This window comes from Micromonospora sp. KC213 (genome assembly GCF_004348325.1).
Taxonomy (GTDB): domain Bacteria; phylum Actinomycetota; class Actinomycetes; order Mycobacteriales; family Micromonosporaceae; genus Micromonospora.
The window spans coordinates 1-57,671 of record NZ_SMKF01000008.1 but is presented as its reverse complement, the minus strand read 5'-3'; the positions used below and the strand labels follow the sequence as shown (position 1 = coordinate 57,671).

53 protein-coding genes, 2 pseudogenes and 1 riboswitch (1 of these 56 running past the window's edge) are annotated in these 57,671 nt (G+C 72.0%); of the genes and pseudogenes, 33 read left to right on the top strand and 22 right to left on the bottom strand.

Annotated elements, in window-relative coordinates:
- The 4 genes from E1166_RS04025 to pdhA all read right to left on the bottom strand — a co-directional run.
- Positions 1-589, bottom strand: partial view of an Ig-like domain-containing protein gene (locus E1166_RS04025; protein WP_132335854.1) — the start only. 686 nt of this gene lie to the left of the window's left edge; 589 of the gene's 1,275 nt are visible here — the first part of the coding sequence; the start codon lies at positions 587-589; the stop codon falls past the left edge of the window.
- A 303-nt stretch (positions 590-892) separates the two neighbouring features.
- Entirely contained in the window at positions 893-2,308 is a 1,416-nt protein-coding gene (locus E1166_RS04020) for a dihydrolipoamide acetyltransferase family protein (RefSeq protein WP_132335852.1), read from the bottom strand.
- Entirely contained in the window at positions 2,293-3,297 is a 1,005-nt protein-coding gene (locus E1166_RS04015) for a transketolase C-terminal domain-containing protein (protein WP_132260857.1), read from the bottom strand. The genes E1166_RS04020 and E1166_RS04015 overlap by 16 nt, the downstream gene beginning before the upstream one ends.
- Entirely contained in the window at positions 3,297-4,463 is a 1,167-nt protein-coding gene (gene pdhA / locus E1166_RS04010) for a pyruvate dehydrogenase (acetyl-transferring) E1 component subunit alpha (protein ID WP_132335850.1), read from the bottom strand. The genes E1166_RS04015 and pdhA overlap by 1 nt, the downstream gene beginning before the upstream one ends.
- Positions 4,464-4,630: 167 nt before the next feature.
- Here pdhA and E1166_RS04005 point away from each other — a divergent pair, with 167 nt between their 5' ends.
- Positions 4,631-5,074 carry an Lrp/AsnC family transcriptional regulator gene (locus tag E1166_RS04005; RefSeq protein ID WP_243710143.1) on the top strand — a complete coding sequence of 148 codons (444 nt, stop codon included), beginning with the start codon at positions 4,631-4,633 and terminating at the stop codon, positions 5,072-5,074.
- Positions 5,075-5,476: 402 nt separating this feature from the next.
- Here E1166_RS04005 and E1166_RS04000 read toward each other — a convergent pair whose 3' ends face one another.
- On the bottom strand, positions 5,477-6,235 hold the full coding sequence (locus tag E1166_RS04000) for an XRE family transcriptional regulator (protein ID WP_132335846.1): 759 nt from the start codon (positions 6,233-6,235) through the stop codon (positions 5,477-5,479).
- Positions 6,236-6,531: 296 nt separating this feature from the next.
- Here E1166_RS04000 and E1166_RS03990 point away from each other — a divergent pair.
- Positions 6,532-7,288: pseudogene (locus E1166_RS03990) on the top strand (helix-turn-helix domain-containing protein).
- A 145-nt stretch (positions 7,289-7,433) separates the two neighbouring features.
- Here the strand turns inward: E1166_RS03990 and E1166_RS03985 are convergent.
- The gene (locus E1166_RS03985; RefSeq protein WP_132335842.1) at positions 7,434-8,405 is read right to left on the bottom strand and encodes a DNA primase small subunit domain-containing protein; all 972 of its coding nucleotides are present in this window, start codon (positions 8,403-8,405) and stop codon (positions 7,434-7,436) included.
- A gap of 77 nt (positions 8,406-8,482) precedes the next feature.
- Here E1166_RS03985 and E1166_RS03980 point away from each other — a divergent pair, with 77 nt between their 5' ends.
- Positions 8,483-9,103, top strand: coding sequence for an L-threonylcarbamoyladenylate synthase (locus E1166_RS03980; protein WP_132335840.1), 621 nt, complete (start codon positions 8,483-8,485; stop codon positions 9,101-9,103).
- Positions 9,104-9,109: 6 nt separating this feature from the next.
- On the opposite strand, the gene E1166_RS03975 is transcribed toward E1166_RS03980, so the two are convergent.
- Positions 9,110-9,655, bottom strand: coding sequence for a hypothetical protein (locus E1166_RS03975; protein ID WP_132335838.1), 546 nt, complete (start codon positions 9,653-9,655; stop codon positions 9,110-9,112).
- Positions 9,656-9,734: 79 nt separating this feature from the next.
- A complete protein-coding gene (locus tag E1166_RS03970; protein ID WP_132335892.1) occupies positions 9,735-9,962 on the bottom strand; it encodes a hypothetical protein in 228 nt (75 codons plus the stop codon).
- Between the two features lie 157 nt (positions 9,963-10,119).
- Here E1166_RS03970 and E1166_RS03965 point away from each other — a divergent pair, with 157 nt between their 5' ends.
- The 4 genes from E1166_RS03965 to E1166_RS03950 all read left to right on the top strand — a co-directional run bounded on the left by E1166_RS03965 (position 10,120) and on the right by E1166_RS03950 (position 13,946).
- A complete protein-coding gene (locus E1166_RS03965) occupies positions 10,120-10,851 on the top strand; it encodes a histidine phosphatase family protein (protein ID WP_132335836.1) in 732 nt (243 codons plus the stop codon).
- A complete protein-coding gene (locus E1166_RS03960) occupies positions 10,835-11,704 on the top strand; it encodes an NAD(P)H-hydrate dehydratase (RefSeq protein WP_132335834.1) in 870 nt (289 codons plus the stop codon). The genes E1166_RS03965 and E1166_RS03960 overlap by 17 nt, the downstream gene beginning before the upstream one ends.
- 146 nt (positions 11,705-11,850) lie before the next feature.
- The gene (locus E1166_RS03955; protein ID WP_132335832.1) at positions 11,851-13,338 is read left to right on the top strand and encodes a S8 family serine peptidase; all 1,488 of its coding nucleotides are present in this window, start codon (positions 11,851-11,853) and stop codon (positions 13,336-13,338) included.
- A gap of 107 nt (positions 13,339-13,445) precedes the next feature.
- Complete coding sequence (locus E1166_RS03950) at positions 13,446-13,946, top strand: hemerythrin domain-containing protein (RefSeq protein ID WP_132260846.1); 501 nt, start codon at positions 13,446-13,448, stop codon at positions 13,944-13,946.
- A gap of 48 nt (positions 13,947-13,994) precedes the next feature.
- Here the strand turns inward: E1166_RS03950 and E1166_RS03945 are convergent, their stop codons facing one another.
- Positions 13,995-14,861: a metallophosphoesterase gene (locus tag E1166_RS03945; RefSeq protein WP_132335830.1), complete on the bottom strand. Its 867-nt coding sequence runs from the start codon at positions 14,859-14,861 to the stop codon at positions 13,995-13,997.
- Between the two features lie 155 nt (positions 14,862-15,016).
- Positions 15,017-15,106: riboswitch (ZMP/ZTP riboswitch) on the top strand.
- Between the two features lie 18 nt (positions 15,107-15,124).
- Between E1166_RS03945 and E1166_RS03940 the strand changes: the two genes are divergently transcribed.
- Positions 15,125-16,561, top strand: coding sequence for a glycine hydroxymethyltransferase (locus E1166_RS03940; protein WP_132260844.1), 1,437 nt, complete (start codon positions 15,125-15,127; stop codon positions 16,559-16,561).
- A 43-nt stretch (positions 16,562-16,604) separates the two neighbouring features.
- Here the strand turns inward: E1166_RS03940 and E1166_RS03935 are convergent, their stop codons facing one another.
- The 6 genes from E1166_RS03935 to E1166_RS03910 form a co-directional block, all read right to left on the bottom strand.
- Positions 16,605-16,865, bottom strand: a complete 261-nt coding sequence (locus E1166_RS03935; protein ID WP_132260843.1) for a hypothetical protein — start codon at positions 16,863-16,865, stop codon at positions 16,605-16,607.
- A 62-nt stretch (positions 16,866-16,927) separates the two neighbouring features.
- Positions 16,928-18,265, bottom strand: a complete 1,338-nt coding sequence (locus E1166_RS03930) for a PLP-dependent aminotransferase family protein (protein WP_243710139.1) — start codon at positions 18,263-18,265, stop codon at positions 16,928-16,930.
- Entirely contained in the window at positions 18,262-19,362 is a 1,101-nt protein-coding gene (locus E1166_RS03925; protein WP_243710137.1) for an alpha-hydroxy acid oxidase, read from the bottom strand. Before E1166_RS03925 ends, E1166_RS03930 begins: the two co-directional genes overlap by 4 nt.
- A gap of 77 nt (positions 19,363-19,439) precedes the next feature.
- Positions 19,440-20,408: an alpha/beta hydrolase gene (locus E1166_RS03920; protein WP_132335826.1), complete on the bottom strand. Its 969-nt coding sequence runs from the start codon at positions 20,406-20,408 to the stop codon at positions 19,440-19,442.
- Between the two features lie 8 nt (positions 20,409-20,416).
- Positions 20,417-21,634: a cytochrome P450 gene (locus tag E1166_RS03915; RefSeq protein ID WP_132335824.1), complete on the bottom strand. Its 1,218-nt coding sequence runs from the start codon at positions 21,632-21,634 to the stop codon at positions 20,417-20,419.
- Positions 21,635-21,692: 58 nt separating this feature from the next.
- Positions 21,693-22,976 carry an SGNH/GDSL hydrolase family protein gene (locus E1166_RS03910; protein ID WP_165944229.1) on the bottom strand — a complete coding sequence of 428 codons (1,284 nt, stop codon included), beginning with the start codon at positions 22,974-22,976 and terminating at the stop codon, positions 21,693-21,695.
- A 342-nt stretch (positions 22,977-23,318) separates the two neighbouring features.
- On the opposite strand from E1166_RS03910, the gene E1166_RS03905 reads away from it, so the two are divergent.
- The 4 genes from E1166_RS03905 to E1166_RS03880 all read left to right on the top strand — a co-directional run bounded on the left by E1166_RS03905 (position 23,319) and on the right by E1166_RS03880 (position 28,628).
- Positions 23,319-24,860: an AMP-binding protein gene (locus E1166_RS03905; RefSeq protein WP_132335822.1), complete on the top strand. Its 1,542-nt coding sequence runs from the start codon at positions 23,319-23,321 to the stop codon at positions 24,858-24,860.
- A 77-nt stretch (positions 24,861-24,937) separates the two neighbouring features.
- Positions 24,938-26,128 carry an MFS transporter gene (locus E1166_RS03900; RefSeq protein ID WP_243710142.1) on the top strand — a complete coding sequence of 397 codons (1,191 nt, stop codon included), beginning with the start codon at positions 24,938-24,940 and terminating at the stop codon, positions 26,126-26,128.
- 251 nt (positions 26,129-26,379) lie between these two features.
- Entirely contained in the window at positions 26,380-26,793 is a 414-nt protein-coding gene (locus E1166_RS31400) for a RidA family protein (protein WP_207913996.1), read from the top strand.
- A gap of 1,166 nt (positions 26,794-27,959) precedes the next feature.
- Positions 27,960-28,628, top strand: a complete 669-nt coding sequence (locus E1166_RS03880) for a YceI family protein (RefSeq protein ID WP_132335884.1) — start codon at positions 27,960-27,962, stop codon at positions 28,626-28,628.
- A 439-nt stretch (positions 28,629-29,067) separates the two neighbouring features.
- Here the strand turns inward: E1166_RS03880 and E1166_RS03870 are convergent, their stop codons facing one another.
- Positions 29,068-29,508, bottom strand: coding sequence for a hypothetical protein (locus tag E1166_RS03870; RefSeq protein WP_132335818.1), 441 nt, complete (start codon positions 29,506-29,508; stop codon positions 29,068-29,070).
- Positions 29,509-29,801: 293 nt separating this feature from the next.
- On the opposite strand from E1166_RS03870, the gene E1166_RS03865 reads away from it, so the two are divergent.
- From E1166_RS03865 to cydC, 11 genes are all read left to right on the top strand, one after another.
- Positions 29,802-31,001 (top strand): phosphotransferase, encoded by a 1,200-nt coding sequence (locus tag E1166_RS03865; RefSeq protein WP_207913994.1) that lies wholly within the window; start codon positions 29,802-29,804, stop codon positions 30,999-31,001.
- Positions 31,002-31,085: 84 nt separating this feature from the next.
- The gene (locus E1166_RS03860) at positions 31,086-31,562 is read left to right on the top strand and encodes a hypothetical protein (protein WP_132335816.1); all 477 of its coding nucleotides are present in this window, start codon (positions 31,086-31,088) and stop codon (positions 31,560-31,562) included.
- A gap of 138 nt (positions 31,563-31,700) precedes the next feature.
- Positions 31,701-32,054 (top strand): hypothetical protein, encoded by a 354-nt coding sequence (locus E1166_RS03855; RefSeq protein ID WP_132335814.1) that lies wholly within the window; start codon positions 31,701-31,703, stop codon positions 32,052-32,054.
- Positions 32,020-33,492, top strand: a complete 1,473-nt coding sequence (locus tag E1166_RS03850; protein WP_207913993.1) for a HAMP domain-containing sensor histidine kinase — start codon at positions 32,020-32,022, stop codon at positions 33,490-33,492. Before E1166_RS03855 ends, E1166_RS03850 begins: the two co-directional genes overlap by 35 nt.
- Complete coding sequence (locus E1166_RS03845; protein ID WP_132335812.1) at positions 33,489-34,148, top strand: response regulator transcription factor; 660 nt, start codon at positions 33,489-33,491, stop codon at positions 34,146-34,148. Before E1166_RS03850 ends, E1166_RS03845 begins: the two co-directional genes overlap by 4 nt.
- 178 nt (positions 34,149-34,326) lie before the next feature.
- Positions 34,327-35,307, top strand: a complete 981-nt coding sequence (locus tag E1166_RS03840) for an ABC transporter substrate-binding protein (RefSeq protein ID WP_132335810.1) — start codon at positions 34,327-34,329, stop codon at positions 35,305-35,307.
- Positions 35,304-36,308 (top strand): iron chelate uptake ABC transporter family permease subunit, encoded by a 1,005-nt coding sequence (locus E1166_RS03835; protein ID WP_207913992.1) that lies wholly within the window; start codon positions 35,304-35,306, stop codon positions 36,306-36,308. The genes E1166_RS03840 and E1166_RS03835 overlap by 4 nt, the downstream gene beginning before the upstream one ends.
- Positions 36,305-37,279: an iron chelate uptake ABC transporter family permease subunit gene (locus E1166_RS03830; RefSeq protein WP_132335808.1), complete on the top strand. Its 975-nt coding sequence runs from the start codon at positions 36,305-36,307 to the stop codon at positions 37,277-37,279. Before E1166_RS03835 ends, E1166_RS03830 begins: the two co-directional genes overlap by 4 nt.
- Positions 37,276-38,073: an ABC transporter ATP-binding protein gene (locus E1166_RS03825; protein ID WP_132335806.1), complete on the top strand. Its 798-nt coding sequence runs from the start codon at positions 37,276-37,278 to the stop codon at positions 38,071-38,073. The genes E1166_RS03830 and E1166_RS03825 overlap by 4 nt, the downstream gene beginning before the upstream one ends.
- On the top strand, positions 38,070-39,794 hold the full coding sequence (locus E1166_RS03820) for an ABC transporter ATP-binding protein (protein WP_132335804.1): 1,725 nt from the start codon (positions 38,070-38,072) through the stop codon (positions 39,792-39,794). Before E1166_RS03825 ends, E1166_RS03820 begins: the two co-directional genes overlap by 4 nt.
- Positions 39,791-41,557: a thiol reductant ABC exporter subunit CydC gene (gene cydC / locus E1166_RS03815; protein WP_132335802.1), complete on the top strand. Its 1,767-nt coding sequence runs from the start codon at positions 39,791-39,793 to the stop codon at positions 41,555-41,557. Before E1166_RS03820 ends, cydC begins: the two co-directional genes overlap by 4 nt.
- Positions 41,558-41,665: 108 nt before the next feature.
- Here the strand turns inward: cydC and E1166_RS03810 are convergent, their stop codons facing one another.
- Both E1166_RS03810 and E1166_RS03805 read right to left on the bottom strand, forming a co-directional pair.
- A complete protein-coding gene (locus E1166_RS03810; protein ID WP_207913991.1) occupies positions 41,666-42,325 on the bottom strand; it encodes a response regulator transcription factor in 660 nt (219 codons plus the stop codon).
- On the bottom strand, positions 42,315-43,556 hold the full coding sequence (locus E1166_RS03805) for a sensor histidine kinase (protein ID WP_132335800.1): 1,242 nt from the start codon (positions 43,554-43,556) through the stop codon (positions 42,315-42,317). The genes E1166_RS03810 and E1166_RS03805 overlap by 11 nt, the downstream gene beginning before the upstream one ends.
- 104 nt (positions 43,557-43,660) lie before the next feature.
- On the opposite strand from E1166_RS03805, the gene E1166_RS03800 reads away from it, so the two are divergent.
- Together E1166_RS03800 and E1166_RS03795 are read left to right on the top strand one after the other, a co-directional pair.
- A complete protein-coding gene (locus tag E1166_RS03800; protein ID WP_132335798.1) occupies positions 43,661-44,419 on the top strand; it encodes an ABC transporter ATP-binding protein in 759 nt (252 codons plus the stop codon).
- The gene (locus tag E1166_RS03795; protein ID WP_132335796.1) at positions 44,416-46,962 is read left to right on the top strand and encodes an FtsX-like permease family protein; all 2,547 of its coding nucleotides are present in this window, start codon (positions 44,416-44,418) and stop codon (positions 46,960-46,962) included. The genes E1166_RS03800 and E1166_RS03795 overlap by 4 nt, the downstream gene beginning before the upstream one ends.
- 273 nt (positions 46,963-47,235) lie before the next feature.
- On the opposite strand, the gene E1166_RS31780 is transcribed toward E1166_RS03795, so the two are convergent.
- Together E1166_RS31780 and E1166_RS03785 are read right to left on the bottom strand one after the other, a co-directional pair.
- The gene (locus tag E1166_RS31780; protein WP_243710135.1) at positions 47,236-47,490 is read right to left on the bottom strand and encodes a hypothetical protein; all 255 of its coding nucleotides are present in this window, start codon (positions 47,488-47,490) and stop codon (positions 47,236-47,238) included.
- 52 nt (positions 47,491-47,542) lie between these two features.
- A pseudogene (locus tag E1166_RS03785) lies at positions 47,543-48,773 on the bottom strand (sensor histidine kinase).
- A 275-nt stretch (positions 48,774-49,048) separates the two neighbouring features.
- On the opposite strand from E1166_RS03785, the gene E1166_RS03780 reads away from it, so the two are divergent.
- A complete protein-coding gene (locus tag E1166_RS03780) occupies positions 49,049-50,080 on the top strand; it encodes a hypothetical protein (protein ID WP_132335792.1) in 1,032 nt (343 codons plus the stop codon).
- A 295-nt stretch (positions 50,081-50,375) separates the two neighbouring features.
- Here E1166_RS03780 and E1166_RS03775 read toward each other — a convergent pair whose 3' ends face one another.
- Positions 50,376-50,738, bottom strand: a complete 363-nt coding sequence (locus E1166_RS03775) for a MerR family transcriptional regulator (RefSeq protein WP_243705971.1) — start codon at positions 50,736-50,738, stop codon at positions 50,376-50,378.
- A gap of 16 nt (positions 50,739-50,754) precedes the next feature.
- Between E1166_RS03775 and E1166_RS03770 the strand changes: the two genes are divergently transcribed.
- The 6 genes from E1166_RS03770 to E1166_RS03745 all read left to right on the top strand — a co-directional run bounded on the left by E1166_RS03770 (position 50,755) and on the right by E1166_RS03745 (position 56,140).
- Positions 50,755-51,600 (top strand): aminotransferase class IV family protein, encoded by an 846-nt coding sequence (locus E1166_RS03770; RefSeq protein ID WP_243710134.1) that lies wholly within the window; start codon positions 50,755-50,757, stop codon positions 51,598-51,600.
- Between the two features lie 422 nt (positions 51,601-52,022).
- On the top strand, positions 52,023-52,682 hold the full coding sequence (locus E1166_RS03765; RefSeq protein WP_132335790.1) for a LysE family translocator: 660 nt from the start codon (positions 52,023-52,025) through the stop codon (positions 52,680-52,682).
- A 323-nt stretch (positions 52,683-53,005) separates the two neighbouring features.
- The gene (locus tag E1166_RS03760; protein ID WP_207913990.1) at positions 53,006-53,731 is read left to right on the top strand and encodes a maleylpyruvate isomerase family mycothiol-dependent enzyme; all 726 of its coding nucleotides are present in this window, start codon (positions 53,006-53,008) and stop codon (positions 53,729-53,731) included.
- 109 nt (positions 53,732-53,840) lie between these two features.
- Positions 53,841-54,449 (top strand): isochorismatase family protein, encoded by a 609-nt coding sequence (locus tag E1166_RS03755; RefSeq protein ID WP_243710133.1) that lies wholly within the window; start codon positions 53,841-53,843, stop codon positions 54,447-54,449.
- Between the two features lie 7 nt (positions 54,450-54,456).
- Complete coding sequence (locus tag E1166_RS03750; RefSeq protein ID WP_132335786.1) at positions 54,457-55,371, top strand: DJ-1/PfpI family protein; 915 nt, start codon at positions 54,457-54,459, stop codon at positions 55,369-55,371.
- A 190-nt stretch (positions 55,372-55,561) separates the two neighbouring features.
- On the top strand, positions 55,562-56,140 hold the full coding sequence (locus tag E1166_RS03745) for a PASTA domain-containing protein (RefSeq protein ID WP_132335784.1): 579 nt from the start codon (positions 55,562-55,564) through the stop codon (positions 56,138-56,140).
- A gap of 156 nt (positions 56,141-56,296) precedes the next feature.
- Here the strand turns inward: E1166_RS03745 and E1166_RS03740 are convergent, their stop codons facing one another.
- Complete coding sequence (locus E1166_RS03740) at positions 56,297-56,944, bottom strand: TetR/AcrR family transcriptional regulator (RefSeq protein ID WP_132335782.1); 648 nt, start codon at positions 56,942-56,944, stop codon at positions 56,297-56,299.
- Positions 56,945-57,080: 136 nt separating this feature from the next.
- On the opposite strand from E1166_RS03740, the gene E1166_RS03735 reads away from it, so the two are divergent.
- The gene (locus E1166_RS03735; RefSeq protein WP_132335780.1) at positions 57,081-57,470 is read left to right on the top strand and encodes a VOC family protein; all 390 of its coding nucleotides are present in this window, start codon (positions 57,081-57,083) and stop codon (positions 57,468-57,470) included.
- Positions 57,471-57,671: the final 201 nt, after the last annotated feature.

Here is a 57,671-nt window from a genome sequence, read left to right as displayed (position 1 = left end):
CCTGCGTGCCGTCCTCCAGCCACGACCAGGTACCCGGCTGCGGCGGATCCGTCTTCACGAACAATCGTCGCTGCACCGCCGCCCTGGCTTCTTTCGGAATTCCCGGATCGAATGCCACGGTCACTGGCATCGCCGTGCCGTACGTCTGGTTTCCGGCGAAGTAGAGAGTGCTCGTGATGGCCTGCCGGGTCGATTTCGGCGCCGTGGTGAACGTCGTCCTACCGACCGTGGTGCGGCCGTGGTCACCGGTCGCGGTGACCTCCGCGGTGTAGGTGCGGCCGTTCTCCAGTGGGGCGGCCGGCACCCAGCTCGACCCGTCCTCCCGGGGCTCCCCCGCGAGCTGCTTTCCCTTGTCGTCGGTGAGTTTCACCGCAGTGACCCGGCCGCCGCCGACGGTGGTGCCGACCTCCGCGCTGACCGGTACGTCCCTGGCCCGGTCGGCGGGGGTCAGGGTGACCGTCGGGTTCGCCACGGCTCGGCCGGGCGCCGGCCCGGCGGCCGGTTTCCGGTCGGCGGTGCACCCGGCGAGTATCAACGGTGTGGCTGCGATGGTCACCGCAAAAAGCGTCAATCGCCGCCTCACATCCATGTTCAGCCCCCCAATTTCCGCTCCCCTTGGCCACATTCTGTACGTCCCTTCTCGGGGCGCGGCGCTCTTTCGCGGGAAATGCTCGGAAACGGGCGGACGTTTGGCCGTCGCCGTGCTCCCGACGTTGCCTCGGCACCCGGCCGTCCGGGTTCGGGCCTGCTGGGTGAGCCGTGCCGCTCAGTCCCGGTCCTGGTCGTTGCACCGACCGCCGTCCGGTCGGGTCCACCCACAACCGGACGACGGCCCGACACGACGGCGGAGCCGGCCGTCCCGGTCAGGGATGGCCGGCTCCGCCGCTTCCGCTCAGACGTTCGCCACCAGCAACGCCGGCTGCTGTACGCAGTCCGCGACGTACCGCAGGAAGCCTCCGGCCACGCCCCCGTCGCAGACCCGGTGGTCGAAGGTGAGGCTGAGCTGCGTCACCTTGCGCACCGCGAGCTGCCCGTCGACCACCCAGGGCTTGTCCACGATGCGGCCCACCCCGAGCAGCGCCGCCTCCGGGTGGTTGATGATCGGGGTGGAACCGTCGACCCCGAACACCCCGTAGTTGTTGAGGGTGAAGGTGCCGCCGGTGAGCCGGGCCGGCGGCAGGGTGCCGGCCCGGGCGTCGGCGGTGGTCTGCGCCAGCGTGGCAGCCAGCTCGCGGGTGGTGAGCCGCTGGGCGTCGCGCAGCACCGGCACCAGCAGGCCCCGGTCGGTCTGCGTGGCGATGCCCAGGTGCACCCCGGCCGACTGGACGATCCGCTGCCCGACGCCGTCGACGTGCGCGTTGAGCTGCGGATACCTCCGCAGACCGCTGAGGCAGACGCGGGCCAGCAGGGCGAGGATGCTCACCGGCGCGTCCGGGGTGGCCGCGTTGATCGCCGCCCGGGTCTCCAGCAGCCCGGTGGCGTCCACGTCGACCCAGATGGTCACCTCGGGGATTTCCCGGCGGCTGCGGGAGAGCTTGTCGGCGATGGCCTTGCGGATGCCGGTCAGTGGGATCACCACGTCCTGGCCGCCGGGGGCCAGCCCGACACGGGCATCGGGCACACCGACGGCCGGCGCGACGGCGTCCGGTTCCGGCGCGGTGGGCCGGGTGGTCGGGGTGGCCGTGGCGGCCTCCACGTCGGCGCGGCGGATCACCCCGCCGGGCCCGGTGCCGCGCAGCGCCGCGAGGTCTATGCCTCGCTCCCTGGCCAGGCGCCGCACGATGGGCGAGATGACCAGGGTCGGCAACGCGGCGGACGAAACGGGCGAAGGGCTGGTACCCGCAGCGTCCACCGGATGCCTGGTGGCCGGCGTCGCGGCGGTGGCACCGCTCGGCGTCGGCCCGGGGGTGGCCGCCGGCCGTGGCCGGCGGCGTCGCCGGCCGGTGCCGCCGTGCCCGGTGCCGTACCCGATCAGCACGTTGCCGGAGCCGGCCCGCTCCTCCTCGCGGTAGGTGGCGTGCCCGGCGGGTTCCGCGCCGCCGTCGAGCGGGGCGATGGTGACCAGCGGCTGGCCGACCGGGCGGATCTCACCGGGCGCGCCGTGCAGGGCGACGACCCGCCCGGCGTACGGGCAGGGCACGTCGACGACGGCCTTGGCGGTCTCCACCTCGACCACCGTCTGGTCCACCGCGACCACGTCACCGACGGCGACCCGCCACTCGACGATCTCCGCCTCGCTCAGCCCCTCCCCCAGGTCCGGCAGGAGGAAATCGCGGGTGCCGCTCACCGTACTCATGCCGCCACCCACCGCGCGTCCGGCTGATCGTCCCACTGCAGACGGGCGACGGTGTCCAACACCCGGTCCACCGACGGCAGGTGGGTGTGCTCCAGCATCGGCGCCGGATACGGGATGTCCAGGCCGGACACCCGCAGCACCGGGGCGTGCAGGGCGTGGAAGCAGCGCTCCTGCACCCGGGCCGCGATCTCCGCGCCGACCCCGGCGAAGCCCTGGGCCTCCTGGATCACCACACAGCGACCGGTGCGGCGCACCGAGGCGGCGACGGTGGCGTCGTCGAACGGCACGACGGTGCGGAGGTCGACCACCTCCAGGTCCCAGCCCTCCTCGCCGGCGGCCTCGGCCGCCGCCAACGCGACCGGCACCGCCGGGCCGTACGCGACCAGGGTGGCGTCGGTGCCGGCCCGGCGGACGACCGCCCGGCCGAACGGCTCCTTGCGCGCCGGCAGCTCCGCCTCGGCGCTGGCGAAGTAGAGCTTCTTCGGTTCCATGAACACGACCGGGTCCGGGTCGTCGATGGCCTCCCGCAGCAGCGAGTACGCATCCTCCACGGTGGCCGGGGTGACCACCTTCAACCCCGGGGTGTGCGCGTAGTACGCCTCGGACGAGTCGCAGTGGTGCTCGACACCGCCGATACCACCGGCGTAGGGCACCCGGATGACGATCGGCACGCTGAGCGCGCCCCGGGTGCGGTTGCGTAGCTTCGCCACGTGCGAGGCGATCTGTTCGAACGCCGGGTACGCGAACGCGTCGAACTGCATCTCGACCACCGGGCGCAGCCCGGACATGGCCAGGCCGACGGCGAAGCCGACGATGCCGGCCTCGGCGAGCGGGGTGTCGAAGCAGCGTTTGTCACCGAAGCGGGCCTGGAGGCCGTCGGTGATCCGGAAGACGCCGCCGAGTTGCCCGACGTCCTCGCCGAAGACGAGCACCCGGTCGTCGGCGAGCATCGCGTCGGCGAGCGCCGCGTTGAGCGCCTTCGCCATGGTCATGGTGGCCATCAGGCGCTCCCCTCCTGCTCGGCGGCCAACTCGGCGCGGACCAGCTCGCGCTGCTCGGCCAGCTGCGGGGTCGGTTCGGCGTAGACGTGGTCGAAGAGGCTGAGCGGGTCGACGGTGGGCTGGGTGTTCATCCGCTCGCGCAGGGCGGCGGCGTACGCCTCGGCCTCCTCACCGATCGCGGCGACCGCCGCGTCGTCGAGCACGTCGCGGGCCCGCAGGTAGGTCTCCAACCGGACCACCGGGTCACGCTCGCCCCACGCCTCGACCTCGTCGGCGTCCCGGTAGCGGGTCGCGTCGTCGGCGTTGGTGTGCGGTTCCATCCGGTAGGTGTGCGCCTCGACCAGGAACGGGCCGTGGCCGGCACGGGCGTGCGCCACCGCGCGGGTGAGCACGGCGAGCACGGCCACCGGGTCGTTGCCGTCGACCTGTTCACTGGGTACGCCGTAGCCGACGCCCTTGTACGCCAGGGCGGGCGCGGCGGTCTGCCGAGACAGCGGGACGCTGATGGCGTACTTGTTGTTCTGCACGAGGTAGACCACCGGGGCCTTGAACACGGCGGCGAAGTTGACGCCCTCGTGGAAGTCGCCCTCGCTGGTGGCGCCGTCGCCGATGAAGGCCAGCGCCACGGTGTCCCGTCCCTGGTAGGACTCGCCGTAGGCAAGTCCGGCGGCGTGCACGCACTGGGTCGCCAACGGGGTGCACTGCGGTGCGGTGCGCCGGGCGGCGGGGTCGTATCCGCAGTGCCAGTCGCCGCGCAGCAGGGTGAGCACCTCGACCGGGTCGATGCCCCGGGCGGTCAGCGCCACCGACTCCCGGTAGGTGGGGAAGACCCAGTCGTCGTCGCGCAGGGCGAGGACGGCGCCGACCTGGCATGCCTCCTGCCCCCGTGAGGACGGGTAGACGGCCAGCCGGCCCTGCTTGGTCAGGGCGGTGGCCTGCGCGTCGAAGCGCCGGCCGACGACCATCCGCCGGTACATCTCCCGCAGTGCCTCGACGGGCGGCTCGGGATAGTCGTCGCGGGGCGGCAGCGGCGTGCCGTCCGGGTTCAGCAGTCGGACCGGCTCGGTCCGCGGGAGCAGATGGGCCGACGGGTCGGGCGCGGCCGGGGTGGCCGGCCGGCGCTTGCGCGCGGATGCCCTGCGGACCGCCTGGGGTGTGGTCGTCACGGCGGGACCTCCTGGACGTGTGGTGGGCCTATGCTCCTGCGGTCGGATGATTGACTCAAGATGCGTGGTGAACGCAGGACGAATGGCCCAGCAAGGAGGATTCGGTGAGCCAGGAGACCAGCTCGGAGGCGTACCGGCCGGGCGGAACGGGACGTTCGGTCACGGCACTGGACGAGGTGGACCGGCGGGTCCTGGACGAACTGGTCCGTGACGGCCGGATCTCGATCCGTACGCTGGCCGAACGCGTGCACGTGTCACGCACCAACGCGTACGCGCGGGTGGAGCGGCTGCTGCGCGACGGGGTGATCACCGGGTTCGGCGCGCGGGTGGCGCCGGAGCCGGCAGGGCTGGGCACGTCGGCGTACATCTCGCTGACCATCGAGCAGAACAGCTGGCGGGAGCTGTCGGCGGAGCTGGCCCAGGTGCGCTACATCGAGCACGTCGCACTGCTCAGCGGCGAGCACGACGTGCTGGCGCTGGTCCGGGCGCCGGACAACGCGACGCTGCGGGACGTGGTGCTCAACCGGGTGCAGGGCATCGCCGGGGTGCTCTCGACCCGAACCTGGCTGGTCTTCGACGAGTTCGACGGTGCCCGGAGCCCCTGGGTGTGACGGGAGCGTTCACGACGTACGGCGTGCCCGGCAACCGCCCAGCCAGGCGGCGATGAGAGCTGACGCCTCGGCCCCGGGTTCCTTTCAATGACGAGGACGCCGGTCAGACCCGGCCCGCGCGGACGGTCAGGATCCGAGGAGTTGGCACCGCTACTGAGAGACGAAATTCTGAGACCAGACGGCACCTTCAGCCATCTGTGCTGCGGTCTCCTCGTTCAATCCCACGCGCTCACTCTCCCACCCGGACCGCTGTCGACAGCAACGAAGACAGCAACGAGCCGCGACACGGACGGCCGCCGGGCGCGGACAGTCGTCAGAGGTCGCGGACGCGGATGAACCCCGCCGGACAAAGCGCCTAGCACTTACAAGTGGGAGGTCGAAGGTCCGTGCGGTAGCAGTGCACTACGTCGCCGTTGTGTTGTATCGATCGAGTGTCGCCTTGGATGTCGAGGCATCCCGGAAGACAAGTTCCCACGGGCCGGTGTTGACGTCCATGTCCTTGCCGAAGCCGACCCACTTGCCGGCCATCCGTCGACCCGTTGGCTCGGCCAGAAGTTGTATTGCGCCGTGATACCGAGCGCCCCGGTAGTAGCCGGTTGAGTCAGTCTGCTCCACCCAGGTGCCGGTGATAACGGCCTCATCCACGGTGAGATCGAGTGACAGGGACGAGGTCGCTGAGCCCGGCAGGCTTCGCACGGTCAGCCGGTCGCCGTGTTGAAGGATGACCACGAAGTGTTGCCCGGCGAAGGATTCCTCCCGGCCGCTGGAGTAGTACTGGTAGCGGCTGAGCCATATGCCCTCGTAGGACTTGCGGGCAACGGCTGGTCTGGACGTTGGTGTCGGTGTGGCCAGGTTGGACATGGGAGATGTCAGGTCGTGGCCGCCGTGCTGGTCATCGGCGACATGCCCGTCGGGGACCGCGGCGAAACCGAGCAGCGAGATGGGTAGGCCGGTGACGACTTCCAGCGCGCGGGCGTAGACGGGGCGGGGCGCGGCGATTGCGCCGGACTCCCATCGCTGGACGAGTCGCTTGTTGGCGTCGTTGGGCTCGCCGACGCGGTGGCCGGCGGCCTGGAGGGCGCGAGCGAAGTCGTCCTGGCTCATGCGCATTCCGATACGGACGGCACGCAGGGCGGTGTTCGGGACAGCCATGGCCGTCACTATAGCGGCATGTCGCCTAAGTGTCGCCAGCTATGTGACGGGTTTGTCGTGTTCCATGTCGTCGCAGCTGATGACATCCAGACGTCATTGTGGGTGGCAGGCGACGGTGGGGCTTGCCGCCGCGCTTCTGCTGACGGAGGCGGGAATGCAGGATGATGGCACGAGTGTGAGCCGGGGTGAGCAGATTCAGGCGGCCGAACGGGAGGCGGCCAAGCGGCGGTTACTCGCACAGGCCGAGGCGGAGCGGATACCGGTGGAGGAAACAACTCGGGCGGTGCCGGATCGGCGGTGGCGTCGTGACCGGTGACTCGGTTCCGATCGGTCGGAGGGTTGCGTGCCTGCGGGCACGGCGCAAGCTGTCGCAGCAGTCGTTCGCGGATCGGCTGGGGAAGTCCAAGAGCTGGGTGGACAAGGTCGAACGCGGGGTGCGCTCCTTGGAGCGGGTGTCGACGATCCGGGAGATCGCCGCTCGGCCAGGTGCTGCGCGCGTCGGCGCGGGCGAAGTCGGTCATGCTCGCCGCCGCGTACCGGATCGCACCGCCGGATCTGGACGACGGCACACCGCAGGAGTTGTCCCTGTGCGGATCGCTACTCGTACAGGGCGCTCTGATGGCGGCCAGAGCGGGCAACGACCGCGCCGCAGGTGACCTGCTGGACGAGGCAGTGGAGTTGGCCGCCCGGGTGGGCGACGGAAACGACCACCATCACACCGCCTTCGGGCCTACGGCCGTGGACCTGGCCCGAGTCGCCGTCGCAATCGAGTTGGGCGACGGAACCGGTGCAATCACACAGCACGAGACGGCGATCGAACGAGATGGATGGCGATGGCTGCCGCTCGAACATCGTGCCGCGCATCTGGTGGACGCCGCCCGCGCGTACCTCCAGGTCGGCAACGTGATCGAGGCAGCTCGGAACCTGGTGCTGGTGGACAATCTCGCGCCATCGGAGATACGTCACCGGCCGGCGGCGCGGCGCGTCGTCGCCGAGGTCGCCCAACAATCGGACGCCCCTACGACGATCACTGATCTCGCCAACGGACTCGGTCTGGTCTGAGCTCGGCTGCCCTCACCACCAGATGTCACGGTAACCACGCACGGTCGTCGGGGACGTTAGGCCGGGTCGCCGGTCTCATCGACGCGGCGAGGGCGGCCGGCGACTATCGGACGGGCGCTCGGCGCCGCACCGCAGACGCGGTGACTCACCGCGCCGGCGGCGCCTCCAGCCCCTCCTGGTCGGCCCACTCCAGCAGCGGCTCCAGCGAGAAGCGCCGCCCGTCCAACCCGGCGTGCGGGTCGCCGCGCTCGGCGAACCGGGCGGGCATGCTCAGCACGTCGAAGTCCTCCGGGCGGACGTCGTCCAACTCGGCCCAGTCCACCGGCGCGGAGACCAGCGCCGCCGGTGTCGGTCGGATCGAGTACGCCGAGGCCATCGTGTGGTCGCGGGCCATCTGGTTGTAGTCGACGAAGACCGGCCGGTCACGCTGCTCCCGCGACCACGTGGTGGTCACCAGGTCGGGACGGCGGCGCTGCACCCGGCGGCCCAGCGCCAGGACCGCCCGCCGGCACTCGGTGAAGCTCCAGCGCGGTTCGATCGACAGGTAGACGTGCAGCCCACGCCCGCCGGTGGTCTTCGGATAGCCGACCAGCCCCACCTCGTCGAGCACCGCGCGGACCTCGTGCGCCACCGGCAGCACCTGGTCGAAGCCGACGCCCGGCAGCGGATCCAGGTCGATGCGGAGCTGGTCGGGACGCGCCACGTCGGCAGCGGTGACCGGCCACGGGTGGAACCGCAGGGTGCCGAGGTTCACCGCCCAGATCACCACGGCCAACTCGCTCGGCGCGACCTCGTCGGCCGTCCGGCCGCTGGGAAAGGTGAGGTGCGCGGTGCGTACCCAGTCGGGCGCACCGGCCGGCAGCCGCTTCTGGTAGAACGCGTCGCCCCGGTTGTCCTGCCGGGTGGCGATCTTCGCGCCCTCGAACACCCCGCGCGGCCAGCGTTCCAGCATGGTCGGCCGGTCCCGCAGGGCACGCAGGATGCCGTCGCCGACGGCGAGGAAGTAGTGGACCACGTCCAGCTTGGTCAGTCCGCGCCGCGGGAAGTAGGGCTTGTCCGGGCTGGAGACCCGGACCAGCCGCTCTCCGACCCGGATCTCCTCCGCCGCCGTCGCCACGTTCCACACGGTAACCCCGCGAGGGGCGGTTGGTGGCCGCTGACGGGGCAGGTGGCCGCCACTCGTAGGCTGCCGGCATGGCGACGTACTTCGACGTGCACCCGGTGGACCCGCAGCCGCGGACGATCAACCGGGTGGCCGATCTGGTTCGTCGGGACGGGTTGATCGCCTACCCGACGGACTCGTGCTTCGCCCTCGGTTGCCGGCTGGGCAACCAGGACGGCATCGACCGGATGCGCGCCATCCGCCACCTCGACGACCGGCACCACTTCACCCTGGTGTGCCGGGACTTCGCGCAGCTCGGCCAGTTCGTGAAGATCGACAACGCGGTGTTCCGGTCGTTGAAGGCGGCGACCCCGGGTAGTTACACCTTCATCCTGCCGGCGACGAAGGAGGTGCCCCGCCGGCTGCTGCACCCCAGGAAGAAGACCGTGGGGGTGCGCATTCCCGACCACGCGGTGACCCAGGCGCTCCTGGCCGAGCTGGGCGAGCCGCTGGTGTCCAGCACCCTGCTGCTGCCCGACGAGGCCGAGCCGATGACGCAGGGCTGGGAGATCAAGGAGCGGCTGGACCACGCGGTCGACGCGGTGCTGGACTCCGGCGAGTGCGGCACCCAGCCCACCACCGTGATCGACTTCTCGCAGGGCGAACCGGAGGTCGTCCGGCGTGGCGCGGGCGACCCGTCCCGCTTCGAGTAAGCCACCTCAGCGCGTCTCGGCGTCCGCCGTGGGCAGGGGCAGCGGCAGCGCGGTGCCGCCGGCCGGCGCCGCGGAGTGCGGGGGTGGCGGCCGGTGACCGCCCGGGGCCCGGTGGTGCAGCCGGCCTGCCCCGGCCGGCCCCGGCCGGCGGTCCACCTGGCAGGTGACCAGATGGATGGGCGGCGGCGGGGCACCGAACCGGCCCGGCCCCCAGCGCACCCAGATCGCGATCCGCCCGGCCCCGGCCTCCGCCGCCAGCTTGTCCCAGGTACGGCGCCGGTCGGTGTGGTCGACCTCGATGACGACGGGCGGCCCGTCCGCCCGGGCACAGCCGACATCGAGCACGGACCGCCGATCCGACAGCGGCGGCGGCAACGGCAGCACGCTCGGTGCCCGGCGGTAGACGCGCCAGCCCTGCTCGTGCCCCCAGGCGACCACGGCGTCGATGATCCGGGCCGTCACCGCGTCGGTGGTCAGGTCGGCGAAGGTGAGCCGGGCCAGGCTGCGCCCGAGGGACGCGGCGAGCCGTTCGCCGTCCTGCCCGCCGTCCATGCCCGCAGGGTAACGCCCGGCGCCGGCACCGGGCGCGACCGGCCGGACCCTCCGGTCCGCCCGGTCGCCACGACGACGCTCAACCGTTCTCCCGCAGCCGCTCCACGAGCATCCGCTTGCCCTGCTCACCGGCCTTGCGGTTGTTCTCCTGGAGCTTGCGGAACCAGGTGGCGAGCTCGTTGTCACCCCGGGCGTCCGCGTCGGCAATGTACGTCTCCAGCTGCCAGATGTGCTGCAAGGACATCTGCAGGGCGTGGATCAGGTCGTAGTTCTTGTCCTTCACCGGGCTGGCCGGTTCCCTGACCATGGTCGCCACGGCGTACCTCCCCTGTGTCGGTTCCGGTGGAGCCAGCGGTTACCCGCCCCCGGTGGGTTCACGCGCCCCCACCGTGAGCGGATCGACGCGGCCGGCGGCGGGCAGTCCGCACGGTTACCCGGCGCGGCCCCCGGGTAGGCATGCCGCCATGGCGGAACTGCGAGCCCTCTGGATCGTGCGGCACGGGGAGAGCACGGCGAACGTCGCCGCCGTCGCGGCCGAGGCGTCCGGCGCGGAACTGATCGACCTCACCCACCGCGACGCCGACGTGCCGCTCTCGCCCACCGGCGAGGAGCAGGCCCGGGCGACGGCCCGCTGGCTCACCGGCCTGCCCGGGCAGCGGCGGCCGGACGTGGCGGTGATGTCGCCGTACCTGCGGGCGGTGCGGACCGCCGAGCTGGCCCTGGCCGGCACCGGGATCCCGGTGAGCCGGGACGAACGGCTACGCGACCGGGAACTGGGCGTCCTCGACGGGCTGACCGGGTACGGGGTCACCCGGCGGTTCCCCGAGGAGGCCGCCCGCCGGCGGCGGCTCGGCAAGTTCTACTACCGGCCGCCCGGGGGCGAGTCCTGGGCGGACGTGGCCCTGCGGCTGCGCGCGCTGCTGGGCGACCTGCGCCGCGACCACGGGGGCCGGCGGGTGCTGCTCTTCGGCCACGACGCCCTGGTCTTCCTGCTCCGTTACCTGGTGGAGGGCCTGACCGAGGCGGAGCTGATGGACCTGACCAGACAACACGTGATCGCCAACTGTTCGGTGACCGGTTGGTTCGCCGACACCGGGGGCCGGCTCGTCCCGGACACCTTCAACGACGTACGACACCTGCGCCAGCACGGTGCCCGGCCCACCGAGGAGGACGAGGTCCATGCCGAACCGGTCTGACGTGCGAACCATCACGCCGGCGCTGCTGCGGGACTGGGCGCTGCCCGTGCCCACCGGCGGCAAGGAGCAACGGGGCACGGTGCTGGTGGTCGGCGGCTCCCGCTCCACCCCCGGGGCGGTGCTGCTGGCCGGGGTCGCGGCGCTGCGCGCGGGGGCCGGGGTCCTTCAGCTCGCCGCCGCCGAGTCCACCGCCACGGCGCTCAGTATCCAGGTGCCGGAGGCCCTGGTCGTCGGGTTGCCGGAGACCAGTGACGGTTCGGTGGCCGGCGACCCCGGGGACCGGCTCGCCGAGTTGGTCGGGCAGGCCGACGTGGTCGCCGTCGGCCCGGGTCTGCACGACATCGACGAGACCCGGGCGGTGCTGCACCTGGTCCTCGATGCGGCCGGGCGGGAGACCGCGCTGGTGCTCGACGCGTACGCCCTCGGCGCGCTCAGCCACGAACCGGACCTGTTGGTCGGCTCCGGCCGGCCGGTGGTGCTCACCCCCAACCTGACCGAGGCGCGGCACCTGCTCGGCCGGGAGCCCGGTGACGACCTGGTCGCCGAGGCCCGCGAGCTCGCCCGCCGGTACGACGGGGTGGTCTCCCTGTACGGACACATCGCCACCCCGGACGCGACGGCGTGGCGGGAGGAGAGCGGCGACGCCGGGCTGGGCACCTCCGGCAGCGGCGACGTCCGGGCCGGCCTGCTGGCGGGGCTGCTCTCCCGGGGAGCCGAGCCGGCCCAGGCCGCCTGCTGGGCGGCCTGGGCGCACGCGGTGAGTGGCCAGCGGCTGGTCCCCCGGTTCGGGCGGATCGGCTTCCTCGCCCGCGAGCTGCTCGACGAGATTCCGCACACCCTCGCCACGGTGTGACACGCCCCGGGCGCGTCGCACCGACGCGCGTAACGCCAGACCGGGCTGCGGCGCTGATGGTCCGGAAGTGGGCGTCCCGCCCTCTTCCCGCCGGCCGCTCCCCACCCGCGGGCGTGCCCGGCTGGAGACAGCCCCTGGGAGTCTGTGTGAAGAACCTGCGCAGCAAGACACTGGCTGCCGCGTCCGCCGTGTCCCTCGGTGTCGGCCTCGCCGTCACCGGCGGGCTGGCCCCGGCGGCGTCGGCCGCCGGTCCGGACACCACGTTCCTGGTCCTGGCCCCGCAGGGTGCCACGACCGGCAAGGCGGCGGCCCGGGTGACCGCGGCCGAGGGCACCGTGGTGGCCACGTACGACCAGATCGGCGTGCTCGTCGTCCGCTCGGCCAACCCCGACTTCGCCACGGACGTGGCGGGCGCGGGCGTCGAGTCGGTGGCGTCCACCGCCGGCCTGGGCACCGCCCTGGAGGAGGGCGAGACCCTGGAGGTCTCCGCGGCGCAGGTGGCGAACGCCGCCGCCGACCCGACCGCCGAGCCCCTCTTCGGTCAGCAGTGGGACATGTCGATGATCGACGTGCCCCAGGCGCACGCCGTCAACGCCGGCCGGGCCGACGTGGTGGTGGGCGTGCTGGACAGCGGCATCTCCAGCAGCCACCCGGACCTGGCCAGCCAGATCGCCAAGGACAAGAGCGCCTCCTGCCTCGGTGGCGTCACCGACACCGCCGAGGTCGCCTGGAACCCCACCACCTCCGACCACGGCACGCACGTGGCCGGCACCATCGCCGCCGCCGTCAACGGCGTCGGGGTGACCGGTGTCGCGCCGGGCGTCAAGGTGGCGGCGGTGAAGGTGGTCAACGACGACGGCTACATCTTCCCGGAGGCCGCGGTCTGCGGGTTCCTGTGGGCCGCCGAGCACGGGATGCAGCTGACCAACAACAGCTACTACATCGACCCGTGGGAGCTCAACTGCCGCAACGACGCGCGCCAGCGTCCGGTGTGGCAGGCCGTCCAGCGGGCCATCCGCTACTCGCAGAGCAAGGGCGTGCTCCACGTGGCGTCCGCGGGCAACTCCAACTACGACCTGGCCCACAAGATCACCGACGACGGCAGCCCGAACAACGGGACACCCGAGACCCGTGAGAACCTCACCAACGCCTGCCTCGACCTGCCGGCCGAGGTGCCGGGCGTGGTGACCGTCTCGGCGGTCGGCCCGACCGGGGCGAAGAGCTACTACTCCTCGTACGGCCAGGGCGTCATCGACGTGACGGCACCGGGTGGCGACACCCGCTTCCGTACCCAGGGCGTCCGCTCCACCCTCACCGACGGCATCCTGTCGACCACCTTCAACCCGGCGACGAAGACCAACGGCTGGGGTTACAAGCAGGGCACCTCGATGTCCGGCCCGCACGCCACCGGCGTGGCGGCGCTGGCGTTGTCGGCGCACCCCGACATGAAGCCGGGCCAGCTGGCGTCCTTCCTGGAGCGCACGTCGGTGGCGCAGTCCTGCCCGGAGGGCGTGTACAACCCGGTGCCGCTGATCCCGACCGGCCCGCACGCCTACGACGCGACCTGCTCCGGCGGCGCGCGCAACGGCTTCTACGGCGCCGGCCTGGTCAACGCGTACCACGCGGTGCGGTAGCCGCACCGCACCCCGGGGCCCGGCGGATCTCCGCCGGGCCCCGTCCGTTTTCGCAGCTCACCACCGGGGTACCGGGAAACCGTCAGCCGAATCAAGGAGGTTTGCCGGTGTCCACCGATGCCATCGTCCTACTCAAAGAGGACCACAAGGAGATACGTCGCCTGTTCCGCCAGTTCGCCCAGGCCGAGGACGGGCCGGCCGCCGAGCGCGGGAAGCTGGTCCGGCAGATCCTGGAGGCCCTGACGGTGCACACGTACCTCGAGAACGAGGTCATGTACCCGGAGATCCGCAAGCTGCTGCCCGACCTGGAGGACGACATCCTCGAGTCGTACGAGGAGCACCACGTGGCCGACCTGCTCTGCGCCGAGCTGGCCACCATGGACCCCTCCGACGAGCGCTTCGTGGCCAAGACGACGGTGCTGATCGAGAACGTCGAGCACCACGTCGAGGAGGAGGAGCAGGAGTGGTTCCCGAAGGTGCGGGAGGCGCTCGGCCGCAACCAGCTCCAGGAGATCGGCCAGCGCATGCTCGACATGCGGGCGACCGCCCCGCGTTCCCCCGCCGAGCCGAAGGCGATCAAGAAGGCCCTCGACGCGCTCACCGCCTGACCGTGCGGCACCCCGGGGAGGCCGGCAGTCGGCCGGCCTCCCGAGATGTCACCAGGCCGTCGGTGGCACCCCGTCGGGTGCCGGCAGGATGCGGCGCGGCTGCCCCGGCGGCATCTTGCGGTTGCGCCACTCCCGCGGGTAGCCGAGCGACACCTCCTCGAAGCGCACCCCGTCGTACCAGGTGGTGCGGGGGATGTGCAGGTGCCCGTAGACGACGGCGACGGCGGCGAAACGCCGGTGCCAGTCGGCGCTGGCCTCGGTGCCGCACCACTGAGCGAAGATCGGATAGCGCAGCACCCGCGTCGGGTCGCGCACCAGCGGCCAGTGGTTGACCAGCACGGTCGGCAGGCCGGGCTCGCGGGCGTCGAGCCGCCGGGCCGTCTCGACCACCCGGGCCTCGGACCACGCCTGTCGGCTCGGGTACGGGTCGGGGTGCAGCAGCATCTCGTCGGTGCAGACGATGCCCGTCCGGTACGCCTCGGCGAGGGCTGCCGCCCGGTCCAGCCCCTCCGGCCGCCAACTGTAGTCATAGAGCAGGAACAGCGGGGCCACCACCGCCGGGCCGCCGGGCCCCCGCCACACCGGGTACTCGTCCTCCGGGGTGAGCACCCCCAGTGCCCGGCAGCGTCGCACCAGATGCGCGTAGCGGGCCTCGCCCCGCAGCGTGACCGGGTCGCCGCGTGGAGTCCACAGCTCGTGGTTGCCGGGTGCCCACAGCACCTTCGCGAACCGCCCCGCCAACAACCCGAGCGCCCACTCGACGTCGGCGACGCTGTCGGCCACGTCGCCGGCGACGATCAGCCAGTCCTGCGGTGAGGACGGGCGCAGCGCCTCCACCAGGGCACGGTTCTGCGCGTACCCGACGTGCAGGTCGCTGATGGCGAGCAGGCTGCCGCCGCTCTCCTCCCCCACCATCCACCGATGGTACGCAGACCGAGACGGGTCGTGGGGCCTCGCCCCGTGCGGGGTGGGTCGGCCGGGACGCACCCAGGTGGCGCACAGGAAATCGATCATGGGCACGCCGTACGGCGAGGTGGACCCCGGGGGCCGACGGCGACCCGGTAGGATCGGCTGCGGGCCGTGACTGGCGCGTGGGGATGGAGCACCATCGGGAAGCGGCCCCGTCATGAGGACGCACGCCGAGCGCCTGGGCCTTCCGCACGTCAGTAGGAGGTCGCATGTCGCCGAACGCCGAATCCACCGCCTTCCGCAGCGCGCTCGAGGTGATCCGCGCCGTCGAGCCCCGGGTGGCCGACGCCATCGGCGCCGAGCTGACCGACCAGCGTGAGTCGCTCAAGCTCATCGCCAGCGAGAACTACGCCTCCCCGGCCACCCTGCTGGCCATGGGCAACTGGTTCAGTGACAAGTACGCCGAGGGCACCGTGGGCCGCCGCTTCTACGCCGGCTGCCAGAACGTCGACACGGTCGAGGCGCTCGCCGCCGAACACGCCCGGGAGCTGTTCGGCGCTTCGCACGCGTACGTGCAGCCGCACTCCGGCATCGACGCCAACCTGGTGGCGTTCTGGGCGATCCTCGCCGACCGGGTGGAGTCCCCCGCGCTGCGCAGGGCCCAGGTACGCCAGGTCAACGAGCTCACCGAGGCGGACTGGTTCGCGCTGCGCCGGGAACTGGGCGACCAGCGGATGCTCGGCATGTCGCTGGACGCCGGCGGCCACCTCACCCACGGCTTCCGGCCGAACATCTCCGGCAAGATGTTCGACCAGCGCAGCTACGGCACCGACCCGACCACGGGGTTGATCGACTACGACCGGGTCGCCGAGGCGGCCCGGGAGTTCCGGCCGCTGATCCTGGTCGCCGGTTACTCGGCGTACCCCCGGAAGGTGAACTTCCGGATCATGCGGGAGATCGCCGACTCCGTCGGCGCCACCTTCATGGTCGACATGGCGCACTTCGCGGGCCTGGTCGCCGGCAAGGTCTTCACCGGCGACTTCGACCCGGTGCCGCACGCGCACATCGTCACCACCACCACCCACAAGTCGCTGCGCGGTCCGCGCGGCGGCATGGTGCTCTGCGGGCCGGAGCTGGCCGACCAGGTGGACCGGGGTTGCCCGATGGTGCTCGGCGGCCCGCTGCCGCACGTGATGGCCGCCAAGGCCGTCGCCCTGGCCGAGGCCCGTCGCCCCGACTTCGCCGACTACGCGTCCCGGATCGTGGCCAACGCGCAGGCGCTGGCCGACGGGCTGCTGCGCCGGGGCGCGAAGCTGGTCACCGGCGGCACCGACAACCACCTGGTGCTGATCGACGTCTCCGGGTACGGCCTGACCGGCCGCCAGGCGGAGCAGGCGCTGCTCGACTCGGGGATCGTCACCAACCGCAACGCCGTCCCGCAGGACCCGAACGGCGCCTGGTACACCTCCGGCATCCGCATCGGCACCCCGGCGCTGACCACCCGGGGCCTGGGCACCGCGGAGATGGACGCCACCGCCGAGCTGATCCACACCGTGCTCAGCCAGACCACGCCGGGCGCCAACGCCGACGGCAGCGCCTCGAAGGCGAAGTACGTCCTCGACCCGGCACTGGCGGACAAGGTGAGCCGGCAGGCCGGCGAGCTGCTGGCCGGTTTCCCGCTCTACCCCGCCGTCGACCTGGGCTGACTGGACGCCTTCCGGGGTGGCGCCGCCGCGCCGCCCCGGGCGGTCAGCCGATCGGGCGCTTGAGGTGGTAGCGGTGCACCTCGGTGCTGCCCTGCACGTTGTTGACGTCCTCGGCGGCGGAGACCAGCTCCCAGCCCTCCCGGCCGACCCGGTTGAGGTGCGCGATGGCGGTGTCGCCGTACGCCGTGACGTCGGTGCGCGACCCCTCGGGCCCATACCAGACGAACGAGACGTGGAAATTGCGTCCCTGCCCCTGGTAGCGGCGGACCAGCAGGGCGTACTCCCAAGCGACCATGCGGCCCATTATGACCGTCCGATGGGGACACGTGGAAGCACGAGCGGCGGCGGGTCGGCCACGGTGCGTCGTCACCGGGTCCGGCGGTCGTCGGGCGCTGCGGTGCGCCGGGACTCGTCGGCGACGAGCGCGGCGAGCCGGTCCAGGCCGAGGTCGATCTGTTCCGGGGTGACCGCGCTGACCGACAGGCGCAGTGCGCGCACCGGCGTACCGTCGTCGTAGAAGTGCGCCATCGGCGTCCACAGCACCCCGTGGCGCTCGGCGGAGCGGCGCAGCAGCGCGTCGTCCACCGGGAACGGCACGCTCACCACGACGAAGAAGCCACCCGCGGGGACGGTCCAGGTCACCGGCGAGGGTGCCGGGAACCGACGGGCCAGGCCGGCGAGCAGGTGCCGCAGGTTGCGGGTGTACGCGGCGCGCTGCCGGACGGTGGCGGTCACCAGCGAACAGTCGTGTTCCAGCAGCGCCCCGCCGATCACCGCCTGGGCCAGCGGCGCGGTGTTCACCGTGACCATGCTCTTGATCCGGGCGAGCTGGTCGGCGAGGAGCCCGACGCTGCCGTCGGCTTCGGCGACCCGCTGGTCGGCCACCACGTACCCGACCCGGGCCCCGGGCAGCACCGTCTTGGCGAACGAACCGAGGTAGACCACCCGACGTCGGGTGTCCAGCGCCTTGAGCGTCGGAAGCCGGCCCTGCTCACCGGCGGGAAACAGCCCGTACGGGTTGTCCTCGACCAGCAGCAGCTCCTCCTCGGCGGCCAGGTCGAGCAACCGGCGGCGGTCGGCCAGGCTGATGCTGACGCCGGACGGGTTGGCGAAGTCCGGCATCACGTAGCAGGCCCGTGGGCGCAGCCCCGCCGCCCGGGCGTGGCGGGTCTGGGCGCGCAGGTCGGCCAGGTCCACCCCGGCCGGGCCACCGGCCACCGGCCGGACCGGCAGGTCGACCAGGCGGGCCGCGCCGGTCAGCCCGACGTACGTGGGGGCGACCGCGAGCAGCACGTCACGTGGCCCGGCGCGCAACGCCCGCAGCACCAGGAACATCGCCTCCTGGCAGCCGACGGTCACCACGACGGCCTCCGGGTCGACGTGCGTCTCCTCGTCGACGGCGAGGTTACGGGCGATCAGGTGGTGCACGATGCCCTTGGTCCGGCCGTACTGGAACAGGGTGCGGTTCGCCTGCGCCGGGTGCTGACCGAGGTCCTCGACGAGGTGTCGACGGAACCGCTGCAGCCAGCGGCGCGGCGCGTCGTCGTCGAAGAACTCCTCGTACGGGCGGCCGGCGGCGAGCGACACCGCGTCCGGCCAACGCCCGGCGACCTCGTTGAGGAAGTTCATCGAGTTCAGTACGGGGTCGTCGACGGCCGGGTGCAGGTCGGCGACGGTCAGCTCCACCGGTGCGTTCACGCTCACCCGCCGATCAGGGTGCGCAGCTGCCGGGCCTGCGCGGGGTCGGCGCAGCCGCACAGGGTCAGGGCGTCGCGCAGTTCGGCGCCGAGCAGCGCCAGCGCCGCCTCGGCGGCGGGCTGGCCGCCGGCGGCGAGGGCCCAGAACGCGGGCCGGCCGAGCAGCACCCCGGCGGCGCCGAGGGCGAGGGCGCGCAGCACGTCCGTGCCGCCACGCACGCCGCTGTCCAGCAGCACCTCGACCCGACCGTCGACCGCGGCGACCACCTCCGGCAGCACGGTGGCGGTGGCCGGGGCGGCGTCGAACTGGCGGCCACCATGGTTGGACACCACCACCGCATCCACGCCGCTGTCTGCCGCCCGCACCGCGTCACCGGGGTCGAGGATGCCCTTGACCAGCAGGGGCAGTCGGGTACGGGCACGCAGCCAGGACAGGTCCGCCCAGCGCAGGGCCGGGGCGAAGACCGCGTCGGTATGCCGGGCGATCGCGGACACGCCGGGGGTGCCGGCGTGCGCCAGGTCATCCCGCCCCCGGGGCAGGTTGGCCGCGGTGACCTGCGGGGGCAGCGCGAAGCCGTTGCGGACGTCGCGCAGCCGACGGCCGAGCACCGGCACGTCCACGGTCACCATGAGCGCCGCGCAGCCGGCGGCGTGCGCGCGGTCGAGCAGGTCGGTGACCAGGCCCCGGTCGCGCAGCCAGTAGAGCTGGAACCAGACCGGCCCGCCGGCCGCGGCGGTCACCTCCTCGATCGGGCTGCTGCTCAGCGTGCTGAGCACGTACGGCACACCGGCCGTCCCGGCCGCCGCGGCGAGCGCCCGCTCGCCGTCGGGGTGCAGCAGCCGCTGGTACGCCATCGGCGCGACCGCCACCGGCATCGCCTGCTCCCGGCCCAGCAGCCTCGCGTCGGTCCGCGGATTCTCCACCCCGGTGAGCATCCGGGGCAGCACGGCGACCCGGTCCAGCGCGGCCCGGTTGGCCGCCAGGGTGGTCTCGGCGCCGCTGCCGCCGTCGACGAAGTCCCAGACGTGGGTGGGCAGCACCGCCCGGGCGAGCGCCGCGAACTCGGCCACGCTGGCCGGCGGCACGAATCTGGACGAGGTCACCGGCCCTCCTGTCGCCGTCGGCGGCACGTCGAAGCCCGGCGCCGACCCGGAGCGGGGCACGCGCAGCACCGTGTCGGTCATCGAGGGCCGCCCGGCGTCGAGGTGACGGTCGGGCCGGTTCCGGCGAAGCGGTCGCGCAGGAAGGCCGCCGCCTCGTCCTGCGCCCGCCGGCCGGCGTCGAAGACCCCCGGCATGGCGAAGAAACCGTGGATCATCCCGGCGTAGCGGGTGAGCCGTACCGCCACGCCGTCCGCGCGTAGGCGCTCGGCGTACCGCTCCCCCTGCTCGCGCAGCGGGTCGTGTTCGGCGGTGACGACCAGGGCCGGCGGCAGGCCCGACAGGTCGTCGGCGAGCAGCGGCGAGGCCAGCGGGTGCGTCGCGTCGGCCGGGTCGGCCAGGTAGTGGTTCCGGTACCAGTCGACGGAGTGCCGGTTGAACAGCAGCGGATCCTCGTCACCGGCCGGGGCACCGCCGGCCCGTTGGTCGGTGTTCGGGTAGACCAGCAGCTGGCCGGCGAGGCGGGGGCCGTGGGACCGGGCCAGCAGGGTCACCGCGGCGGCCAGGTTGCCGCCGGCGCTGTCGCCGCCGACGGCCAGCCGGTCCGGGTCGACGCGGAACTCGGCGGCGTGCGCGGCGAGCCACGCGGTGGCGGCGTGGCAGTCCTGCACCGCCGCCGGGAAGGGATGCTCGGGGGCGAGCCGGTAGCCGACGGTCACCACCTGACAGGGCGTGGCGTTGGCCAGCCGTCGGCAGATCCCGTCGGCGGTGTCGACGCTGCCGAGGGTCCACCCGCCGCCGAAGAAGTAGACCAGGGTGGGCAGCGGACCGTCCCCGGCCGGCCGGTGGATGCGCACCGGCAGGTCGCCGGCGGGGCCGGGAAGGTGCGTGTCGCGTACCTCGTGCACCGGTTCGACGTCGCCGCCGCCGGCGCGGATCGCGGCGAGGTCGGCGGCGCGGGCCTCGGCGAGGGTCCGGGTGTACAGCGGCGGGGTGCCGGCCGCCGCCCGCGCGGCCCGGTACGCCACCACCTGGGGGTCGAGAGACATGTCGGCTCCTATCCGCCGGTCGAGACGACGAGCTTGTCGATCCCGCGCAGGAAGAGACTCCCGCTGTACGTCGGGGTACGGGTGAGCGTCAGGTTCGGAAAACGGGCGAAGAGCCGGGGCAGGGCGAGCCGTCCCTCCAGCCTGGACACGGCCGCGCCGAGGCAGAAGTGCGGGCCGACGCCGAAGGCGAGCGACGGTGGGCCGTCCCGACGCGGGTCGAAGCGGTCCGGATCGCAGAACCGGGCCGGGTCCCGGTTGGCCGCCGCGACGATCAGCAGCACGTTCTCGCCCCCGCGCACCGCCACGCCACCCAGGTCGGTGTCGGCCGGTGCGACGCGGGCCAGGAAGTGCACCGGGCACTGCATTCGCAGCACCTCCTCGACGCAGCCGCGGGCCAGCGCGCCGTCGCCGGGCAGCGCCGCGACGGTGTCCGGGTGGGCCAGCAACAGCGGTAGCCCGTTGCTGAGCAGGTAGACGGTCGTCACGAAGCTGGCGTTGAACAGCACGATCACGTTACTGATCAGCTCGTCCTCGGTCAGCTCCACCTCGTGCGCGTCGAGCGCCCCGACCAGTGCGCTGATCAGGTCATCGCCGGGCCGGCGGCGTCGGTGCGCGATCAGGTCCCGGTAGTACTCCCGCAGCTGCGCCGCCGCCTGGTTGGCCCGGGCCAGCCGCTGCGGCGTCTTGCCGGCCACGTCCAGGAACTCGTCGATCCAGTCGACCCGCTGCCGGTACCAGGGCAGGTCCGCTTCGGGCAGGCCGACGAACTCCGCCATCACCAACGCCGGTACGGGGTACGCGAAGTCGGCCACGAAGTCGATCTCCGCGCCGCCGGCACCGGTCTCGGCCATCCGGTCGAGCAGCCGGTCCACCACCCGGACGATCACCGGTTCCAGCGCGCCCAGCCGGCGCGGAGTGAACGCCTTCGTGAACACCGCCCGCATCCGGGTGTGGTCGGGTGGATCGGTGAACATCATCGAGGACATGAAGGTGCGCAGCACCTCCTGCTCCGACCAGCCCGGCGGGGTGCCCTTGCGCCACGCGGCGTCGCGCAGCACCCGGTCGACCAGGTCGTACCCGACCGCGACCGCGCTGACCGTGCGGTGCTCGGGCCGGGCCGGGGCCGCGCTGACCGGTCCGAGCGCGTGCAGGGCCGCGTACCACGGGTAGGGGTCCTGCCGGCCCGCCTCCTGGTAGAGGCCGGACAGGATCTCGTCGACGTCCACGTTTCCTCCCCGGGAACGGAGGGTGGGGCGGCGGGCCACCCGCCGCCCCACCCGGGGGTCACAGGCCGAGCAGGCGCAGTGGGACGGCGTCGGCCATCGCCTTGTTGCCGGCGTCGTTCGGGTGGATGTGGTCGCCCGAGTCGTACGCCGGCAGCAGCCGGCTCGGCTGTGCCGGGTCACGCAGGACGGCGTCGAAGTCGAGCAGGCCGTCGAACTCCCGCGCGCCCGCTCCCCGCAGCCACGCGTTGACCGCCTGCCGGGTGGCGTCCTTCTCCGGCGTCCACACCCCCGGGTTGCCGTGCCCTTCGTAGGGGGTGAGGGTGGCGGCGAGGCTGCGCAGGCCGCGCGCCCGGGCCTGTTGGTTGATCTGCCGCAGGGTGGCGATGATCCGCTCGGCGGAGTCGCCCGACATCCAGATGTCGTTGATGCCGAGGTGGGTGACCAGCGTCTTCACCCCGGTCTGCGGGAAGACGTCCTCGTTGAGCCGGGCGAGGGCGTTCGGTCCCAACTCGGGGTAGCCGGGGAAGCCACCGGCGCCGGGCTCGGGGCCCTCGTGGTTGAGCCGGTTGCCGGCCAGGCTGAGGTTGAGCACCCCGGGGGTACGCGCCTCGGGCCGGGCGGCGCTCAGCCGGTCGGCGAGCAGGTCCGGCCAGCGCTTGTGGGCGTTGACGGTGCTGCCGTTGCCGTCGCCGATCGAGTCGCCGAGCACGACGATGGCGCCGGGGGTGTGCCGGCGCTGCACGTCCAGCCCGGACAGGAACATCCAGCAGCAGTTCGGCCGGATGGTGAAGCCGGCACCGCCGGTGGCGGTGGTCAGGTCGGTGGCACCGATGAAGGTGGTGACCTTGGACTGGCCGTGGAAGGTGACCGGCCCGGTGAGCACCGGGAAGTGCAGCGTGACGACCAGTTCCTCGCGCTCGGCGACCACGAGGTCGAGCGGGTCGCTGAGCAGCTCGGCGCCCCGGTTCATGGTCGCCGAGGTGGCCCCGCCGAAGGTCAGCTCGCGCAGGCTGGCCGGGTCGATGTCGGCGCGGTCGTCGACGGTGGCGTGGTTGGGGCGGGCGACGGTGGCGTGGCCGACCTCGACGGCCTGCTCGCCGTAGAGGTTGCTCAACCGGACCCGCAGCCGGTCGCCGCCGACGCTGGTGCGCACGGTCATCCTGATGCTCTGGTTGTTCAGGCCGGTGTTGGTCAGGCCGACGGTGTTGCCGCGGGTGACGGCGGCGGCCCAGGTGCCCGCCCACTCGCCCCGGGTGTGCCGGGCGGTGTCGGCGTCCGACGGACCGGCGCTGGCGACCATGGCCGGGGCGGCCACCACCAGCAGGGTGGCCGCGGAAATTATGACCTGCCATCGTTTCGGGGTCAGCAAGGGAACCTCCATCTGTGGCAGCCCAGGCCGGCTTCATGATCGCCAGGGCCGGGCGTTGGACGGAAACTATCCGCCGGTTCTGACGAGCGTCAATCAACCCGATCGACATGATCAAATGTCCACTGTGTGGACTCGGCCGCCGTTCGGCCCTGTTCGGTGCCGGTCCCACCCGCCTAGGCTCGGGTGGCGGCGGTGACCCGGTCTCCCGCCGGCTCCACCCGCCGTGACCTGCCCGGACACCGCTGCCGGCCGATCGCCCCGACGCGAGCCGCGGGCCGCCACGGTGACCGCCACGCATCGACTGGGGGCTGCGCGATGACCGATCGACCGACCAGCTACGTCCACCAGGCGCTGGACCTCCTCGCCACCTTCGGCACCCGGGAGGCGCTGGTTGGCGACGGACGCCGGCTGACCTACCCCGAGGTCGCCGACGAGGTACGCGGCCTCGCCGGCGCGCTGACCGCCCACGGCGTACGGCCCGGCTCGGCGGTGCTGGTGCTGCTCGGCAACACGGTGCAGGGGCCGCTGCTGCAACTCGCGCTGCACCTGCTGGGCTGCCGGACGATGTGGGTCGCCCCGGTCACCTCGCCCCGGGAGGTCGACGAGTTCGTCCGGTTGGCCCGCCCCGACGTCCTGGTGCACCACGCCGACGCCACCGACGGGCTCGGCACCCGGATCGCCGCCGCGCTGCCGGGCGTGCCGGTGCTGCGTCTGGGCGCGGAACTGACCCCGGTCACCGGTGTCGCGCTGCCCGACCGGGTGCCGGAACCGGAGTCGTTTTTGCAGACCAGCGGCACCACCGGCACCCCCAAGCTGGTGCACCACCGGGAGAGCTTCTACCTGCAGGTCCTCGCGCTGGCCGCCGGCTTCCGGGCCGCCGGGTTCCCGCTGCTGCGCCACCTGTCCCACTCGCCCATGTGGCTGGCCAGCGGCCAGATCACCTCGCTGTTCAACCTCTTCACCGGCGGGGTGCTCTTCCTGCGCCAGCAGTGGGATCCGGAGGCGTTCATCCGCACCGTGCACGCCGAACGGATCACCTCCACCTTCGTCACCCCGCCGATGCTCTACGAGGTGCTCGACCATCCGGCCCTGCCCGGCGCGGACTTCTCCGCCATGTTCATGTTCAACGTGGGTGCCGGGCCGGCCGCGCCCGCCCGGCTGCGCCAGGCCATCGCCCGCTTCGGCCCCTGCCTGCGGATCGTCTACGGACTCAGCGAGGCCGTGGTGATCAGCGCGCTGCCCGGCCTCACCGACGACCCGGCGCACCCGCAGCGGCTGCGCTCCTGCGGCAAACCGTACGGGGACGTGACCGTCGAGATCCGCGACGACGCCGGCCGCGCACTGCCGCCGGGCGTCGACGGCGAGGTCTGGGTCCGCACCAACCTCAGCTTCCACGGCTACCACGGCCAACCGGAGCTGACCGCCGAGACACTGGTCGACGGTTGGGTACGCACCCGCGACATCGGCCACCTCGACGCCGACGGCTACCTCTACCTGGTCGACCGATCCCAGGACCGGATCCTCACCCGCCAGCGCAGCTGGCCGATCTACTCCCGCCCCATCGAGGACGTCCTCGCCGGGCACCCCGGGGTCCGCGCCGCCGCGGTGATCGGCGTACCCGACCCGGTAGCCGGCGAACTGCCGTTCGCGTACGTGGTCCGCACGCCCGGCGCCACGGTGACCGGTGGCGAGCTGATCGACCTGGTCACCACCGAGCTGAGCGAGACCTGGGCCCCGGGCGGGGTGGAGTTCGTCGACGCACTGCCGCTGAACCGGTCGGCCAAGGTGGACAAGCGGGCACTGCGCGACCGGTACGCCTCGGGTCACCGCACCGACCCGGTCGGCGAGCCGGCGTGACGGCCGACGCCGGGCCGGAGCCCCGGGCGCGACCGGATGACGCTCCCCGTCCCGACCGGTCCGCCGCGCGCCGGGAGCTGGTCACCCTGGTCGCCGCGGACCTCATCTCCAACCTGGGCAGTCGCGTCTCCGTCGTGGCGATCCCGTGGCTGGTGCTCACCACCACCGGCAGCCCGGCGAAGATGGGCCTGGTCGCGGCGGCGGAGTTTCTGCCGTACATGCTCTCCAGCTCGCTGGCCACCCCGTGGGCCGACCGGTTCGGGGTGCGGCGTACCTCGGTGGTGGTGGACGCGGCCAGCGCGGTGGCCATGGCGGTGGTCGCCCTGACCCCGTGGCTCGGCTTCGGGGCGCTGCTCGCCCTGGTCGCCGTGGCGGGTGCGCTGCGCGGCATCGGCGACCGGGTCAAGCACGTGCTGTTCCGGCCGGCGGCGCAGCGCGCCGGCGTGCAGCTGATCCGGCTGACCTCCGCCTACGACGGGTTGTCCCGGGGGGTCGCGTTGTTCGGCGCGGTGCTCGGTGGCCTGCTCATCGACTGGGTCGGCGTGACCCGGGCGATCTGGATCGACGCGGGCAGCTTCGCGCTCTGCGCGCTGCTGGTCGGGGTGCTGGTGCGTCCACCCGCCGCCGACGCGCCGGCCGCGCCGAGCCAGCCCTACCTGCGGGCGCTGCGCGCCGGGTTCGGCTACCTGCGTACCGACCGGGTGTTGCTGACCATGCTGGTGGTGATCTCGGCGCTGAACATGTTCGCCGCCGCGCACACCGCCGTCTGGGTGCCGCTGTGGGTCCGCGACGTGCTCGGTGACCCGGCCGGCTTCGGTCTCGTGCTCGGGGTGTTCGCCGCCGGCGCGCTGCTGGGCAACGTCGTGTTCACCGTGGTCGGTCCCCGACTGCCGCGCACGCTCGTCTTCGCCGTCGGCGCGGCGGTCAGCGGCGCGCCCCGGCTGCTCGCCCTGGCCCTCACCGACCATCTGGTGACGGTGCTGGTGGTGACGTTCCTGTCCGGGATCGGGATCGCCACGGTCAACCCGCTGCTCGGAGCGGCGCTGTACGAGCGGGTACCGGCCGAGTTGCAGACCCGGGTGCTGGGAATGGCCGGTTCGCTGGCGTTCGTGGGGCTGCCGGTGGGGGCGCTGCTGGGTGGCTGGTCGGTGGCCGCGCTCACGCTCCGGCCGGCGCTGCTGGTGATGGCGGTGCTGTGCGCGGTGCTGACCGTGCTGCCGCTGCTGGTCGGGCCGCTGCGGGCCGGGCGCTCGGCCAGCCGGACGTGATGCACCCGATCGCTCGCAACGCGGTGACGAGCTGGCGTCCGGCCGATCGCGTGATCGTGCCGAAAGTAGTGTCGGATCTTGCGAGGTATCAAGCACTTCCTGGCCGTGTACGCGGCCTTTGGAACACACCCAACGCTCGCCGCTTGGGCGAGATCGGCCCCTCCAGGTGCCGCGCCCGATACGCCCGGAGGGACACCGGCGCGGTCGCTGCCCTGCGATGCTCTTGTGTCGTGCACTCTTTCCGACACTTGGTGACCTCGGGCTCACCGCTGGAACCGGAGATCGGCTTCTCACGCGCCGTGCGTATCGGGCCGTACGTATCCGTGGCCGGCACCGCGCCGATCGCGGACGACGGTGCCACGGCTGGGCTGGGAGATGTGTACGCGCAGTCCGTGCGTTGTCTGGACATCGCCGAGCAGGCGCTGCGCGAGGCCGGTGCGACGCTGGCTGACATCATCAGGACCAGGGTCATGCTGGTTGACATCACCCGTTGGCGGGAGGCGGCGCGCGCCCATGGCGAACAGTTCGATCAGGTACGACCGGCGTGCACGTTCGTAGAAGTATCACGTTTCATCGATCCGGAGTGGCTGGTCGAGTTCGAGGTTGACGCCGTCGTCGCGACGGTCGACCGTGCGCCGTCGGCATCCCAAACTTGCCGCACATAGAGCACTACCGGGGTGATGAGCTCCGTCGGGTGTCGGAGACCTCACGGTCTCCGGGGTACAGCTGACGAGCGGAGCTTCCGTCCTGTCGCGCACGCCGAGGACCTCGTTGACGAAGTCGTCCTTGCGGGGCCGGTGTCGCCCTGGCAGGAGGCCGCCATCCGTCCCCACTCGTCCCACGGCAACGTTTCGGCCTTGTTCAGCGCGGACGAGATCCCTGATCGCGTTTCCCCGGATCTCGGCCGGCCCCCAGTTCTCGGTGCCGTATCGGGTTCACCGCGGTACCGGCGATGATCCTGACGACGGTGTCCCCGGTGCTGCTCGGCGGCGTGCTGGCGTTCGCGTACGCCACCATCTACCTGACCATGCTTTCCGCGGCGGACCTGCTGCGCCTCGGCGCGAGGGCCGGTAGCCACCGGTGTTACGTCTCGACCGCCAGCGGGTCGACGAAGCGCTGGGCAAGTGCACCGACATCCGGGCCCCGAGGTGGTACGTCCAATTATCCCAGCCCTGGCATTGCACGGGTCGGATCGGCAGGTCAGCCCAGTGTGGAAACTGCGTGGCGATCAGTCGCCGGACGAGGCTGGCGTCAATGCGCCGACGATCCGTCACGGGCCCACCGTCACCGCCATAAACTCTGCCGGCAAGCGACAATCGCCACCCGACGGCGTCCGCCGCGCCGCCCGAGCGCGGTCGTGCAATTGGCTCCTGGCGGCGCGCGCCGGTCAATGCTGGGACCTTGGGCACACCGCCTGGCAGCCTCCGGGCTCAGTGCGGCGGCAGGGCATCGGCGCACCCGCGAGAGGCAGCGCCGGTCGGTCGGCGACGCGCCCGCGCCGCCGGCCGCTTCCGGGCCGGACCAGGTGAGGTCGCTCACAACCGGCCGGCGGGAGACGGCGGGCCCCCGCCGGCGCTCGACCGGAATCGATCGATGGGCGGGCCGCGCTCCGCTCGCCGTTCTTATCGGTACGGGAATGACCGAATTGCGCACCGGCGCCGGCGATGCCTGCCCGAGGAGGCGGGGGCCTCGGCGTGGTTCCGGTGACTGAGATGTGGTGGAGTGTGCTCCTATGCTGGGCTGGGAGACGAGTGTTCCAGTTGATCCGCGGACCACGCTGTGGTTGCAAACTCGGAAAGACCCTGGAAAGGGTGAGGGGGAAAGCACGCCGATGACCGGTTTAGCCACACGACTCTGGGATGGCATGATCATTCCAGCAGCCGGGACATATCTTCTCGATCCGGCACACAAGCGGATCGGTTTCCTCGCCCGGCACATGATGGTGAGTCCGGTGCGCGGTGAGTTCGGCGAGGCCACCGCCCACATCGCCGTGGCGGAGGACCCGTTGGCCTCGTCGGTCGTCGCAACGATCCAGACGGCGAGCATCAGCACCGGAAATACCGACCGGGACACACACCTGAGCAGCGCCGACTTTCTCGACGTGGAAAATTACCCCACGTTGGAGTATCGCAGCACGGGAATCAAATGGCAGCCGGTCGACGACCCCATCTTCTATTGGGCGCGGTTACGCAATAACGGGCTCAGCCGGAGATCGGTGCCGGGCAACATTCCCAACCCACAGAATCGCACGAGTGGCAGATTCGTGCTCACCGGCGATTTGACCGTCAAGGGGATCACCCGACCGGTCGACCTCCAGGTGGAGTTCGGTGGCGCTCGCCGGGATCCGTACGGGCAGGACATCTTCGGCTTCAGTGCGACGGCGGAGATCGATCGTGAGGACTACGGCCTGCTCTGGAACGTCGTTCTGGAGAGCGGTGGTGTCCTGGTCGGAAAGAAGGTCCAGATTGAAATCGCCGGCGAGGCCGTTCGTCAGCCCTGAGCAGCAGGATGTGCCGGAAGACCGCCCCCGCGCAGTCAAGAGGTAGCTTCAATGAGTCGCCAGTTTTGGCGTGCTATGTAGCGTCAGCTTCGGTGATCTCGCGTGGTGTGCGGCCTTCGGCGGTGCGGCGGGTGACATCAGGACGACCGCGGCGGGTGGACGTGCCTACCTGGGTACGGCCGAACCTGCGTTCAGCGGTCAGTGATCGCCGCACCGCCTCAACCTCAATCAGAAGATCCGGTCGGAACAGACCCGCCACCTGGACAAGCGAGCTGGTCGGAGGGCGTTCGATGTTGATGAACTCGTCCGGTACGGCCCGTACAGTCGCCAGCGCCGAGGTGTCGATGCCGAGCGGATCGCCGCCGACCTGACCGAGGGCGTGCCGCCCGTGGTGCCGGCCCCACAGCCGTCGATCAGGTGGTGTTCGGTCGTGGTCACGTCAGTCAACTGTCGCCCGCAACGCCTGCTCGTACTGGCTGCGGTCGAAGGCAATGTCACGCAGCTCGCGGTAGTCCCATTCGCGATACCCGGTGCGGTACCCGGACCAGGCGACCCTGTCCGCGGTCACCCTGACGATCGCGGTGAACGGCCAGCAGCCCCATTCACCGCACACGCACCCGAGCAGGACGGTGTCGCCGGTGCCGAAATGGCTGAGGACCGGGTCGCCGAGGTAGTGGCGGCTCGGCCAGCACACCTCGTCCTTCAGCAGGCCTGCGTATCCGCCCGCGAGGTCCGGGTTTCCCTCCCGGCGCGCAGAGGGCAACTCGACCCGACGCACCAGATCAGGCAAAGCCACGCCGTTGAGGTAGGGGACGAGCGTCGGAAGCAGCCCTCCGACGCCAAGCTCCCGCTCGATGGTACGGAACTCGATACGCTCCATGGCCCCACGCTAACCGCCGCCCAGCGCGGGACCCGGTGACCTCCGACGCCCCGGTGACGACCAGGCGAGAAGCCGGCCGAGGGGTGCCGGGGGTCTTCCACGCTCTGCGAGTCCAGGGCCACCGCTGACCGGCTCACGTGGCGTCCCCGGCCCGGCGGGCCTGCTCCCGCAGCACGTCGCGGATCCGCTGCGTGATCCCATCGGTTTCTCACTCGGCGTAGTAGCCACACCGTTAAGAGGTTTCTCACCGGCGGCTTATCAATGACTCACGCCCGACCGGCACCGTCGACGGCATGACCGTTACCGACGAGCCACCCGCCGCGGTGGACACCGACCTCGACCTGCTGACCGGGCCGGACGCGGCCGGCCCGCTCGCCGCCGCCCTCGCACCGGCCGGCGGTCGGATGCTGTCGTGGCGCGCCACACAGGTGGACCACCAGCCGGGCCGCGGCTGCACCGTCGGGTACCACGTCCGGGTGGCCTGGCGGGACGGGCGGATCAGCTTTGAGCGGCTCGCGGCCACCACCGCCCCCGCGCCGGGCGGCACCCTGCTGCTCGACGACGGCGTCGATCGCGTCGCGGTCTGGCGGTTCCCACACGACCCGCACCTGCCGGCCCTGCCCGCGGCCACCGACCCGGTCGCGGTCGGGCGGTTGCTGACCGAGTTGGGGTACAGCGCTGAGCGGCCCCGGCTGCGGGTGCGCGCCTACCGGCCCGGTCGGCGCGCGGTCGTCGAGGCCGTCGCCGGCCGGGACCGCCTGTTCCTCAAGGTGGTCCGCCCGCGCCGGATAACCGCGCTGCACGAACGACACCGGCTGCTCACCGGTGCCGGCGTACCCGCCCCGTGCAGCCTCGGCTACACGTCGGACGGGCTACTGGCTCTCCAGTCCCTGCCCGGCCGTACGCTGCGTCACGCTCTGGCACGCGGCGCCCCGACGCCGTCCGCGCGGCAGGTGCTGTCGCTGCTGGAACGGCTGCCGGACGCCCTCGCGGTCGGCCCGTCCCGGGCCTCGTGGCCGGACAAGGCCGCCCACTATGCGTCCGTCGTCGCCGCCGCCCTTCCCGACCGGGCCGCCCAGGCCGGTGATCTCGCCGCCGAGATCGTGGCCGGCGTGGCGCCGGAGCCGGTCACGGCGGTGCACGGGGATCTCTACGAGAGCCAGTTGCTGGTCAGTGGCCGGCACATCACCGGACTGCTTGACATCGACACCGCCGGCGCCGGGAACCGCGCCGACGACCTGGCCTGCCTGCTCGGCCACCTGAGCGTACTGGCCCAGATAGATCCGGGCCGCGCACCCACGATCAACCGGCTCGGTGCCGAGTGGCTGGCCGCCTTCGACACCCACGTCGACCCGGCCAGCCTGCGCCGTCGCGTTGCCGCGGTGGTGCTGTCCCTGGCCACGGGCCCGCATCGGGTGCAGGAGCCCGGTTGGCCCGCCGCAACCCGGGCCCGCCTCGACCTTGCCGCCGCCTGGCTCGCCAGCGCCGGATGAGGCAGCTCTCACCGGCAGCTCAGAACCATCTCATGCCCGTCCAGGACCGTCGTACATAACCGCACATCCAAGGGAGGACCCATCATGCGAATCACCCGACCGTGGCGGATCGCCGCAGCAGGTACCGGCGCCGCCGCGATCCTCGCCGGGCTGGGCGGCGCGGCCGTCGCCAGCGACCGGATCGACCTTCAGGACCAGGACAAGGTCAAGCCCATCGCCGTCCAGTACGACGATGTGGCCGGCTCGGACGACTCCGCGGGCTCGGTCGAGTCCGTCGACAGCCCGCACGCGTCCCCGTTCGATTCCGCCGACTCGCCCGCGGGCGCCGTGGACACGTCACCGGAGTCGGCGGACAGCCCGACCGCCTCCACCGCCGACTCGCCGAACCCGCCGGCCAAGCGTGCGGTCAGCGACAACTCGGCGGACTCGCCGAATCCGCGGCCGAAGAAGGCGCCGGCTGGTGCCGACTCGGCTGGTTCGCCAGCTTCGGCCGGTTCGCCAGCTTCGGCCGGTTCGCCAGCTTCGGCCGGTTCGCCAGCTTCGGCGGACTCCGCTGACTGACCATTCCGCATCTCGATCCCGCGGCCCGACCTCCCCGAGGTCGGGCCGCGCCCTGTACGGGCGTTCGCCAGCGTTCGATGAGAGTGTTCTCATCCGCCGCTCATGCTTGCCTTATCCGGAACGGGCAGCGTCACGGTCATGAGCGCGCAGCGGGTGGCCACCGGGCTCGGGCTTGCAGGCCTCGTTGGGCTGCTGGTCTGGGTGGGCTTGCCGGCGCTGGCTCCGCCACCAGCGGTTCCGGTGATCAACATTGTCGAACCGACCGGGGCACGGCCCGAGGACGCGGACGACAATGAGCAGGACCCGACCGGGCCAGCCACCGATGGAGGCGATGATGACGACGCCGGAGACGCCGACGATGGCGACGACAACGCCGACGGCAACGGTTCCGACGACGATGACGACGGCTCCGACGACGATGGCGGCTCCGACGACGATGGCGGCTCCGACGACGACGATGGCGGCTCCGACGACGGCGGAGACGACGACTGAGCCGCCGGCCAGCGCGCGATGGCGGGTCCGGCTGCGTCCCATGGTGGGGCTGCGGCTGCGTCTGCTCGGGTGGGCATTGGCCTTGCTGGCCGTCGCCTCGATGTCGACGGTGGTGGTGATCCGGCAGGTGCTGCTCAACCAATTGGAGAACCGGATCACCACGGACATGCAGCAGGAGGTGACCGAGTTCCGCCGCCTCGTCGGCGGGCAGGACCCGGCCACCGGCCGGCCGTTCGGCACCAACCTGCGCGCGATCGCCGACACCTACCTGCTGCGCAACGAGCCGCAGGACGGGGAGGCCGTGCTGATCTTCGTGGATGGCCGGTTCTACCAGGGCACTGCGGACGCGCCGCATGATCTGGTCACCGACCCCACGCTGGTGGCCCGCTGGACCGCTCTCACCGACAGCCTCTACGGGCAGGTCTCGGATACGCCGGCCGGCTCCGCGCGATGGCTCGCGGTGCCGGTGACGATCGACGGCGCGGTTCGTGGCCACGTCGTCGTGGCCGAGTTCGGCGCCGAGCGGCGGGCCGAGATCGATCGGGCGGTCCACCTGATCGTCCTGGTGTGCCTGCTCGTCCTGGTCATGGTGGCTGCGGGCGGCTACCTGGCCATGGGCCGGGCGATACGGCCGCTACGCACGGTCACCGAAACCGCCCGGCAGATCGAGGAGACGGACCTGTCCCGGCGCATCCCGGTGTCGGGCAGCGACGAGGTCGCCGATTTGGCCCGCACGTTCAACGCGATGGTGGGCCGGTTGGACCGGGCGTTCGCCGCGCAGCGGGCGTTCCTGTCCGACGCCGGACACGAGCTGCGAACGCCGATCACGATCGTGCGCGGCCACCTGGAGCTGATGGGTGAGGATCCGGCCGAGCGGGCGGACACGGTCGCGCTGGTCGTCGACGAGCTGGACCGGATGAAGCGGCTCGTCGACGACCTGCTGATGCTCGCCAAGGCAGAGCAGCCGGATTTCCTGCAGCCGGGCCGGGTGGAAATCGCCGAACTCGTCCACGACGTATACGTCAAGGCCGTCGCCCTCGGCGACCGGCAGTGGCGTCTCGGTCGCGTCGAGGAGGTCGTGGTCTGGGGCGATCGGCAGCGGCTCACCCAGGCGCTGACGCAGCTGTGCCAGAACGCGGTTCAGTTCACCGGGCCGGGCGACGTGATCGAGTTGTCCAGCACCGCTGCCCACGGACGGGTCGTGATCTCGGTGCGGGACACCGGTGCCGGGGTCGCCCCGGAAGACCGGCAGCGCATCTTCGAGCGCTTCGTGCGTACCGAACACGGGCGGCAGCGGGCCGAGGGTGCCGGCCTCGGCCTGGCCATCGTGGCCGCGATCGCGCACGCCCATCACGGCGCGGTGGCCGTCGAGAGCATCCCCGGTGCCGGCTCCACCTTCAGCCTGGCCCTACCCGACCAAGGAGGGTCGCGCCCGTGAATCGCATCTTGATTGCCGAGGACGAGCCACGCATCGCCTCGTTTCTCACCAAAGGGCTGCGGTCCGCCGGCTACATGACCACCGTGGTGGACAACGGTGTCGATGCCGCCGCCTGCGCCCGCAGCGGCGACTTCGACCTGCTCATCCTCGACCTCGGCCTGCCGGGCCAGGACGGGCTCGCGGCCCTGGCGCAGCTTCGCGCCCGCGGCGAACGCCTCGCGGTGATCGTGCTGACCGCCCGCGACGCCGTACCCGATCGGGTCACGGGCCTCGACCTGGGCGCCGATGACTACCTGACCAAGCCGTTCTCCTTCGAGGAACTCCTCGCCCGGATCCGGGCCAGGCTACGCGAGCCCGGTCGCGACACCCCGACCACCCTGTGCGCCGGAAAGGTCACCCTGGACCTCGTACGGCGCACTGCCACCGTCGACGGACGGCAGGTCGAGCTGACCGCCCGCGAGTTCCTGCTCGCCGAGACCCTCATGCGCCACCCCGGGCAGGTTCTCAGCCGGGAGCAGTTGCTGGACCGCGTATGGGGGCTCGCCCATGACCCGGGCTCCAACGTCGTCGACGTCTACATCGGCTACCTGCGCCGCAAGCTCACTCCCGACCTGATCAACACGGTCCGCGGCATCGGCTACCGGCTCGCCACCTGACCCCCGAGGAAAGACCGGGGTGTCAATCACCAGGCAGCACTGCGACCTGGTGCCGCAGCACGAACACCTCGGCCTCGGCGCGCCGACCGCAACGGTCAGGATCATGTGAACGGTCTTGCCCACATGCAATGAGAACCATTATCGTTTCGCGGTCCATCCGCTATCGGAAGTACAGGCCGTGACACGTCATCGCAACGCCCTCACCGCTCTCCTCGTCGCCGCAGCCGTCCTGACCGGCTGTGGCAGCGCCGACCCCGCTCCCGCCACCACGCCGAACGTCCCTTCCGCGCCGCCCGTCGAGACGGTCGCGCACCGGCTCAGCATCACCGACGTCCGGGGCACCACCGTCACGCTCAAGGCGAAGCCGGAGCGGATCGTGTGCCTCACGGGGTTGTGCGACGACGCCCTGGTCGAACTCGGCCTCACTCCGGCGGCGACGACCACGCCCAAGCTCATCGGCCGCCCCGACTACCTCGGTGCCGCCGGCGCGGCGGTGCCGACGCTGCCCGGCACCTTCGGCAACGAGGACGTCGCGTCGATCGCCACCACGCGTGCCGATCTGGTCATCGGCCTCGCCGGCGTACACGACCAGCTGCGGCCCGCGGTCGAGAAGTTCGCGCCGCTGTGGCTGGTCAGCGTCAAGACCTACGAGGACTCGGTGCGCTACCTGCGCGACATCGCCACGCTCACCGACCGGGGCGCGCAGCAGGCGAGTGCCGAACAGAAGTTCCGGGACCGGCTCGCCGCCGCCCGGGCCGCCGCCGACCAGCGCGGCCTGCGGAAGACGACCGCGCTGGCGATGTACGGCGGCACGTCGATCGGCGTGAACACCTCCGACGACCTGCTCGGCCACCTGCTGGCGCAAGTCTTCGACTACCCGTGGCCGAGTAAAGGGGGCGGCTTCGACACCGCCCAGGCGTACAGCGTGGAGGAGATTCTGACGCGCGACCCGGACATCGTGTTCATCCAGTCGTTCACCTTCGGACCGGACGCCAAGACGGTCACCGCCCAGTACGCCGAGAACCCGGTGTGGAAGCGGATCACCGCCGTCCGTGAGGGCCGCGCCCACGAGGTGTCGTCGGAGCTGTGGGCCTCCGGCCGGGGCACCCGGGCGTTGGGGTTGATCCTCGATGAGGCGGTTGCCAAGGCCACGGCGTGACGGCACCGACATCGGCCGCCGACGGCACGGTCGGGGCGCCGCTCACGCCGCCCCGGACGGCTCGTCGGTGGCCGGCGGCGGTCGCGTTGCCGATCACCCTGGCAACGGCGATCCTGCTGACCCTCGCTCTTGCCCTGCCCGCCGACGCCGAGGTCGCCCAGGTGGTCCTCTGGGAACTCCGGACGCCCCGACTGCTGCTGGCGCTGCTCGGCGGGGCGGCCGTCGGCGTGGCTGGGCTACTGATGCAGGCCGCGCTGCGCAACCCGCTGGCCGTACCCGAGTTGCTCGGGGTCTCCACCGGCGGCGCGCTCGCCGCCGCCGTGGTGGTGGTCTGGGCACTCCCGGTTCCGGCGGCGGCGCAGCCCGTGGTAGCCCTGGCAGGGGCCCTCGGCGGCGGCGCGCTCTGCCTGGCCGCGGCCGGGACCGGCCGTGGTCCCGGTGCGGTCCTGCTCATCGGCGCGGCGATGTCCACGGCGTTGCAGGCGGTGCTGCTGGCGGTGATGGCCGCCGCCGACCGCCTGCAGTACGACACGCTCTTCCGCTACCTGGTGGGCAGCCTCACCGGCATCACCTGGGACCACGCGCGGCTCACCCTGCCGTGGCTACTGCTGTGCGGGCCGCTGGTCCTGGCGGTCCTGCCCGCGCTCGGCGTGCTGCGCCTCGGCGACGAGGCCGCCACCGCGCTCGGGTTGCACGTCGGGCGGGCGCGCGTCGCGGTGCTCGGGCTCGCCGCCGTCCTGGTCGCCGTCGTCGTCGGCCCGTGTGGTCCGATCGCCTGGATCGGGTTCGTCGCCCCGCACGTGGCCCGGCGGGTACGCCCGGACGCCGACGCCCGGGCCCTGCTGCCCTGGGCGGCGGCGTTCGGCGCGCTGTTCACCACCGTCGCCGACCTGGCCGCCCGACACGCGTTCGCGCCGGCCGAGACTCCGCTGGGTGCGTGGACGGCCGCCATCGGCATCCTCTCCGGCCTGGTGCTGCTCCGCCGCCGGGGTACGTCGTGAGGTGGTGGTGGGCGGTCGCGGCGCTGGTCGTCGCTGTCGCCGCCGAACTCGCCGTCGGGCGGGGCGTCGACTGGCCGCAGCTGGATCCGTTGGAGCAGCGGATCCTCGTCGAACTGCGGCTGCCCCGGCTGGCCACCGCGCTGCTCGCCGGCGGCGGGCTCGGCGCGGCCGGGCTGCTGCTGCAGGCGGTGCTGCGTAACCCGCTCGCCGCGCCGGAGTTGGCCGGGGTCAACCCCGGTGCGGTGCTGGGCGTGCTCGGCGGTATCCAGCTCGGCCTGGTTCCGGCGGACTCGGCGGCCGGGGCGCTCGTGGCGGCGCTGCTCGGCGGGGCCGCCGGCGGCTCGCTGATGTGGCTGCTGGCCCGCGATGGCACCCCGGCCCAGATCGCGACGTACGGGCTGCTCGGCTCGGCCGCGCTGGCCGGGATCACCACGCTGCTGCTCGCGTACCAGCCGGGCCGGTTCGGCAACGCGCTGCGCTGGCTCGTCGGCTCGGTGGACGGGCGGGTCTGGGCGCACGTGTCCGTCGCCTGGCCGTGGCTGGCCACGGCGCTGCTGCTGGCCTGGCTCTGCTCCGCCGTGCTGGGCATGCTCGCGGCCGGTGACGGGCACGCCGCCGCGCTCGGGCTCTCGCCCCGGCCGGCGCGTGCCCTGGGTCTGGCCCTGTCGGTGGCGCTGGCCGCCGGCGCGGTGGCCCTGGCCGGCGCGCTGGCCTTCGTCGGGCTCGTCGTCCCGCACGTCGCCCGCGCCCTGTGCGGGGCCGACCTGCGCCGTGCGCTGCCGGCCGCCGCCCTGCTCGGCGCCACCATGGTCGTCGGCGCGGACGCGGTGGCCCAGGTGCTGACCCTGCTGGTGCAGTCCGGGTCGGCCGGGCAGCGGCTCGCGGTGCCCGCCGGTGCGGTCACCGCCCTGCTCGGGGCGGTGGCGCTGGTCGTCGTCGCCCGCCGCTCCCCACACGTGGAGGTGTCGTGACCGAACCGGTCTTCACCGTCGAGCAGGCCCGCTACCGCTACCGCGAGCGGGTGGTGCTCGACGGGGTGTCGCTGACCGTCCGGGCTGGTGAGTCCGTCGCGCTCGTCGGGCGCAACGGCTGCGGCAAGTCCACCCTGCTGCGGCTGCTCACCGGCGCCGACCGGCCCGAGAGCGGCCGGGTGCTGCTGCACGGCCGCCCCGCGTACGCGCAGCGGCGGCGGGACGTCGCCCGGCAGGTGGCGGTCCTGCACCAGCAGTTGCCGCCGGTGCCCGGGCTGACCGTCCGACAGCTCGTCGCGCAGGGCCGCTACCCGCACCGGGGCCCGCTGGGCATGCTGTGGCGGCCCGAGGACGCCGAGGCGTCCGCGGCGCTCGCCGCGACCGGTGTCACCGGGCTGGCCGACCGGCAGGTCGACACGCTCAGCGGCGGAGAGCGGCAGCGGGTCCGGCTCGCGCTCGCGCTGGCCCAAGGAACCCCGGTGCTGCTGCTCGACGAGCCGACCACCTTCCTCGACGTCCGCCACCAGTTGGAGGTGCTGTCGCTGGTGCGCCGGCTGCACACCGAGCGGGGCCTGACCGTGGTGACGGTGCTCCACGAGCTGGACCACGCCGCCCGCTTCACCGACCGCGTGGTGGCGCTGGCCGGCGGCCGGGTACGCGCCGACGGGCCGCCGGGCGACGTGGTGACGCCGGCGCTGCTCGCCGACGTGTTCGGCGTACGCGGGCGGGTGTTCGCCGACGCGCACACCGCGACGGTGCGCGCGTTGGCCGACGAGCCGCTGGAGGAGGGGTGATCGTCCACCGGGAACTGATCCGGCTGGCCGGTGCCGTCACCGGACCGGTCGTCGGATGCGCGGCGCTCGGCATGGCCGTGTCGGCCGCGTACGTCGGTCAGGCGCTGCTGGTCGCCGGCGCGCTGGCGGCGACGGCCCGGCGTGACCTCGCCGCCGCTACCGGTCTACTGGTCGGGGCGCTCGGGGTGATCCTGGTGCGGGCGGCGCTGCTCTGGTGCCGGGAGGTCGCCGGCGCGGCCGCCGGCGCCCGGATCCGGGCGCGGTTGCGTGACCGGCTGGTTGCCCGGCTCGCCGAACTGGGACCGGCCTGGCTCGCCGGATCCCGCACCGGCCGCACCCAGGCCACCCTCGTCGACGGCGTGGAGGGGTTGGACGCCTACTACCGCCGCTACCTACCCCAGGTGCTGGTCACGGTCACCGTACCGACCGCACTGGTGGCCTGGCTCGCCACCGTGCAGCCGGTCGCCGCCGGGCTGCTCGGCACGGCCGTGGTGCTGGTACTGACCGTCCCCCGCATCTGGGACGCCACCCTGCTACGCCGTGGACGCGGCCGGTGGGCGGCGTTCACCGCGCTCGCCGCCGACTTCCTCGACACCCTCCAGGGCGCGGCGACGCTGCGCGCCTTCGGCGCGGTCGGCCGGATGCGGGACGGGATCCAGGCGCGTACGCACGACCTGCACACCACCACGATGGCGCAGCTGCGCCTGTCCCTGATCGAGAGCGGGATCAGCGCCCTGCTGATCCAGGCCGGTCTCGCCGCCGCGGCCGTGGCGGCGGCGGTCGCCGCGTACGCCGGGCGGGCCGACGCGGCTGCCGTGTTCCTGGTGCTGCTCGTCTCGGTGGAGTGCTTCCGGCCGGTACGCGACCTGGGCGCGCACTGGCACGCCGGCTACCTCGGCGTCACCGCGGTCGACGGCCTGACCGAACTGCTCCGCACGCCGCCCACCGTCCTGCACCGCGGACACGTCGACCGCCGGTTCGACCACGGTCCGGCCGTGGTCTTCGACGCGGTCAGCCACCGCTACCCCGGCCGGCCCGAGCCGGCGCTGCGGGAGGTGAACCTCCGGCTCGCTCCCGGCGAGACCGTCGCGGTGGTCGGCCGCTCCGGCGCCGGCAAGTCGACCCTGGCCAACCTGCTGCTGCGGCACCTGGACCCGGCCACCGGTCGGATCACCGTGGACGGGATGGACCTGCGCGACCTCACCGCGCAGACGCTGCGCCGCACGGTGACCGTGGTGGCGCAGGAGACGTACCTGTTCCACGGCTCCGTGGCCGACAACCTGCGGTTGGCCTGCCCGGACGCCACCGACGCCGACCTGGTGGCCGCCGCGCGGGCCGCCGGCGCGCACGAGTTCATCGAGGCGCTGCCGCTCGGGTACGCCAGCCCGGTCGGCGAACGCGGCACGTCCCTCTCCGGCGGGCAGCGGCAACGCCTGGCCATCGCCCGGGCCCTGCTCGCCGACACACCGGTGCTCATCCTCGACGAGGCCACCTCGAGCGTGGACGGCCGGCAGGAGGCCGCGATCCTGGAGGCGCTCGCCACGGCCGCTCGGGGCAGGACCTGCCTGGTGATCGCCCACCGGCTCAGCGCCGTGCGGCACGCCGACCGGATCGTGCTGCTGGGCCGCGGCCGGGTCGTTGCCGAGGGCCGCCACGAGGACCTGCTGGCCTCGTGCCCCGAGTACGCCGACCTGGTCGCCGCTCAGGAGGTGTCCGGATGACCGCGCCGGACCGGCCGACGGCGACGAGACGACCCGGTGCGCTGCGCCGGCTGCTGCCGGCGATCGCCGGGCATCCCCGCGCGTTCCGGGGCACCCTGACGGCGAACCTCCTCGGGCAGCTCGGCGGGCTGACCACGGCGGTACTCGGCGCCGCCCTGGTGGGGCGGGCCGTGGCGGGTGTCCCCACGCCGGTCGGTGTGGTCACGGCACTCCTCGGCGCGCTGGTCGCGATCGTCACCGTGGCGACCTGGTGGGAGATGTACGTCTCCCACGACCTCACCTACCGCATCCTCGCCGACCTGCGCACCCGGGTGTACGACGCGATCACCCGGATCGCCCCGGGCGGTCTCGGCGGACGTCGCTCCGGCGACCTGGCCACCGTCGCGCTGTCCGACATCGAGACGCTGGAGTGGCTGTTCGCGCACACCATCGCGCAACTGCTCACCGCCACCGTGGTCCTCGGCGTCGGCACAGCCCTGGCGGCCTGGATCGACCCCTGGCTGCCCGCTGTGGTGCTGCCCGCCGCGGCTCTGATCACGGTGACCCCCTGGCTGCTGCGCCGGCACGCCGACCGGCATGGCGCCCAGGTCCGCGCCGCCACCGCGGAGCTGACCGCCGACATCGTCGACACGGTGCACGGCCTACGCGAGCTGACCGTCTTCGGGGCGCTGGAGCGGCGCCGCGCACACCTCGCCGCCCGTACCCGACAGCTCGGGCGGACCCAACGGCGCAACGCCGCCCGCGCGGGCCTGGAAACCGCGCTGATCGACGCGCTGGTCGCCGCCGCCGGGGTCAGCGCGGTGCTGGTGGTCCTCGACGGCGTCCGCGCCGGGCGGCTCGACGTCGCCGCCGGCCCGGTGGCGCTGGTCCTCGCCGGCGCGATCCTCGGCCCGGCCAGCCAGGTGGCCCTGCTGCTCAAGGAAGCCGGCACCCTGCGCGCCGCGGCCGACCGGGTCGACGCCCTGCTTCAGGCGCCCTCCCCCGTCCCGGCACCGGCCCGGCCGGTACCCGCACCCGCTGACGGCGAGGTGATCTTCGACGACGTGCACTTCGGGTACCTGCCGGACCGACCGGTGCTGCGCGGCGTCTCGTTCACCCTCCGGCCCGGTGAGACGGTCGCCCTGGTGGGCGCCTCCGGGGTGGGCAAGTCCACCTGCGCGCACCTGCTGCTTCGCTACCACGACCCGGGCGCCGGGCGGATCACCGTCGGCGGGGTGGACCTGCGGGACCTCGACGACGCCGATCTGCGGCGCACGGTCACCGTGGTGCCGCAGGACGTCCACCTGTTCCCCGGCTCGGTCGCCGACAACATCCGGCTGGGCCGGCCGGACGCCACCGACGCCGAGGTTCGCGCCGCCGCCGAAGCCGCCCAACTCACACCGTTCCTCGACGCGCTACCGGCCGGTCTCGACACGCCGACCGGCGAGCGGGGAGCAGCACTGTCCGGCGGTCAGCGGGCGCGGGTCGCCGTCGCCCGGGCCCTGCTCACCCGGGCACCGGTGCTCGTCCTCGACGAGGCCGCCGCCAACCTCGACGCCGCCACCGAGGCCGACTTGGCAGTCGCCTTGGAGTCCACCGGAGACCGCCGGACCACCCTGGTGATCGCCCACCGCCTCTCCACCATCATGCGCGCCGACCGGGTCATCATCCTCGACGGCGGGCGGGTCGTCGCCGACGACGCACCTGAGCGGTTGCGCGGGCGGGGAGCACTCGCCGCTGCGGTCCGAGGTGACGCGGCCACGGCCGCCGGAGGACCCGCGTGACCCACCTGGCGACGTCGTCCGCCCCGGGGCGGTCATACTGCGCGACGTGCCACAGGTTCCCGCCGTACCGTCCTGCCCGGAAACACCGGCGGTGACGGTGTGGGTCCGTCAGCCGCGCAGGTAGGCCAGCACCGCCCGGACTCGGCGGTGGTCGTCCTCGTCGGGGTGCAGGTCCAGCTTGATGAGCACGCTGCCGATGTGTTTGGCCACCGCCGTCTCGGTGATGAACAGGGCCCGCGCGATTGCTGCGTTCGACCGGCCCTCTGCCACCAGGCTGAGGACCTCACGCTCCCGGGGGGTGAGCCGGGTCAGCGGGTCCCGGCGCCGGCAGAGCATCTGGCGTACGACCTCGGTGTCAACCACCGTGTGGCCCTCGGCGACACGGTCGATCGCCTCGATGAACTCGACTGCCTCCCCGATGCGATCCTTGAGCAGGTAGCCGATGCCCGCGGTGCCGGGACGGGCGGATTCCAGCAGTTCGGCCGCGTACGTCTGCTCGACGTACTGACTGACCACGAGAATCGGCAGCATGGGGTCGTCCTGACGCAGCCGCAACGCGGCCTGCAACCCCTCGTCGGTGAAGGTCGGCGGCATCCGTACGTCGGTGACCACCACGTCCGGCCGGTGCTCGCGCACCGCCGCGACGAGAGCGTCGGCGTCACCGACGGCGGTCGCAACCCGGTGCCCGAACCGGGCGATCAGGCTCATGATTCCCTCCCGGGTGAGCACGTCGTCCTCCGCGACGATCACCCGCCGCTCACGCGGCATCGGACACCGCCGGGGCGAACTCCGCCTGCACCACGGTCGGCCCGCCTGGCGGACTCGACAGCGACACCTTCCCTCCGACGGCCGCCACCCGGTCGGCCAGTCCGGCGAGCCCGGTTCCGGCCTGCGGGTCTGCGCCGCCTACCCCGTTGTCGCTGATGCGCAGTATCAGCCGGTCATCGTCCAGGTCCGCCGTGACACCGGCCCGACCCGCCCGGCTGTGCCGGGCGACGTTGGTCAACGCTTCGCCGACCACGAAGTACGCGGTGACCTCGATGGCCGGCGGAAGTCGGCCGGGCAGCCGGACGTCGACGTCGACCGGCACCGGCGAGCGCCCGGCGAGGTCGTGCAGTGCTGCGCCAAGCCCGCGGTCGGTGAGTACCTGGGGGTGCACACCGCGGATCAGCTCACGCAGTTCGCTCAGTGCCCGCCGGGCCAACTCGTGTGCCTTGACCAGCGGGTCATGCCCGGGTGACCCGGCCGGTACCTCCAGGCGGGCGAGCCCGAGATACACGTTCAAGGCCACGAGCCGCTGCTGTGCCCCGTCGTGCAGGTCGCGCTCGATGCGGCGGCGCTCCACCTCGAACGCATCCACCAGCCGCGCCCTCGACCGGGTCACCTCGATGAGCCGGTCACCGAGCCGGTCCGACTCGCGAGGCCCGAGCAGCGCCCGCGCCATCGCAGCCCGGGCACCGGCCCAGGCCGTCACCACGTACGGGGCCGCGGCCAGTAGGCCCACGGCCATCCCCACCGATACCAGAGTCGCCAAGGGTCGGTTGTCCTGCTCGTGCAACGGGCTCAGCACGGCGGCTACCGGATAGCCCACCGCGCATGCCAGCACCACCGCGTCCAGCCAACACAAGACGCCGATCGAGATGCCGACGAAGCCGATCTCGCGCCAGGTGGCCTGCTCGCGAAGCCGTGCCCGCAACGCGTGCCGCCAGCCTCGCGGCGGTAGCGGCCGATGGGCGTCTGGCACCGGCACGCTGTCGACGAGACGCAACCGCCACCGCTCCAGCCTGCCGAAGACGATCCCGCCCGCCGCGAGCGTCGACACCGTCGCGAGCAGCACCGGAACCGGGTCCTCGATGCCGTACCGCATCAGCAGGACAATCGCCGGCGCGCCGGGCAGCGCGCCACCGACCAGGTAGAGCGCCGATCGCCAGGGCCACGAGCTGCGCACCAGCCGTGTCGGCGGCAGCGACAGCGCATCCAGCGCGGTGCGGATCGGCATGTCGGCCCACGCTACCGCAGCGCGGCCGGCGGCGCGGTATAGCTGGGTACACCTTCTGGCCCCCCGCTGGAGACAGTGTGGGCGGCGCGTACGGCCGCTTGGCTATGGGCGTGACCACAACCAACGAACCGGCCGTGCGGGCCGACAATGTGTGGAAGGTGTACGGCAGCGGCGCCGCCGAGGTGACCGCGCTACGTGACGTGAGCGTGGCACTCGCGGGCGGCCGGTTCACCGCCGTGATGGGCCCCTCCGGGTCCGGCAAGTCCACGCTGATGCACTGTCTGGCCGGCCTCGACACGGTGACCCGTGGCGAGACCCGCATCGGCGCCACCCGGGTCACCGGGCTACACGACGCCGCGCTGACCCGTCTGCGACGCGAGCAGATCGGGTTCATCTTCCAGCAGTTCAACCTGCTGCCCACGCTCACCGCCCGGGAGAACATCCTGCTCCCGCTCGCGATCGCCGGTCGCAGACCCGAGCCGGGGTGGTTCGACACGGTGGTCGACAGGGTCGGCCTCCGCGACCGTCTCGGTCACCGGCCCGACCAGCTCTCCGGCGGCCAGCAACAGCGGGTCGCCTGCGCCCGTGCCCTGATCACCCGACCCCAGGTGGTGTTCGCAGACGAGCCCACCGGCAACCTCGACTCCCGATCCGGCGCCGATGTGCTCAACTTCCTCAGCCGGTCGGTCCGCGAGTTCGGCCAAACGATCGTGATGGTCACCCACGACCCCACCGCCGCCGCATACGCCGACCGGGTGATCTTTCTCGCCGACGGCACGGTCGTCGAGGACCTCGCAGCCCCGACCGCTGACGCCGTACTCGAGACGATGAAGCGTCTGGACACCCAGGGTGCGGCCCGGTGATCCGGGCGGCCCTCGCCGGCCTGCGCTCGCGCCGGCTCCGGATGCTGTTGTCTGCGCTGGCCATCGTGCTCGGCGTGGCCTTCATGTCGGCGGCGCTCGTGGTCACCGACACCCTCGGCCGGTCGCTCCGCGACCTGTACGCCGGCCTGCACGAGGACACCCAGGTTCAGGTGACGGCGAGGCAGGTGCTGCCCGGAATCGGCGAGGACTCGGCCACCACACCGGTACCGGCCGCCCTGGTTCGGCGGGTCGCCGCCGTGACGGGCGTGGCCACAGCGACCGGCGTGGTCAGCGAGGACGGCGCCCGGCTCGTCGGGGCCGACGGCAAGGTGATCGGAACCAGCTTCAACCGGCCGCGACTGGGCACGAACTGGACCGGCGAGCGAGGGTCGATCCGGTTGCGGGCGGGCCGCGCACCCACGGCGCCGAACGAGATCGCCATCAACGCGGCACTTGCCCGGGCCGCCCGTATGCAGGTCGGCGACCGGGCGGCCGTGCTCACCCAACGACCGAAGCAGATGTTCACCGTGGTCGGCATCGTCGGTTACCGCGGAGACCGGGACAGTGTGGGCGGCGCCCACCAGATCGCCTTCCACGAGTCGGTAGCAGCCGAACTCATGCTGGGCCGGCCCGGCGTGTACTCCGCGGTGGACGTCCGCGCCGCCCCCGGCGTCACCCCCGCCGTCCTGCGGGATCGACTCCGCGGCGCCCTGGGTGACGACGTCGTCGTGCGCACCGGCGACGAGCTGCGCGCGACCCAGTCCGAGTCGGCGCGGGAGGACCTCGCCACCATCACCCTGATCCTGCTGGCTGTCGGCGGGATCGCCCTGTTCGTCGGCGTCTTCCTGATCCTCAACACTTTCTCGATGGTCATCGCGCAGCGCACCCGGGAACTCGCGCTGCTGCGCGCTCTGGGCGCCCACCGCCGACAGGTGATCGGCTCAGTGGTGGTAGAGGCGGTACTGGTCGGACTCGTCGCATCGGCGGCCGGTGCCGCGTTCGGCGTGGGCATCGCCGTGCTGCTGCCCCGGCTGGCCGGCAACACCGCTGTCGGCGACCTGGGCCTGAGCGTGGCGACCGTCCCGCCAGCGGCGGTACTCACCTCCGTTGCGCTCGGCCTGGCGGTCACCGTGGTTGCCGCATTCGGACCGGCGCTGCGCGCGTCCCGCGTACCACCGGTGGCCGCGCTGCGCGCCATCTCAGCCGTCGACCGTCCACTCACGAGGCTGACCGTGACCGGCGCGGTGATCGGTGCCGTCGGCGTTGCCCTGCTCGTCATCGCGTTCGCCGACGGCACCGACGACATCCCGCTGGGCACCGTCCTCGGCGGCGTCCTGGCGAGCTTCGTCGGCGCGGCGCTGCTGACCCCGCTCATCGCGCGGCCCGCGGTGAACCTGATCGGCCGACTGTTCGCCTGGTCGCCGCCCGGACGGCTGGGACGGCTCAACGCCGGCCGCAACCCGCGTCGTACCGCGAGCACCGCGGCGGCGCTGATGGTCGGCATCGCGCTGGTCACCGCGGTGAACGTCGTGCTCACCTCGGCCACCGCGAGCTTCCACGGCACGGCGGCCGACTACTACCGAGCCGACCTCATCCTCACCGAGCCCACGAGCACCGGTCGCCCGCAGACTTTCGATCCGGCCATCCTCGACCGGATCCGGGCACTGCCTGGCGTCGCCGCCGCCACCGGCGTCTACGACGACCTGGCACTGACCGCCCGTGGTCGCACCAGCATCATCGCGGTCGACGACATCCCCGCGTGGTGGTCGACGGTCAAGGTCGAACACGTGGCCGGCTCCCTCGGCCCACTCGCACCCGACGAGGTCGTCGCGGACGCCGACACCGCTGCCGACCTCGACCTGCAAATCGGCTCCCCGGTGACAATCACCTTCGCCAGTGGCCGCAGCCGCACCTTCACCCTGGTCGGCACCTACCGCAGCGACTGGTCGGGCGGCTGGCTCATGCCCGCCTCGGTGGTGCCGGACCTGTCACGGCAGCAGCCTTCCACCGGGCTGGTGCGGTTGGCCGCTGGCGCGTCCGACGCCGACGTACGCGCTCAGGTGACATCGCTGCTGGCGGACAGTCCCGAAACCGTGGTCACCGATCCGGCCGGTTTCGTTGACATCGCCACCGGCGTCTTCCGCACCGTCCTGGCGTTGCTGCAGGTGCTGCTCGGCGTCGCCATGCTGATCGCAGCGCTCGGCGTGGTCAACACACTGGCCCTGTCGGTGCTCGAACGCACCCGGGAACTCGGCCTGCTGCGCGCGGTGGGTCTCAGCCGCGGACAGACGGTGCAGCTGGTCACCGCGGAGGCGGTGGCAATCTCCATCTTCGGCGCGCTGCTCGGGGTCGTCGTCGGCACGGGACTCGGCGCTGCGGTGGCGCGGGCGCTGCGCGCCGACGGCATCACCGAGCTGGCGCTGCCGTGGACCTTCCTCGCCGCCTACCTCGCATCTGGCGTGGTGATCGGCGTGCTGGCCGCGACGCTACCGGCCGTCCGGGCTGCCCGCACGGACGTCCTGCGGGCCATCGCGCAGGAATGACCGGCGCGGCCGGGACAATCCGGCTGCATTCGCGGCTGGAGCCGACCCGAGTTCCGGTACGAGAACGCGGAGTAGCGTGGTCGTCGTCGGCCGGCTGCCCGGCCGCCAGCTCCACGGGTGGGCGCGCCCGGCGCTGGTGCGCGACGGAACGCTGCGGCAACCGTCACAAACTCCCGGCTCCTCTGCGCCCGGCGCCCGGTACGCCCGGGCGGGGCGGCCGGCGTCAGGAAGGGGCCCCTGCTTCGCCGAGAGCATTGCCGGGGCCCCTCCTTCTCAATCCGCGCCCAGGGACGCCACGATCGGGCGGGCGAGGGCACGGCGGGCCGGCAGAACGGACGCGGCCAGCGCCGCGACCGCCAGGACCAGCCCGAGCCGTCCCGGGCCCATGATGGCGGTGAACCGGCCAGCGACGAAGTCGAGGTCGACGCCGTCGAGGGCGACGACCCGGGCCTGGCCGGCGCCGTACGCGTCGGCGCCGTTGATGGCCTCGCCGACCACGGTCAGGTCGGGCTGGGAGCCCAGCACCATCCGGAACCCGCGCGCACCAGCGCCTGGTCGTCCACGATCACCACGCGGACCGTCATGCCGCCACCTCCGTCGCCGTGCTCGACGGTAGCGGCAGCCGCGCCTCGACCTGCCACCCCCCGGCCGTCCTCGGGCCGAAGGTGAGGCTGCCGTCGTACACCGTCACCCGCTCGCGCATGCCGATCAGGCCGTGGCCGCTGGACGGCGCGGGGCGCAGCACCGGCCGGCCGCGCCCGTCGTCGACGGCTCGGACCACGACGGCGTCGGCGGTGTGGGCGAGACTCAGCGCGACGGTCGCGCCGGCCCCGGCGTGCTTGAGGGCATTTGGTCAGCGCCTCCTGCATCACCCGGTACACGGTCAGCTCCAGCCCCGGCGGCAGGACCGGCGGCTCGCCGGTGACCGTCGCGTCGATGCGCAGCCCGGCGGTACGGAACCGGTCCAGCAGCTCGGGCAGCTCCACCAGCGCGGGCCGCCGGTGCGCCGGCTCAGCTGACAGCCCCGCGGGCCCCGCCCCGTCCGGCCCGGCCGCCGGTTCGGGGCCGCTTGTCTCCCGCAACACTCCCACCAGGCGGCGCATCTCCTCCAGCGCCTGCCGGCCGGTGTCGGCGACCACCCGCACCGCCTCCCGAGCGGTCTGCGGATCCCGGTCGAACAGGTAGCGGGCCCCGTCGGCCTGCACGATCATCACAGCCATGCTGTGCGCCACCACGTCGTGCAGCTCGCGGGCGATGCGGGTGCGTTCCTGGGCCACCGCCGCGCGGGACTCGGCCTCCCGCTCCCGTTCCAGCGTCGCGGCGCGTTCCTCCAGGCTGAACACGTAGAGCCGGCGGGTGCGAACGTTCAGCCCCATCAGCCAGACCGCGCCGGTGACCAGCGCGAACCAGATCGCCGAGGCCCACCAGGCCACGGCGTTCTCGACCTGGAGCGCGGCCAGCACCACGCCGACGGCGGCGACGGCACCGGCGACGATGCCGTCGCGCAGCCGGTCGGCGTACTTCACCACGCTGTACAGGGCGATCAGCACGGCCACGTCGAAAGCCAACGGTCCCCAGCTGGCAGCCACCTGGACTCCGGCGAGCACGGCGACCACCGCCGTCACCGCTGAGGGGTGGGTACGCCGGAACAGCAGGGTCGCGGCCATCGCCGCCCCGACCCCGGTGGCCCACCAGCCGCCAGGCGGTTTGAGCGCCCCGGACAGGCCGACCAGCACCACGAGGCCGGAGACCGCCACGTCGAAGGCCACGCTGCGCAGCGGCCGGCCGAACAGGGTCTGCCTCACGGCCACCCAGCGTACGGGCCGGCGGCGATCGCGCGGGCGGGGCGGCGGTTGGGTGTACAGGAGGCGGGTCCACCGTCTTTGATACCTGTCGACGCCTGATTCTCATATTCACGTTCCGCTGCATCCGGGAATTGCTACCTCCCCGGCAAATACGGACGCCTTTTGAGCAATCGACAGTTTCGACCGTTTTATTTACGGCAGCCTCTGCCATACAGTTGTCAAGCCGGGTCACCGGAACAATTCTCTGTCACCCGACCCACCACCTGTCGAAAGGAATCGGCATGAAAATCGCGCTGGCACGTCCACGCCCGCGGCGTACGGCCCGCCTGCTGTTCGGCGTCCTGATGACCGCCGCGCTGGCGTTCTCCGTGGGCGGCACCGCCACAGCGGCGATCGACAAGGGCGGCATGGCCGTGAACAACCGCACCGACGTCTACATCAAGGACATCTCGTCGGACACGGGATTCGAACCGCACGGCGCCATCTACTCCTCGTTCTTCAACAGCCCGGACATCAAGATCTGCCCCACCGCGATCGAGTGCGCCGCGCACACGAACCCGGTCATCGGATCGACGAGCCACATTTTCGTGAACCTGCGGAACAACGGCCCGTACGGTTCCGGAATCAGCAACGGAACGTTGAAGGCGTACTACACCACCTCCGGTGGCGGCGCGAACTGGCCGATCCACTGGACGCCGATCGGCTCGAAGAGCCTGCCGGTCGCGCCCGGGGTCACCACGACGTCGATCGCGTGGCCGAACGTGCCCTCCCTCGGGCACTTCTGCCTGCTGCTGCGCTGGGAGTCGGCGACCGACCCGATGCTGTTCGAGGGTACCGCGACCTCCATCAACACGCAGTACAACAACAACATCGCCTGGAAGAACGCCAACACCGTATCGGCGGTCGGCGGCGTGGTCAGCGACCGGCCGTTCGCTCTGGCGAACGCCCTGGCCGAGCCGGCCCCGTTCGACCTCGCGTTCCGGCCGCTCGGCGAGCCGGTCCCGGGGGCCAAGATCGTCGCCGACCTCGGGCCGGAGCTGTTCGAGCGCTGGCGGGCCGCCGGTGGGCAGGGTGAGGGCGTCCAGGTGGTCGGCAGGACCTCCGTGCAGGTCGTCGACCCGTACAAGGCGCAGATCAAGGGCCTGCTGATCAAGCCGGAGGAGCGGCCCGTGGTGAAGCTGAGCTTCTCCACCGGTGAGACGCTGCAGAAGGCGTACACCCTCCAGGTCGTCCAGGTCGGCCCGGCGCGCAGGCTCGGCGAGAGCTTCGACGTCGGCGGGGTGGACTACACCTTCGAGCCGGGCCGGCGCTGACCGAGGGGCACGGTGGGCCGGATGCCGGGATCGCCCCGGTCGCCGGCCCACCGGCACGACCGCTGACCGGCAGGCGGTACCGGCGGCTCCGCGCCTGTGACGCTGCGCAGGTGGATCTCGCCCGGGCGCAGACCGTAGGTCACCGACCAGCGGTTGTGGCCCTGCCGGACGCCGACAAGGCCGGCACGCGCACTCGCCGGCTCCTCACCCGCCCTGGCCGCGTCGCGCACCTGGCCGCTGCCGCCGTGGGCAGCGCCTGGAGGGTGCCCGGTCCTGGCCGACTCGAGCAGCCGCGTCAGGACTGCGTCGGTGAGGTGGCGTTGGTGAGGAGATCGGTGAGGGCGTCCCTGGCGTTGTGGAGGGTGGAGATTCTGCCGTCCAAGCGACGAAGCTGTTGCTGCAGTGTCGGCGCCGCACAGTGCTCCAGTTCCGGGCCGGGGCCTTGGACGCAGGGCAGTACGTCACGGATGACGTTGGTCGGTAATCCTGCGGCGAGTAGGGCTCGGATGTGACCGACCACGACGGGGGCATCGGCGTCATAGCGACGGTGACCGCCGTTGACCCGGTGGGAGGTGAGCAGTCCCTGCTCCTCGTAGTAGCGCAGCAGTCGGGGGCTCACGCCGGTCAGTCGCGCCAGGTCTCCGACCCGCATCGTCATGTGATCTCCGCCATCTGTGCTTGAATCTCACATTGGTGTCAGGTTCTACGTTACTGGCATGTCTTCGTTTGTTGTGCACCGTAATGGTCGGGCGGCGACCGCCGAAGAGCTTGCACCGCTTGCCTTCGCGGGCTACGCCCACTTCACCGCCATGCAGGTACGTGGGGGCGGGGTCCGCGGTATCGACCTGCACTTGGAGCGGTTGCGGCGGGCGTCGGTCGAGTTGTTCGGTCAGGCGTTGCCGGACGACCGGGTGCGGACCCATCTGCGAGCGGCGTCGGAGGCCGGTCCCGCCGACATGTCGTTGCTGGCGACGGTGTACTCGCCGGCGGGCGAATTCACCGTGGCTGGGCCCGGTGTCGAGCCGCAGGTACTGGTCCGCACAGGACCGGCCGCGTCCGGCCCGCAGGGCCCGCTGGCTCTCGCGGCCGTCGAGCACGAACGGTTCTTCTCGGCCGTGAAGCACGTCGGTGAGCCGGCCAAGACGTACCTCCTTCGCCAGGCCGCGGGAGAGGGGTTCGACGACGTCGCCTTCGTCGACCGCCAGGGTCGGCTCAGCGAGGGATCGATCTGGAACCTGGCGTTCTGGGACGGCACCACCGTGGTGTGGCCCGAAGCCGGCATGCTGAGCGGGACCACAATGGGCATCGTCCGCCGGCAGCTGGAACAGCTCGGCGTTTCCCAACGCGTCCAGAAAGTCACCCCTGCCGACCTGCCGGCACTCGCCGGAGCGGTGGTCATGAACTCATGGACGCCCGGCGTGGCAGTACACCGGATCGGCGCAGTAACCCTGCCTGATGCGCCGTCCTTCGTCGAGTTGCTTCATCGCGCCTACCAGGCCGAGCCGCTCATCACCTTATGAGAGCCACACCCCGCGTCTCCGCAGGCTACCCCGGCAACCGCTGCGACTCTGTCTCGCCCAGCCGGAAGGAGATCATTCGCGCCGGGACAGCTGCGTCAGACAGAAAACGGTGTTCAGCTTCGGCGGAGGTGACGTTCGCTCAGCAGTTGGTGGCGCGGGCCAAGGCCGGCGGATGTCGTTGGTCGGGCCGGTTGGGCTGCTGGCGGGGATCACTGAAGGGACGAGCAGGGGTTTGCGGTGCGTACCGACATTGTCTGGTGGACCTGTCCACGTCCGGCCAGACCGTCAAGTCCATGTGCGACTACCCGCGGGACGAACCGGTCGCCGCGCTCCCCGAGCACGGTCGTCGTCGCTGCAGCCCCGGGTCCGACCCTTGTAGGTAAGCAGTTGAACGGGCTATCGGGTGCTGACACGATCGGCTGATGGATCTTCTCGCATTGCTACCCGCGTTCGTGATCGCTGTGCTGCTCATCTCGGCGTCGCCGGGGCCGGCAATGATCTTGATCTTCCGGCAGGCGGCGTTTCGCGGGTGGCGGGCGGCTGTGCCCACGGTCCTGGGACTCGAAGCGGGCCTGTACGTGTGGGCACTGGCTGCCGGTGCCGGCTTGGCCGCTCTCGTGGCAGCTTCCGAGGTGGCGTTCGTCGTGCTTCGCGTTGTCGGTGCGGTGTTCCTGGTCTACCTCGGCATCAAGACCTGGCGCACGGTGTGGCGCAGCCGCACCCACCGGGGGGTTGAACAGTCAGACGCAGAAGCCCTGATCACGCCGTCGGTGAGCCGACGGGGGTGGTGGCGGGCCTTCGGCGAAGGAACAGTGGTGATGCTCGCCAACCCCAAGGCCGCTTTTTTCATGATCGCGTTCTATCCGCAGTTCATTCCGGCACATCGTTCACTGTTTGCCACCACCGCGCTGCTGGCCGTGGTGCAGGTGCTCGTCGAGACGGCGTTCTACCTCACCTTGGCCGCTGTTGCGGGCCGCACCGGAGCCTGGTTCCGCCGACCACGGATCCGGCGTCGCGTCGACGCGATCAGCGGAGCCGTGCTGGTCGCGTTGGGGCTACGCCTGGCCATGACCACGCGCTGAACTCGTTCTGCACGGCCAGACCGACGGTCACCGGCAGCGCCGACAAACTCCGACGGCCACGTGGAGAGCCCTTCCTCGTGTTCTTCGGCGAGGTGGCGGCGGACGATCGTCCAGGTGTCGTCCGCCGCGGCGGACAGCTCTACCGGCGGCCGGCGTTCGCCCGCACGCCCGTGGCGCGGGACACGGCAACTGCTGGACGAGCGGACGGTGTGCCGGCTCAGCGCGGAACCCCTCGAGGAACTCGCGACGCTGACCCCCGGCTGTCGTGAAACCAGACCGCTGCCTCGTAGAAAGGGCACCTCATGCAGCCTCCTGTCGCAGCAGTGATCGAAGCCCACGGCGCGTTGGAGAAGCTCGTCGCGGGACTAACCGACCGCCAGGTCGCCGAAGCGTCCGCCCTTCCGGGCTGGTCGCGCGGCCACGTACTCGCGCACCTCACCGACAACGCGAGGATGTTCGCCCGTCTCGCGGAGCACGCCCTGCGCGGTGACCTCGTCGCGAGCTACGACGGTGGAACGGACGAGCGCAATGCGATCATCGATGCCACCGCGAGCCGCAGCGCCGCCGAGCACCGCGCCGAACTCGCCCGACGCACGGCCCAGCTGGAGGCAGCATGGGCACGCGCCGGCGATGAGGACTGGAAAAGGCCGGTCACGTTCCGCAATGCGGACCTCGCCGCGACGGTCTGGGCACGCTGGCGCGAGGTGTGGATCCACATGCTCGACCTGGATCTCGGCGTGCGGCCGGACGACTGGCCCGAGGAACTGGCGTGCCATGCCGTCGACTTCCTTCTCTGCCGACTTCCGGCAGGGACGTGCGTGCGCGCGGAGGATGTGCGCCACCAGTGGTCCGTCGACAACGCGCCGGGCACGGTGGTCACCGGGCGGGTGCGCGACCTGGCGGCCTGGCTGGCTGGACGGACGCCCGCCATCTCACCGGCGGCAGCGGAGGGACTGCCTGCTCTCGGGCCCTGGCCTGCCCATCCACCGCAGCGGCTGATCCCAGATGTACGGGCACCCGTGGAGCCGAACTCAGACATACAGACATGATCGTGGAGCTCCGCCGTGTCCTCGTCGCGATCCAACTGGCCTGAGCCACCGCCTGACATAACCGCGAAAGTCAAGACCAGCACTCGACGTGTCACAATCGGCCCACTGGTTGACCAGCTCATGCCTACACGTCTCGCGCCATCACACGAATCCTTGGGCCATGAAGAACGCACTTGTCATCATCGACGTGCAGGAGTCTTTCCAGCACCTTGCGGACTGGCACCTCGTCTCCGAGCCGAACATCGTCGGCAAGGTCAACCATCTCGCGGGCTGGGCGCGGTCACGGGGCGACTACATCGTCTGGATCCTCGGCTCGCGACCGGGCACGGGCACGGTGTTCGATCCCGAGCAGGGATTCGTACGCCTGATGGACGGTCTCGACCGGCGTGACAACGAACCGCTGCTCGTCAAGAACTCACACAACGCTTTCACCACGACGAGCCTGCACCAGCACCTCACCCAGCGCGGTATCCGCGGGTTGACCATCTGTGGCATCAAGACCGAGCAGTGCTGCGAGACCACCGCCCGCATTGGTTCCGACCTGGGATTCGACGTGACGTTCGCCATTGACGCCACCGCGACCTGCCCGATTCCCCACCCGGAAGGCGACGGCTCACTCAGCGTTCGGCAGATTCGGCAGCGCACCGAGTATGTGCTCAGTGGGCGTTTCGCCGCCGTCCGTACGGTGGCGGACCTGACCGGCACCAGCGGAGGCTGACGACACGATGCCCAAGGTCGTGTTCCTCCTGGTCCCGGACGTGCATCTGCTCGAGATCGCCGCCCCCGCGCAAGTGTTCTCCGTGGCTGCGGACATCGGACTTGCGTACACCCTGTCCTATGTCTCAGAGCAGCCCACAGTGGCGACGGTGCAGGGAGTGGCGCTCACCGCGGACACGCAGTGGCCGGACCTCGACCGCAAAGACCTGCTGATCGTGCCAGGATGGCGTGGTCCTACCCGGATGATCGACACCGCCACCACAGAGCGCCTGCGGGCGCACCATGCGGCCGGCGGCACGGTCGCCAGCGTGTGCGCAGGAGCGGATACGCTTGGCCGAGCGGGTCTGCTCGATGGCCGTCGTTGTACAACGCACCACACGATCCAGGAGGAACTGGCCCGAAGATACCCAGCTGCGACGGTCGTGCGGGACGTCTTGTACGTCTCCGACGACCGAGTGGTCACATGCGCTGGCGCGGCCAGCGCCACGGACCTCGCACTGCACCTGCTGAGCGCGCGTCATGGCGCCAGCACCGCCTCCACCGTGGCCCGCACTCTGGTCGCTCATTCGTGGCGGGACGGAACCGACGACCAGGTAAGCCCGGTGCTGCGCTACCGGTCGCACCTCGACGAAGCCGTCCACCGCGTGCAGAACCTGATTGACAACCGGTTCGCCGAGCGGCTTCCGCTTCGCGTGTTGGCCGCCGAGGCCGGATGCAGCCCACGGACGGTCACACGCCAGTTCCAGCAGGCCACCGGCATCACACCGCTGGCCTACCAGCAGAGCCTGCGCGTGCAACGAGCCGAACACCTGATGCAACGCGGTGCCACCGCCGAAGCCGCCGCCCGCCAAGTCGGCTTCGTCGACGGAAGAATGCTGCGGCGTCTTCGCAGCCGGGCGACACAGCGGGACGACAACAGATGACACCGCGTTAACGCCGGCCTGCCGCTTCGGCTCGGATCTGCGTCGCCGAGCGGCTTGTCGGACACCGCATCGCTCGGGCGTTCCAGCAGCCGCCGACCAGTCGGCTACCTGACCAATGCCGGAACACGGGCCGTTCTCACGAGCCGAACAGCCCCTGACAGCCGTCAGTACCTGCCGCCATACTCCGTCGGTGACCTACCAGCAACCGAACGACAACAGCGCTCCACAACCGCCATACCAGCCGCCGCCAACGCCCCGCCGGAAGCTCGGCACTCCCGCCATCATCGGCATCGCCGTCGGGGCGCTGATGCTCGCGTGCTGCGGCATCACCGGCGTCGCGGCGATCATCGGCGGCGGCACGCCAGATACGGCCGCGTCACCGCCAGCGGCGGCAGCGAAGGTAGAGGCCAGTTCACCGGCCGCGCCCCCGACCACAACCCCGGCCGAGCCCTCACCCACGACGACTGCCTCCGCCCTACCCAAGCCGGCGCCGACGACGGCTGCCGCGCCCCCACCGTCGCCCGCACCGACCGTCCCTGCCGCCCCGCAGAAAATCACGATGCCGGACATCAAAGGGCTGAACGCGGCCGTCGCCGACGACAAGCTCCGCAAACTCGGCTTCACGAACATCCAGTACGGCAGTCAGGACGAGAAAGACAAGGTCGTCTTGCTGCTGGTGAACTGGACGGTCACGAAGCAGTCCTCGAAGGCGGGCGCGAAACTCGCCGCAGATGACCTGATCGTGATCACCTGCACCAAGCAGATCTGACGGCCCCGCCGAGGGAACGCCCCGCACCTGAGCGCAGCGCGGGGCGTCCAGGGCAGGGTTGCTGATCGTGCCGGTGACACCGCCGATGATCGCCGCGGTGGTGCAGCAGGCGCGCTGGTGAAGGGTCGGTATCGGGGCGAGGTGTGGATGTGCCTGTCAGTCGGTGCCGTAGCTGGACAGGGCGGGTTCCAGCAGGTTGAAGGCTTCGGCGGCTTCGGCGGCGATGGTGTGGGCGATCTGGTCGTTGGGGTGTCCAGCGAGGGTGAGGGTTTGGATGCGGTGAAACAGCACACGGTGGACGGCGCTCAGCAGGCCGGCTGCGGTCTGGACGGTGATGTCGTCGGGGTGGGCACCGGTCGCCTCGGCCAGGGCTCGGGCCAGGTGGTGTTCACGCTGGTCGTGCAGACCGCGTAGGCAGGCACTCAGGGTCGGACTGTCGGCGATCATTCGGGCGAATTGCTGGCCGGAGAACCCGGCGACGGGGTCCTGGGCGGCCACGGCGTCGGCGAACGCGCGGCGCAGTGCGGCCAACGCCGACTCTCCTTGGCGCCGAGCGGTGACGGCGGCGGCCAGGGAGACGGCAAACTGCTCCTGGTGGTCCAGGGCCAGGTCTTCCTTGCGGGGAAAGTAGTTGGTGACGGTCTTCTTGGCCACGCGGGCGGCTGCGGCGATCTCGGCGATGGTCGTCTGCTCGAACCCCTGCGCGATGAACAGCCGGGTCGCGTGGTCGGAGATCAGCTGCCGAGTCTCCTGCTTCTTAATCTCGCGTAGCCCGGTGGTCGCGGCGGGTGTGGGGATGGCCATGGAGGCAATCTTACCCTCATGGCATCTTTATGTTGACACGCTTCGAGGCTCTGGCTATAATTACGTCCGTTGCAAGTTTGCCACGGACCGATCCGCCGCCACGCTGCCGACCCGCTCAACCGCATCAAGGAGACTCGTGCAGTTCACCGCCTCCACCGTGTCGCTGACCGTTGACGACGTCACCGCCTCCCAGGAGTTCTTCGCCGCCCACCTGGGCTACACCGTCCAGCAGGCCGCCGACGGCTTCGCGTCGCTGACCCGCCCCGACGCGGTCGATATCGTCCTGCTCGCCCGAGGCATCCCGGTCCTGCCGCCCGAACAACGCGACCAGCGCGCCAGTGGCCTGATCCTGGCCTTCACCCTCGCCAGCGGCCTTGAAGAACAGGAGAAGCGGCTGCGCGACGCCGGTGTCGAGATCACCATGCCACTGCGCCAGGAACCCTGGGGTGAACGCCTGTTCCAGGTTACCGACCCCAACAAAGTGATCATCCAGTTCGTCGAGTGGGCCACCCCGCACAGCGCCTGACATTTCCCCGCGCTCACCCAGGCCGGCGCCCGGCCACGAACATCAGAAAGAGAGCCACCTGTTGCGCAAGCTGGTGTACTACATCGCCACCACCCTCGACGGTTTCATCGCCGGTCCAGACGGCGCCGACCCCACCGGCCCGGACGGCTTTTGGCCCCTGCCCGCCGACTACATCCGGCACATCGCGACCCACTACCCGGA

Coding starts and splice junctions, on each gene's coding strand:
- E1166_RS04015 (WP_132260857.1), bottom strand. CDS start 3,297: ATGGCCACCATGACCATGGCGAAGGCGCTCAACGCGGCGCTCGCCGAC.
- E1166_RS03980 (WP_132335840.1), top strand. CDS start 8,483: ATGGCGACGTACTTCGACGTGCACCCGGTGGACCCGCAGCCGCGGACG.
- E1166_RS03975 (WP_132335838.1), bottom strand. CDS start 9,655: ATGGACGGCGGGCAGGACGGCGAACGGCTCGCCGCGTCCCTCGGGCGC.
- E1166_RS03970 (WP_132335892.1), bottom strand. CDS start 9,962: ATGGTCAGGGAACCGGCCAGCCCGGTGAAGGACAAGAACTACGACCTG.
- E1166_RS03965 (WP_132335836.1), top strand. CDS start 10,120: ATGGCGGAACTGCGAGCCCTCTGGATCGTGCGGCACGGGGAGAGCACG.
- E1166_RS03960 (WP_132335834.1), top strand. CDS start 10,835: ATGCCGAACCGGTCTGACGTGCGAACCATCACGCCGGCGCTGCTGCGG.
- E1166_RS03945 (WP_132335830.1), bottom strand. CDS start 14,861: ATGGTGGGGGAGGAGAGCGGCGGCAGCCTGCTCGCCATCAGCGACCTG.
- E1166_RS03940 (WP_132260844.1), top strand. CDS start 15,125: ATGTCGCCGAACGCCGAATCCACCGCCTTCCGCAGCGCGCTCGAGGTG.
- E1166_RS03935 (WP_132260843.1), bottom strand. CDS start 16,865: ATGGGCCGCATGGTCGCTTGGGAGTACGCCCTGCTGGTCCGCCGCTAC.
- E1166_RS03920 (WP_132335826.1), bottom strand. CDS start 20,408: ATGTCTCTCGACCCCCAGGTGGTGGCGTACCGGGCCGCGCGGGCGGCG.
- E1166_RS03905 (WP_132335822.1), top strand. CDS start 23,319: ATGACCGATCGACCGACCAGCTACGTCCACCAGGCGCTGGACCTCCTC.
- E1166_RS03880 (WP_132335884.1), top strand. CDS start 27,960: ATGACCGGTTTAGCCACACGACTCTGGGATGGCATGATCATTCCAGCA.
- E1166_RS03870 (WP_132335818.1), bottom strand. CDS start 29,508: ATGGAGCGTATCGAGTTCCGTACCATCGAGCGGGAGCTTGGCGTCGGA.
- E1166_RS03865 (WP_207913994.1), top strand. CDS start 29,802: ATGACCGTTACCGACGAGCCACCCGCCGCGGTGGACACCGACCTCGAC.
- E1166_RS03860 (WP_132335816.1), top strand. CDS start 31,086: ATGCGAATCACCCGACCGTGGCGGATCGCCGCAGCAGGTACCGGCGCC.
- E1166_RS03855 (WP_132335814.1), top strand. CDS start 31,701: ATGAGCGCGCAGCGGGTGGCCACCGGGCTCGGGCTTGCAGGCCTCGTT.
- E1166_RS03850 (WP_207913993.1), top strand. CDS start 32,020: ATGGCGGCTCCGACGACGGCGGAGACGACGACTGAGCCGCCGGCCAGC.
- cydC (WP_132335802.1), top strand. CDS start 39,791: ATGACCGCGCCGGACCGGCCGACGGCGACGAGACGACCCGGTGCGCTG.
- E1166_RS03810 (WP_207913991.1), bottom strand. CDS start 42,325: ATGCCGCGTGAGCGGCGGGTGATCGTCGCGGAGGACGACGTGCTCACC.
- E1166_RS03805 (WP_132335800.1), bottom strand. CDS start 43,556: ATGCCGATCCGCACCGCGCTGGATGCGCTGTCGCTGCCGCCGACACGG.
- E1166_RS03800 (WP_132335798.1), top strand. CDS start 43,661: ATGGGCGTGACCACAACCAACGAACCGGCCGTGCGGGCCGACAATGTG.
- E1166_RS31780 (WP_243710135.1), bottom strand. CDS start 47,490: ATGGTGCTGGGCTCCCAGCCCGACCTGACCGTGGTCGGCGAGGCCATC.
- E1166_RS03780 (WP_132335792.1), top strand. CDS start 49,049: ATGAAAATCGCGCTGGCACGTCCACGCCCGCGGCGTACGGCCCGCCTG.
- E1166_RS03775 (WP_243705971.1), bottom strand. CDS start 50,738: ATGACGATGCGGGTCGGAGACCTGGCGCGACTGACCGGCGTGAGCCCC.
- E1166_RS03765 (WP_132335790.1), top strand. CDS start 52,023: ATGGATCTTCTCGCATTGCTACCCGCGTTCGTGATCGCTGTGCTGCTC.
- E1166_RS03750 (WP_132335786.1), top strand. CDS start 54,457: ATGCCCAAGGTCGTGTTCCTCCTGGTCCCGGACGTGCATCTGCTCGAG.
- E1166_RS03740 (WP_132335782.1), bottom strand. CDS start 56,944: ATGGCCATCCCCACACCCGCCGCGACCACCGGGCTACGCGAGATTAAG.